General features: G+C 53.9%; 60 protein-coding genes, 1 tRNA gene, 2 pseudogenes and 1 riboswitch (2 of these 64 only partly in view). Of the genes and pseudogenes, 18 read left to right on the top strand and 45 right to left on the bottom strand.

Annotation, left to right across the window (positions count from 1 at the left end; translation table 11 throughout):
* Nucleotides 1-166, top strand: the end of a protein-coding gene (locus tag DFO57_RS10620) for an NAD(P)H-dependent oxidoreductase (RefSeq protein ID WP_110015338.1). It extends 416 nt beyond the left edge of the window; the window shows 166 of its 582 coding nt (coding positions 417-582); its start codon lies beyond the left edge, outside the window; its stop codon occupies nt 164-166.
* Between the two features lie 31 nt (nt 167-197).
* Entirely contained in the window at nt 198-506 is a 309-nt protein-coding gene (locus DFO57_RS10615) for a putative quinol monooxygenase (RefSeq protein WP_013027237.1), read from the top strand.
* A 61-nt stretch (nt 507-567) separates the two neighbouring features.
* Here DFO57_RS10615 and parE read toward each other — a convergent pair whose 3' ends face one another.
* Genes parE through nudF form a run of 5 tightly spaced genes read right to left on the bottom strand, consistent with a single transcriptional unit; the run spans nt 568 to nt 5,024 of the window.
* Complete coding sequence (parE, locus tag DFO57_RS10610; protein ID WP_014594634.1) at nt 568-2,463, bottom strand: DNA topoisomerase IV subunit B; 1,896 nt, start codon at nt 2,461-2,463, stop codon at nt 568-570.
* A gap of 48 nt (nt 2,464-2,511) precedes the next feature.
* On the bottom strand, nt 2,512-3,093 hold the full coding sequence (gene yqiA / locus DFO57_RS10605) for an esterase YqiA (protein WP_013027239.1): 582 nt from the start codon (nt 3,091-3,093) through the stop codon (nt 2,512-2,514).
* Between the two features lie 3 nt (nt 3,094-3,096).
* Nucleotides 3,097-3,924 carry a 3',5'-cyclic-AMP phosphodiesterase gene (gene cpdA / locus DFO57_RS10600; RefSeq protein WP_028715810.1) on the bottom strand — a complete coding sequence of 276 codons (828 nt, stop codon included), beginning with the start codon at nt 3,922-3,924 and terminating at the stop codon, nt 3,097-3,099.
* A 42-nt stretch (nt 3,925-3,966) separates the two neighbouring features.
* On the bottom strand, nt 3,967-4,392 hold the full coding sequence (locus DFO57_RS10595) for a DUF1249 family protein (RefSeq protein WP_014605031.1): 426 nt from the start codon (nt 4,390-4,392) through the stop codon (nt 3,967-3,969).
* Entirely contained in the window at nt 4,389-5,024 is a 636-nt protein-coding gene (gene nudF, locus DFO57_RS10590) for an ADP-ribose diphosphatase (protein ID WP_013027242.1), read from the bottom strand. Before nudF ends, DFO57_RS10595 begins: the two co-directional genes overlap by 4 nt.
* A gap of 211 nt (nt 5,025-5,235) precedes the next feature.
* Between nudF and tolC the strand changes: the two genes are divergently transcribed.
* From tolC to DFO57_RS10575, 3 genes are all read left to right on the top strand, one after another.
* Nucleotides 5,236-6,705 carry an outer membrane channel protein TolC gene (gene tolC / locus DFO57_RS10585; protein WP_024471050.1) on the top strand — a complete coding sequence of 490 codons (1,470 nt, stop codon included), beginning with the start codon at nt 5,236-5,238 and terminating at the stop codon, nt 6,703-6,705.
* 142 nt (nt 6,706-6,847) lie between these two features.
* On the top strand, nt 6,848-7,519 hold the full coding sequence (locus DFO57_RS10580; protein ID WP_013027244.1) for a DUF1190 family protein: 672 nt from the start codon (nt 6,848-6,850) through the stop codon (nt 7,517-7,519).
* Between the two features lie 8 nt (nt 7,520-7,527).
* Nucleotides 7,528-8,688, top strand: a complete 1,161-nt coding sequence (locus tag DFO57_RS10575; RefSeq protein ID WP_014594637.1) for a glutathionylspermidine synthase family protein — start codon at nt 7,528-7,530, stop codon at nt 8,686-8,688.
* A gap of 38 nt (nt 8,689-8,726) precedes the next feature.
* On the opposite strand, the gene ygiD is transcribed toward DFO57_RS10575, so the two are convergent.
* On the bottom strand, nt 8,727-9,509 hold the full coding sequence (gene ygiD / locus DFO57_RS10570; protein WP_024471052.1) for a 4,5-DOPA dioxygenase extradiol: 783 nt from the start codon (nt 9,507-9,509) through the stop codon (nt 8,727-8,729).
* A 183-nt stretch (nt 9,510-9,692) separates the two neighbouring features.
* On the bottom strand, nt 9,693-10,349 hold the full coding sequence (gene ribB, locus DFO57_RS10565) for a 3,4-dihydroxy-2-butanone-4-phosphate synthase (protein WP_013027247.1): 657 nt from the start codon (nt 10,347-10,349) through the stop codon (nt 9,693-9,695).
* A 110-nt stretch (nt 10,350-10,459) separates the two neighbouring features.
* Nucleotides 10,460-10,608: riboswitch (FMN riboswitch) on the bottom strand.
* Between the two features lie 171 nt (nt 10,609-10,779).
* Between ribB and DFO57_RS10560 the strand changes: the two genes are divergently transcribed.
* The gene (locus DFO57_RS10560; RefSeq protein ID WP_013027248.1) at nt 10,780-11,112 is read left to right on the top strand and encodes an accessory factor UbiK family protein; all 333 of its coding nucleotides are present in this window, start codon (nt 10,780-10,782) and stop codon (nt 11,110-11,112) included.
* A 36-nt stretch (nt 11,113-11,148) separates the two neighbouring features.
* Here DFO57_RS10560 and hldE read toward each other — a convergent pair whose 3' ends face one another.
* From hldE to DFO57_RS10545, 3 genes are all read right to left on the bottom strand, one after another.
* Nucleotides 11,149-12,573 (bottom strand): bifunctional D-glycero-beta-D-manno-heptose-7-phosphate kinase/D-glycero-beta-D-manno-heptose 1-phosphate adenylyltransferase HldE, encoded by a 1,425-nt coding sequence (gene hldE, locus DFO57_RS10555; RefSeq protein WP_014605027.1) that lies wholly within the window; start codon nt 12,571-12,573, stop codon nt 11,149-11,151.
* A 70-nt stretch (nt 12,574-12,643) separates the two neighbouring features.
* Nucleotides 12,644-15,496 (bottom strand): bifunctional [glutamate--ammonia ligase]-adenylyl-L-tyrosine phosphorylase/[glutamate--ammonia-ligase] adenylyltransferase, encoded by a 2,853-nt coding sequence (gene glnE / locus DFO57_RS10550; RefSeq protein WP_110015337.1) that lies wholly within the window; start codon nt 15,494-15,496, stop codon nt 12,644-12,646.
* Nucleotides 15,497-15,525: 29 nt separating this feature from the next.
* Nucleotides 15,526-16,836, bottom strand: coding sequence for an inorganic triphosphatase (locus DFO57_RS10545; protein WP_110015336.1), 1,311 nt, complete (start codon nt 16,834-16,836; stop codon nt 15,526-15,528).
* A gap of 266 nt (nt 16,837-17,102) precedes the next feature.
* On the opposite strand from DFO57_RS10545, the gene DFO57_RS10540 reads away from it, so the two are divergent.
* Nucleotides 17,103-17,723, top strand: coding sequence for a TIGR04211 family SH3 domain-containing protein (locus DFO57_RS10540; RefSeq protein ID WP_013027252.1), 621 nt, complete (start codon nt 17,103-17,105; stop codon nt 17,721-17,723).
* Between the two features lie 156 nt (nt 17,724-17,879).
* Entirely contained in the window at nt 17,880-19,097 is a 1,218-nt protein-coding gene (locus DFO57_RS10535; RefSeq protein WP_110015335.1) for a multifunctional CCA addition/repair protein, read from the top strand.
* Nucleotides 19,098-19,131: 34 nt separating this feature from the next.
* Here DFO57_RS10535 and bacA read toward each other — a convergent pair whose 3' ends face one another.
* A complete protein-coding gene (gene bacA / locus DFO57_RS10530) occupies nt 19,132-19,950 on the bottom strand; it encodes an undecaprenyl-diphosphate phosphatase (protein ID WP_014594643.1) in 819 nt (272 codons plus the stop codon).
* A 194-nt stretch (nt 19,951-20,144) separates the two neighbouring features.
* A complete protein-coding gene (gene folB / locus DFO57_RS10525; RefSeq protein ID WP_013027255.1) occupies nt 20,145-20,504 on the bottom strand; it encodes a bifunctional dihydroneopterin aldolase/7,8-dihydroneopterin epimerase in 360 nt (119 codons plus the stop codon).
* A 108-nt stretch (nt 20,505-20,612) separates the two neighbouring features.
* Here folB and plsY point away from each other — a divergent pair, with 108 nt between their 5' ends.
* Nucleotides 20,613-21,212, top strand: a complete 600-nt coding sequence (gene plsY, locus DFO57_RS10520) for a glycerol-3-phosphate 1-O-acyltransferase PlsY (RefSeq protein WP_013027256.1) — start codon at nt 20,613-20,615, stop codon at nt 21,210-21,212.
* 35 nt (nt 21,213-21,247) lie between these two features.
* Here the strand turns inward: plsY and tsaD are convergent, their stop codons facing one another.
* Complete coding sequence (gene tsaD / locus DFO57_RS10515) at nt 21,248-22,261, bottom strand: tRNA (adenosine(37)-N6)-threonylcarbamoyltransferase complex transferase subunit TsaD (RefSeq protein ID WP_013027257.1); 1,014 nt, start codon at nt 22,259-22,261, stop codon at nt 21,248-21,250.
* 278 nt (nt 22,262-22,539) lie between these two features.
* Between tsaD and rpsU the strand changes: the two genes are divergently transcribed.
* From rpsU to rpoD, 3 genes are all read left to right on the top strand, one after another.
* A complete protein-coding gene (rpsU, locus tag DFO57_RS10510; RefSeq protein WP_001144069.1) occupies nt 22,540-22,755 on the top strand; it encodes a 30S ribosomal protein S21 in 216 nt (71 codons plus the stop codon).
* A 116-nt stretch (nt 22,756-22,871) separates the two neighbouring features.
* The gene (gene dnaG, locus DFO57_RS10505; protein WP_029570674.1) at nt 22,872-24,617 is read left to right on the top strand and encodes a DNA primase; all 1,746 of its coding nucleotides are present in this window, start codon (nt 22,872-22,874) and stop codon (nt 24,615-24,617) included.
* 682 nt (nt 24,618-25,299) lie between these two features.
* Nucleotides 25,300-27,144 carry an RNA polymerase sigma factor RpoD gene (gene rpoD / locus DFO57_RS10500; RefSeq protein ID WP_013027259.1) on the top strand — a complete coding sequence of 615 codons (1,845 nt, stop codon included), beginning with the start codon at nt 25,300-25,302 and terminating at the stop codon, nt 27,142-27,144.
* 72 nt (nt 27,145-27,216) lie between these two features.
* Here rpoD and mug read toward each other — a convergent pair whose 3' ends face one another.
* Entirely contained in the window at nt 27,217-27,732 is a 516-nt protein-coding gene (mug, locus tag DFO57_RS10495) for a G/U mismatch-specific DNA glycosylase (protein WP_110015334.1), read from the bottom strand.
* A 299-nt stretch (nt 27,733-28,031) separates the two neighbouring features.
* Between mug and DFO57_RS10490 the strand changes: the two genes are divergently transcribed.
* From DFO57_RS10490 to DFO57_RS10475, 4 genes and pseudogenes are all read left to right on the top strand, one after another.
* Nucleotides 28,032-28,107, top strand: a tRNA-Ile gene (locus DFO57_RS10490).
* A 94-nt stretch (nt 28,108-28,201) separates the two neighbouring features.
* Nucleotides 28,202-29,097: pseudogene (locus tag DFO57_RS10485) on the top strand (tyrosine-type recombinase/integrase).
* Between the two features lie 11 nt (nt 29,098-29,108).
* Nucleotides 29,109-29,723 carry a hypothetical protein gene (locus DFO57_RS10480; RefSeq protein WP_233255859.1) on the top strand — a complete coding sequence of 205 codons (615 nt, stop codon included), beginning with the start codon at nt 29,109-29,111 and terminating at the stop codon, nt 29,721-29,723.
* Entirely contained in the window at nt 29,723-30,160 is a 438-nt protein-coding gene (locus tag DFO57_RS10475; protein WP_070099681.1) for a hypothetical protein, read from the top strand. Before DFO57_RS10480 ends, DFO57_RS10475 begins: the two co-directional genes overlap by 1 nt.
* A 536-nt stretch (nt 30,161-30,696) precedes the next feature.
* Here the strand turns inward: DFO57_RS10475 and DFO57_RS10470 are convergent.
* Nucleotides 30,697-30,888 (bottom strand): toxin-antitoxin system HicB family antitoxin, encoded by a 192-nt coding sequence (locus DFO57_RS10470; RefSeq protein WP_014604974.1) that lies wholly within the window; start codon nt 30,886-30,888, stop codon nt 30,697-30,699.
* Between the two features lie 137 nt (nt 30,889-31,025).
* Between DFO57_RS10470 and DFO57_RS10465 the strand changes: the two genes are divergently transcribed.
* Complete coding sequence (locus tag DFO57_RS10465; RefSeq protein WP_110015332.1) at nt 31,026-31,556, top strand: hypothetical protein; 531 nt, start codon at nt 31,026-31,028, stop codon at nt 31,554-31,556.
* A gap of 379 nt (nt 31,557-31,935) precedes the next feature.
* Here DFO57_RS10465 and DFO57_RS10455 read toward each other — a convergent pair whose 3' ends face one another.
* The 25 genes and pseudogenes from DFO57_RS10455 to DFO57_RS10340 all read right to left on the bottom strand — a co-directional run bounded on the left by DFO57_RS10455 (nt 31,936) and on the right by DFO57_RS10340 (nt 49,505).
* On the bottom strand, nt 31,936-32,157 hold the full coding sequence (locus DFO57_RS10455) for an ogr/Delta-like zinc finger family protein (RefSeq protein ID WP_014604972.1): 222 nt from the start codon (nt 32,155-32,157) through the stop codon (nt 31,936-31,938).
* A gap of 73 nt (nt 32,158-32,230) precedes the next feature.
* A complete protein-coding gene (locus DFO57_RS10450; RefSeq protein ID WP_110015331.1) occupies nt 32,231-33,388 on the bottom strand; it encodes a contractile injection system protein, VgrG/Pvc8 family in 1,158 nt (385 codons plus the stop codon).
* A 1-nt stretch (nt 33,389) separates the two neighbouring features.
* Nucleotides 33,390-33,893 carry a phage tail protein gene (locus DFO57_RS10445; protein WP_013027266.1) on the bottom strand — a complete coding sequence of 168 codons (504 nt, stop codon included), beginning with the start codon at nt 33,891-33,893 and terminating at the stop codon, nt 33,390-33,392.
* A gap of 6 nt (nt 33,894-33,899) precedes the next feature.
* Complete coding sequence (locus DFO57_RS10440; protein WP_110015330.1) at nt 33,900-35,966, bottom strand: phage tail tape measure protein; 2,067 nt, start codon at nt 35,964-35,966, stop codon at nt 33,900-33,902.
* Nucleotides 35,959-36,081 carry a GpE family phage tail protein gene (locus DFO57_RS10435; protein WP_013027268.1) on the bottom strand — a complete coding sequence of 41 codons (123 nt, stop codon included), beginning with the start codon at nt 36,079-36,081 and terminating at the stop codon, nt 35,959-35,961. Before DFO57_RS10435 ends, DFO57_RS10440 begins: the two co-directional genes overlap by 8 nt.
* A gap of 32 nt (nt 36,082-36,113) precedes the next feature.
* Nucleotides 36,114-36,410, bottom strand: coding sequence for a phage tail assembly protein (locus DFO57_RS10430; RefSeq protein ID WP_110015329.1), 297 nt, complete (start codon nt 36,408-36,410; stop codon nt 36,114-36,116).
* 54 nt (nt 36,411-36,464) lie between these two features.
* The gene (locus DFO57_RS10425) at nt 36,465-36,977 is read right to left on the bottom strand and encodes a phage major tail tube protein (protein WP_013027271.1); all 513 of its coding nucleotides are present in this window, start codon (nt 36,975-36,977) and stop codon (nt 36,465-36,467) included.
* A 12-nt stretch (nt 36,978-36,989) separates the two neighbouring features.
* Nucleotides 36,990-38,159, bottom strand: coding sequence for a phage tail sheath protein (locus DFO57_RS10420; RefSeq protein WP_014594650.1), 1,170 nt, complete (start codon nt 38,157-38,159; stop codon nt 36,990-36,992).
* Between the two features lie 477 nt (nt 38,160-38,636).
* A complete protein-coding gene (locus DFO57_RS10415; RefSeq protein WP_110015382.1) occupies nt 38,637-39,170 on the bottom strand; it encodes a tail fiber assembly protein in 534 nt (177 codons plus the stop codon).
* Between the two features lie 1,205 nt (nt 39,171-40,375).
* A pseudogene (locus DFO57_RS22865) lies at nt 40,376-40,993 on the bottom strand (phage tail protein); the annotation flags it as partial.
* A gap of 69 nt (nt 40,994-41,062) precedes the next feature.
* Nucleotides 41,063-41,596, bottom strand: coding sequence for a phage tail protein I (locus tag DFO57_RS10405; RefSeq protein ID WP_014604966.1), 534 nt, complete (start codon nt 41,594-41,596; stop codon nt 41,063-41,065).
* Nucleotides 41,589-42,497, bottom strand: a complete 909-nt coding sequence (locus DFO57_RS10400) for a baseplate assembly protein (protein WP_013027277.1) — start codon at nt 42,495-42,497, stop codon at nt 41,589-41,591. Before DFO57_RS10400 ends, DFO57_RS10405 begins: the two co-directional genes overlap by 8 nt.
* A gap of 3 nt (nt 42,498-42,500) precedes the next feature.
* A complete protein-coding gene (locus DFO57_RS10395) occupies nt 42,501-42,851 on the bottom strand; it encodes a GPW/gp25 family protein (RefSeq protein WP_013027278.1) in 351 nt (116 codons plus the stop codon).
* Nucleotides 42,848-43,432: a phage baseplate assembly protein V gene (locus tag DFO57_RS10390; protein WP_110015327.1), complete on the bottom strand. Its 585-nt coding sequence runs from the start codon at nt 43,430-43,432 to the stop codon at nt 42,848-42,850. Before DFO57_RS10390 ends, DFO57_RS10395 begins: the two co-directional genes overlap by 4 nt.
* Nucleotides 43,433-43,524: 92 nt before the next feature.
* A complete protein-coding gene (locus tag DFO57_RS10385; protein WP_014594656.1) occupies nt 43,525-43,995 on the bottom strand; it encodes a phage tail protein in 471 nt (156 codons plus the stop codon).
* Entirely contained in the window at nt 43,925-44,200 is a 276-nt protein-coding gene (gene lysC, locus DFO57_RS22860; RefSeq protein ID WP_227008744.1) for an Rz1-like lysis system protein LysC, read from the bottom strand. Before lysC ends, DFO57_RS10385 begins: the two co-directional genes overlap by 71 nt.
* Entirely contained in the window at nt 44,082-44,516 is a 435-nt protein-coding gene (gene lysB / locus DFO57_RS10380; RefSeq protein ID WP_014604964.1) for an Rz-like lysis system protein LysB, read from the bottom strand. Before lysB ends, lysC begins: the two co-directional genes overlap by 119 nt.
* Entirely contained in the window at nt 44,513-45,022 is a 510-nt protein-coding gene (locus DFO57_RS10375) for a lysozyme (protein ID WP_024471098.1), read from the bottom strand. The genes lysB and DFO57_RS10375 overlap by 4 nt, the downstream gene beginning before the upstream one ends.
* Entirely contained in the window at nt 45,006-45,230 is a 225-nt protein-coding gene (locus DFO57_RS10370) for an HP1 family phage holin (RefSeq protein ID WP_014604962.1), read from the bottom strand. Before DFO57_RS10370 ends, DFO57_RS10375 begins: the two co-directional genes overlap by 17 nt.
* A 5-nt stretch (nt 45,231-45,235) precedes the next feature.
* A complete protein-coding gene (locus tag DFO57_RS10365; protein WP_014604961.1) occupies nt 45,236-45,439 on the bottom strand; it encodes a tail protein X in 204 nt (67 codons plus the stop codon).
* 692 nt (nt 45,440-46,131) lie between these two features.
* Nucleotides 46,132-46,299: a hypothetical protein gene (locus tag DFO57_RS10360; protein WP_227008678.1), complete on the bottom strand. Its 168-nt coding sequence runs from the start codon at nt 46,297-46,299 to the stop codon at nt 46,132-46,134.
* Nucleotides 46,300-46,564: 265 nt separating this feature from the next.
* Complete coding sequence (locus tag DFO57_RS10355) at nt 46,565-48,628, bottom strand: replication endonuclease (RefSeq protein ID WP_110015326.1); 2,064 nt, start codon at nt 48,626-48,628, stop codon at nt 46,565-46,567.
* Nucleotides 48,625-48,852, bottom strand: a complete 228-nt coding sequence (locus DFO57_RS10350; RefSeq protein WP_013027288.1) for a TraR/DksA C4-type zinc finger protein — start codon at nt 48,850-48,852, stop codon at nt 48,625-48,627. Before DFO57_RS10350 ends, DFO57_RS10355 begins: the two co-directional genes overlap by 4 nt.
* Complete coding sequence (locus DFO57_RS10345; RefSeq protein WP_014604959.1) at nt 48,852-49,070, bottom strand: DUF2732 family protein; 219 nt, start codon at nt 49,068-49,070, stop codon at nt 48,852-48,854. Before DFO57_RS10345 ends, DFO57_RS10350 begins: the two co-directional genes overlap by 1 nt.
* Nucleotides 49,071-49,136: 66 nt before the next feature.
* Nucleotides 49,137-49,505 (bottom strand): hypothetical protein, encoded by a 369-nt coding sequence (locus DFO57_RS10340; protein WP_014604958.1) that lies wholly within the window; start codon nt 49,503-49,505, stop codon nt 49,137-49,139.
* Between the two features lie 423 nt (nt 49,506-49,928).
* Between DFO57_RS10340 and DFO57_RS10335 the strand changes: the two genes are divergently transcribed.
* Nucleotides 49,929-50,513, top strand: a complete 585-nt coding sequence (locus tag DFO57_RS10335) for a phage repressor protein (protein ID WP_015699474.1) — start codon at nt 49,929-49,931, stop codon at nt 50,511-50,513.
* Between the two features lie 206 nt (nt 50,514-50,719).
* Here the strand turns inward: DFO57_RS10335 and DFO57_RS10330 are convergent, their stop codons facing one another.
* From DFO57_RS10330 to DFO57_RS10310, 5 genes are all read right to left on the bottom strand, one after another.
* Nucleotides 50,720-51,577 carry a ketose-bisphosphate aldolase gene (locus DFO57_RS10330; protein WP_014594662.1) on the bottom strand — a complete coding sequence of 286 codons (858 nt, stop codon included), beginning with the start codon at nt 51,575-51,577 and terminating at the stop codon, nt 50,720-50,722.
* A 3-nt stretch (nt 51,578-51,580) separates the two neighbouring features.
* A complete protein-coding gene (locus DFO57_RS10325; protein WP_015699473.1) occupies nt 51,581-52,990 on the bottom strand; it encodes a PTS fructose transporter subunit IIC in 1,410 nt (469 codons plus the stop codon).
* Nucleotides 52,991-53,010: 20 nt separating this feature from the next.
* Nucleotides 53,011-53,484 (bottom strand): PTS sugar transporter subunit IIA, encoded by a 474-nt coding sequence (locus DFO57_RS10320; RefSeq protein ID WP_013027294.1) that lies wholly within the window; start codon nt 53,482-53,484, stop codon nt 53,011-53,013.
* Nucleotides 53,477-54,982, bottom strand: coding sequence for a transcription antiterminator (locus DFO57_RS10315; RefSeq protein WP_233255858.1), 1,506 nt, complete (start codon nt 54,980-54,982; stop codon nt 53,477-53,479). The genes DFO57_RS10320 and DFO57_RS10315 overlap by 8 nt, the downstream gene beginning before the upstream one ends.
* Before the next feature lie 212 nt (nt 54,983-55,194).
* On the bottom strand, nt 55,195-55,275 hold the 3' end of the coding sequence (locus tag DFO57_RS10310; protein WP_110015325.1) for a SulP family inorganic anion transporter. It continues 1,398 nt past the right edge of the window; the window shows 81 of its 1,479 coding nt (coding positions 1,399-1,479); the start codon falls outside the window, past its right edge; its stop codon occupies nt 55,195-55,197.

Genomic DNA, 55,275 nt, shown 5'->3' with positions numbered 1-55,275 from the left:
TGAAGGCGTGGGCGTTGACGGACTGTATCTGCATTTCCATAAGGCGAATCAGTTCCTGGGCATGGAAGCACTGCCGACCTTTATCTGCAACGACGTGATGAAACAGCCGGATGTTCCACGTGATATTGCACGTTATCGCACGCACCTCCGCGAGATTTTTGCTTAAATAGATGTTCACCCAGAAAGAGGAAACGTGAATGTTAACCGTCGTTGCTGAAATTTGTGTTAAGCCGGGCTGTCGTCAGAAAGTGCTGGATGCGTTTCACCAGGTGATCCCTACCGTGCTGGAAGAAGAAGGCTGCCATCAGTACAGCCCTCTGGTCGATCACCAGGCGCAGGTGCCCTGGAAACACAATTCACCTGATTCGATTTTTATGCTGGAGCAGTGGGAAACCCTGCGCCATCTTGATCAGCATCAGCAGATGCCGCATATGGAAGCCCATCGTACGGCGATTAAAGACTATGTGACTGACGTGAAAATTCTGGTGCTGGAGCCGGGTAAATAATCCTGGCGGAACACGCACAAAAAAAAGCCCCATTCAGGGGCTTTTTCCATCAGGCTGCGGATTACACTTCAATATCCGCTTTATCGCCTTTTTCCTGCAGCCAGTTACGACGATCTTCGGATCGCTTTTTCGCCAGCAGCATATCCATTACCCGCAAAGTCTGTTCAATGTCATCGTCACTGACGGTGAGCTGCACCAGACGGCGCGTGTTGGGATCGAGCGTGGTTTCGCGCAGCTGCAGCGGGTTCATTTCACCCAGCCCTTTAAAGCGCTGCACGTTTGGCTTGCCCTTCTTGCGCTTCAGCTGCTCCAGTACGCCCTCTTTCTCGTCTTCATCCAGCGCGTAATACACTTCTTTGCCCAGATCGATGCGATACAGCGGCGGCATGGCAACATAGACGTGGCCATTTTTTACCAGGGTGCGGAAGTGCTTCACAAACAGCGCACACAGCAATGTGGCGATGTGCAGCCCATCCGAGTCCGCATCAGCAAGGATACAGATTTTGCCGTAGCGCAGCTGTGAGAGATCTTCGCTATCGGGATCGATACCGATCGCCACCGAAATATCGTGCACCTCCTGCGAGGCCAGCACTTCATCGGACGAGACTTCCCACGTATTGAGGATCTTACCTTTAAGCGGCATGATCGCCTGATATTCGCGATCGCGCGCCTGCTTCGCCGATCCGCCCGCCGAATCCCCTTCCACCAGGAAGAGTTCGGTTTTATTCAGATCCTGCGCGGTGCAATCTGCCAGCTTACCCGGTAGTGCCGGGCCGCTGGTCAGTTTTTTACGCACCACTTTTTTGGCTGCGCGCATACGGCGCTGGGCGCTGGAGATCGCCAGCTCCGCCAGCTGTTCTGCCGCCTGCACGTTCTGATTCAGCCACAGGCTAAAGGCATCTTTTACTACGGCAGACACAAAGGCGGCGCACTGGCGCGAGGATAAACGCTCTTTTGTCTGGCCTGCAAACTGCGGATCCTGCATTTTTACTGACAGCACATAGGCGCAGCGATCCCAGATATCCTCTGCGGACAGTTTAACGCCGCGCGGCAGAATATTGCGGTATTCACAAAACTCACGCATGGCATCCAGCAATCCCTGACGCAGACCGTTGACATGGGTACCGCCCTGCATGGTGGGAATCAGGTTCACATAGCTTTCGGTCAGCAGCTCACCGCCTTCCGGCAGCCACAGTAATGCCCAGTCCACCGCTTCGATATCACCGGCAAAGGTTCCGACGAAGGGCTTCTCTGGCAGGGTTGGCAGGCCGTTGACGGCTTCGCACAGGTAATCCGTCAGACCATCTTCGTAGCACCAGCGCTGTTCGGTATTGTTCAGCTTGTCTTTGAAGACAATTTCCACCCCTGGACACAGCACGGCTTTCGCCTTAAGCAGGTGTGATAAGCGGGACACCGAGAAGCGCGGGCTGTCAAAGAAGTGCTCATCCGGCCAGAAATGGACGCTGGTGCCGGTGTTGCGCTTCGCAACCGTGCCCGTGACGGTCAGATCCTGCACTTTTTCACCGTTTTCGAAGGCGATACTGTAGATCTCACCATTACGCCGCACGTTGACTTCTACACGTTTAGAGAGGGCATTGACCACCGAAATGCCGACGCCGTGCAGGCCACCGGAAAACTGGTAGTTTTTATTAGAGAATTTCCCCCCCGCGTGCAGCCGGCACAGGATGAGCTCAACGGCCGGGACGCCTTCTTCCGGATGGATATCCACCGGCATGCCGCGTCCGTCGTCAGTCACTTCTAACGACTGATCGGCATGTAAAATCACTTCTACGCGCCTGGCATGGCCCGCCAGTGCCTCATCGACACTGTTATCAATCACTTCCTGACCCAAGTGGTTAGGGCGCGTCGTATCGGTATACATTCCCGGGCGACGGCGAACCGGCTCAAGGCCAGTCAGGACCTCAATGTCACCCGCATTATAGCTTGATTGACTCATGGTAACTGTCTGATTAGAAGAAGAAAATGGTTGCGATTTCCGCGTTACTCAAGCGTGATTCAGGCCCAGAAAGTCCAGAATTTGCGGGAAATGGCGTTCGAATCCAGTAAATGCATGATTTCCGCCCTCTTCCACCGTATGACGGCACGCGCTGTAGTAGTCGAGCGCCTGGCGGTAATCGAGCACTTCATCGCCGGTTTGTTGCAGCAACCACAATAAATCAGGTGCTTCCAGCGGTTCAATCTGCATCACTTTCAGATCGTAAATGTGGCGAGACTCTAACACATATTGCTGACCGGTGTAGGGATTCTGATTCTCCCCTAAAAAATCCACCAGCAACTCGAACGGCCGCACGGCAGGGTTGACGACCACTGCAGGCAACATAAAGCACTGGGACAGCCACGTCGCGTAGTAACCGCCCAGCGAGGAGCCCACCAGGCCCATTTCACGCCCGCTGTGACTTAACACGATGTCTTCCAGCATCGCCGCGGCCTCGGCCGGAAAAGTTGGAAGCTGCGGCACAATCATCTCTATGTCGGGATGATTGTGACTCAGCCACTGTTTGAACAGCGTCGCTTTCGCTGAGCGCGGGGAGCTGTTAAAGCCGTGCAGGTAAAGCAGCGCCTTCATCCGTCAGTATCCTTCGGCATCAAGATCGGGGCAAAACGCCTGAGTGCTGAGCCGGTTCACTTCTGTATCAAGCTGACCGTCATTGTGCAGCGTAAACCAGCGCCAGCCTGGCGCAAGGGTATCAATGGTAAAGCTGGTGCAGTGCGGTTTGAACTGCACGCAGGTGGAAGGCGTGGCCAGCACGCGGCGACCGTGCCACTCCACATCCATTTCCTGATGGATATGGCCGCACACCAGTGTCTTTGCCAGCGGATAGTGCTGTAACACGGCATCAAGCTGATGGGGATTGCGCAAACTGTGTTGATCAAGCCAAGTGCAGCCTGAAGCAAGCGGATGGTGGTGCAGCAGCACCAGCGTATGACGCAGGGGAAAGCGCGCGAGGGCGTTATCAAGCCAGTCGAGCTGATAGTCGCTTAACATGCCATGAGGCACGCCGAAGACCTGACTGTCCAGCAGCACGACCTGCCAGTGTTCGCCCACCAGCACATGCTTGTGCGCGTTGATGCCGGCTCTGGCCAGCGTATCCACCATTGCGGGCTGGAAATCATGATTACCCGGCAGCCAGACACAGGGTTTTGGCAGGCGCGAAATGCCCTCAACAAAATGCTGATAGGCTTCGACCGAGTGATCCTGAGAGAGATCGCCGGTGGCCACAATGAGATCATAGTCGCGCTGTTGTGCGATGATCGCATCCAGCACGGCGTCATAACTCGACCAGGTATTCACTCCCAGCAGCGATTCGTGTTTTCCTGCGAACAAATGCGTGTCCGTCACTTGCAGAATCCGCACCCCAGATTCTGTCGCCGCAGGAAGAGTTAGCAGGCTATCCAAAGCGTTTCCTTCGTCTCTACGCCATTCAATGCATTATACGTATCAGCAAGCCGGTACTGCCATGGCGCCATGCGTCAGACAGTAGCGTAACCAGTCAGCGAGGAACTGATTGATTTGATGCTTTTCATCACGCTGATTCATCTTTTTATTCGGGTAATCATAACGCGCTTTAAACCGATAGATCTGCTGTGTTGAACACACTTCAGCGACCATGGCGTCATGATACAGCCTGACAGACATGGAAGGCAGGCTCCAGTAACTCACCGCCGGTGCCGTCTGGCGAATTTCAACCAGAGTAGTGTAACGTGTTGATTCTTCTATTGTTAACTGATAGCGGGCGCCGCTCACCTGATAGCTAACCGATGCGCCTGCCTCGTCATCGCGCGGGAGCAGACGGCGTAACTGGGCGAAATTGGTTTCGCACAGCCGCATCATCTCGGGGAAATCAGGGATATAGCGCTGTTTCATTTTTGCGTCCACTCTTCTCGAAGTTCTTTATGGTGCAGTGCCAGCCATTGCAAGGCGATGACAGATGCCGCGTTATCAATAATCCCCTGTTCCACCCAGTGGTAAGCCTGTTCACGGCTTACGACATGCACAAGAATATCCTCATTCTCTTCCTCCAGACCATGGCATCCTGTTGCCAGGCCGGCATCCACTTCTCCCACCATAACCGATAAACGTTCGCTGGTGCCGCCCGGGCTGGCAAGATAGTTCAACACGGGCTTCACCCGGCCAACGGTCAGACCGGCTTCTTCTGATGCTTCACGGCGCCCCACCTGTTCCGGAGTTTCACCGGGTTCAATAATGCCCGCAATCATTTCCAGCAGCCAGGGCGTTGGGCTGCAGTCGAAGGCCGGAATGCGGATCTGCTCAATCAGCACCACTTCATCACGGATGGGATCATAAGGTAGCAGGACGGCAGCATGGCCGCGCTCAAAAACTTCACGCGTCACTTCTCCGCTCATGCCGCCTTTAAACAGACGATGGCGAAAACGGTAGCGAACGATGGAAAAAAAACCGTCGTAGGCCGTTTCACGTGCAATAATTTCTACATCATTTTTTGTGAAAGTCACAGGTGATGTTTTATTGTCCTTCATCGTTTGGTTCCTTTTGCAGATTGGGATGACACAGATAAAACACAAGCCCGGGCACTATCTAAACAGTCATTACAGAGTTATTTACCTGAAACACGCAAATATGGCACGTTCAGCCACCTTATCTCACAGTTGCCCTCTGCTAGAATCTGCGATAATTTTTGGCTTACCGGCGGCACTATCATTGCGATTTGCTGCAACAAAAGGAATGCAAATGAAAAAACTGCTCCCATTATTTATTGGGCTGAGCCTGGGCGGTTTCAGCGTCGCCAGTCAGGCAGAAAACCTGCTTCAGGTTTACCAACAAGCGCGTTTAAGCAACCCGGACCTGCGGAGCTCCGCTGCCACTCGCGATGCTGCGTTTGAGAAAATCAACGAAGCGCGCAGCCCTTTATTACCACAACTGGGTTTGGGTGCAGATTACAGCTATGCAAATGGCTATCGTGATAGTAGCGGTATTCATTCCAACACGACCAGTGGCACACTGCAATTGACGCAAACCATTTTCGACATGTCAAAATGGCGCGCGCTGACCCTGCAGGAAAAAACCGCAGGTATCCAGGACGTCACCTATCAGGTTGCCCAGCAGGATTTGATTCTGAATACCGCGACGGCCTATTTCAACGTGCTGAAAGCCATTGATACGCTTTCTTACGTCGAAGCACAGAAGATGTCCATCTACCGCGAGCTGGATCAAACCACTCAGCGCTTTAACGTGGGCCTGGTGGCCATTACCGACGTGCAGAACGCCCGCGCCCAGTATGACAGCGTGCTGGCCAATGAAGTCACGGCGCGTAACAATCTGGATAACTCGGTGGAGTCTCTGCGTCAGATCACCGGCATGGACTATCTGGCACTGGCCTCACTGAACATCGATCGCTTTAAAACCACCAAACCTGATAACGTTAACGCGCTGCTCAAGCAGGCAGAAAGCCGTAACCTTAATCTGCTTTCTGCCCGTCTGAATCAGGATTTAGCTCGTGAACAGATCCGCTCTGCGGAATCAGGCCACCTGCCAACGCTCGATCTGACCGCGTCTACCGGTCTGTCTAACAGCAAATACGGCGGAAGCCGCGCTGAACAGAGTGCAAACTCAACAGACTCGATTACAGGAAACAGTAAAGTCGGCCTGAGCTTCACGCTTCCGCTTTACAGCGGTGGCAGCGTGACCTCACAGGTGAAGCAGGCGCAATATAACTTTGTCAGCGCCAGCGAACAGCTGGAGGCGGCTCACCGCTCTGCGGTTCAGACGGTACGTTCTTCTTACAACAACGTGAATGCGTCCGCGAGCAGCATTGCGGCGTACAAGCAAGCCGTGGTCTCTGCGCAGAGTTCATTAGACGCCATGGAAGCCGGTTATCAGGTCGGTACGCGTACCATCGTTGACGTGTTGAACGCCACCTCAACCCTGTATAACGCGAAACAGCAGTTGTCCGATGCACGTTACAGCTATCTGATTAATCAGCTAAATATCAGCTATGCGCTGGGCACGCTGAACGAGCAGAGTCTGGGCATTCTCAACAGCCAGTTAGGCAAAGAGATCTCCACCTCACCGGAAACCGTTCAGCCCCAGAACGTTCAGCAGGTACTGGGTGAAGATCACATCGCGAGTTCTTCTGAAACCGCGACGGCGCCGGTGCGCCCGGCCGCCCATAAAAGCAGCCGTAACCCTTTCGCTAACTGATCGCCCTGCGGGCCGCTTTGCGGCCCGCTTCTCTTAAAAACGTATAACTAAGTAAAGATCCCCGTCCTGCCTGGCCGTTAGCTTCATTTCTCGCCACTCATCCCCTATTCTATGCGCTACCTTTGGGCACAGGATATTTATAATGAAACGGACTAAAACGATCCGCTATGCCGCCTTTCGTAAGAGCTGGCAAGCAAGACACTTAACGCCTGTTGCTATCGCTGTTTCAGCGGTATTTATGCTGGCAGGCTGTGAACAAAACGACGAAACCGTCTCGCTCTATCAGAACGCCGATGATTGTACGAAAGCCAATCCCGGCCAGAGTGCGCAATGCACCACCGCGTTTAACAACGCCAAAAAGGAAGCGGAACGCACCGCACCGAAATACGCCACACGTGAAGACTGCGTGGCAGAATTTGGTGAAAACCAGTGTCAGCAGGCGCCTGCACAGGCTGGCGTGGGCAGCACTAATGCCGAGTCGCAGCAAAGCGGCAGCTTCTGGATGCCGCTGATGGCGGGCTATATGATGGGCCGCATGATGGGCGGCGGCGCGGGTTTTGCGCAGCAGCCGCTGTTCTCACCCAAAACGCCAAACAGCCCGGCTAACGGTCAGTTCGTTGATGCGTCCGGCCGTAACTATGGTAACGCCACCTCCGGTAAAACCATGACGGTTCCTAAAACCGCCATGGCGCCTAAACCGACCACCACCTCAACGATTACGCGGGGTGGCTTTGGTGAAACGGTCGCGAAGCAAAACAGCATGCAGCGTAGCAGCAGCGCGTCCGGCACCTCCAGCCGTTCGCTGGGAGGCTAACCCCGCTTATGCAACGCATCGCGATTTCAGAGCGCCCGGGCTGGCGGGAAAAAGCCACGGAGTTTGGTTTTCGTTTTCACACCATGCACGGTGAGCCCTACTGGTGTGAAGAGGCTTACTATCAGTTCACGCTGGCGCAGATTGATTATCTTGAGGACGTCACCGCCGAGCTTCATCAGATGTGCCTGCAGGTCGTGGAAAAAGTGGTGAACAGTGAAGCGCTGCTCACCAAATTTCGCATTCCTAAGCATACCTGGGACTTCGTGCGTGATTCATGGCAACAGCGTCAGCCCTCGCTTTATTCGCGTCTCGACCTCGCATGGGACGGCAAAAGCGATGCCAAACTGCTGGAGAACAACGCCGACACGCCGACGTCGCTGTATGAGGCGGCGTTTTTCCAGTGGCTGTGGCTCGAAGACCAGCTCAATGCCGGTCAGCTGCCGCAGGGCAGCGATCAATTCAACAGCCTGCAAGAGAAACTCATTGAACGCTTTACGGTGCTTCATCAGCAACAGGGGTTTAACTGGCTGCATTTCGCCTGCTGCCGTGATACCGATGAAGATCGTGGAACGGTGCAATACTTGCAGGACTGCGCCACGGAAGCCGGACTGCCGAGCGAATTTCTCTACATTGATGAGATAGGGCTGGGGGAAAAGGGCCAGTTTACTGACGCCCAGGATCAGGTCATCAGTAATCTGTTCAAGCTTTATCCGTGGGAATTCATGCTGCGCGAGATGTTTTCTACCAAACTGGCCGATGCGGGCGTACGCTGGCTGGAGCCGGCATGGAAGAGCATCCTGTCAAACAAAGCGTTGCTGCCTCTGCTGTGGGAGATGTTCCCTAATCACCCTAACCTGTTGCCCGCCTGGTTTGCCGAAGACGATGTGCCACCGATGGAGAAATACGTGGTTAAGCCACTGTTCTCGCGCGAAGGGGCCAACATTCGTATTGTGGAAAACGGCAAAGAGATCGCCCGTGTGGACGGTCCTTACGGCGAAGAAGGCATGATCGTCCAGCAGTTCCATCCGCTGCCGAAATTTGGCGACAGCTATACCCTAATTGGTAGCTGGTTGATTGACGATCAGCCTGCGGGCATCGGCCTGCGCGAAGATCGCGACCTGATCACCCAGGATCTTTCGCGTTTCTATCCGCACGCGTTTATCGAGTAGCGCTTTCCTCCAGGCCAGCTCGCTGGCCTGGTTTCCCTCTAGCCGACCTGTACCGACAGCATACTGATTGCGCCCATTTCCATACCTTCAACAGGGACGGTGACGGCCTCACCTGGCTGACGGGACCCCAGCACGTACAGCAACGGCAGGAAGTGCTCCGGCGTGGGATTGGATAACGCCGCATCCGGATGCTGCATAAAATTCACCAACGGATGGGAATCTGCTCCGGCGTCAACCGCCAGATTATCGCGCACATAGTTGTTGAATCCGGTCGCCCAGTCATAAGCGTTTCCGCCGCCCCACAGAACCTTACGCAGGTTGTGTACCACATTGCCGCTGGCGACGATCATGACACCGCGATCGCGCAAGGCAGACAGCTTTTTGCCCATCTCAAAATGCCAGGCCGCAGGCTTACCGCTGTCGATACTAAGCTGGACTACCGGAATATCCGCCTCAGGATACATTTTAATCAGCACGCCCCACGAGCCGTGATCGAATCCCCATGCATGATCCTGATGAACCGGCACGGGCGATAAAATCTCAGCAATTTCATTTGCCAGTTCAGGCGAACCCGGCGCGGGATAGCGGGTATCAAAAAGCGCCTGCGGAAAACCGCCAAAGTCATGAATGGTACGCGGGTTTTCCATCGCTGTGACCGCCGTTCCCTGGGTATACCAGTGAGCCGAAATGGCCAGGATGGCCCGCGGTCGTGGCAGCGTGGCACCGGCTTTACGCCAGGCTTCGGTGTAACGGTTTTCTTCTAACGCATTCATCGGGCTGCCGTGTCCCAAAAACAGTGCTGGCATACGTAACTGGCTCATAGCGATCCTTAATGTGTTCACTCTATGAGCACTACGATACGCTGTTTGCAGGGGTTATCACGCGGATAAGCATGATGTTCTCTGTCAGGAAATTTGAACGAAAAAGATGAGTCAGATAAGCAGGAAGGATGGGGGAAGAAGTGAAGCAATCAGGCCAGTATTTCTGGCCTGACAGTAAGCCGGTTAGCTGGCCTGACGCGTTTCGTGCTCGCGACGATAGGCAACCAGATCTTCGATCGTCACGACCGGCATCGCATGCTGTTTCGCGAACAGGATCACTTCAGGCGCATGCGCCATAGAGCCGTCGTCGTTGGTCAGTTCACACAGGACGCCTGCAGGTTTAAAGCCCGCCAGCGTGACCAGATCGATGGTCGCTTCAGTATGACCGCCGCGGGTCAGAACACCACCATCATGGGCACGCAGGGGAAAAACGTGGCCCGGACGGTTCAGATCTTCGGGTTTGGCGTTATCGGCAATCGCCGTGCGAATGGTAGTGATGCGATCCTGCGCGGATACGCCGGTGGTGACGCCCTTCGCCGCTTCGATGGTCACGGTAAACCCTGTGCCGTAGGCGCTGGTGTTGTTTTCCACCATCATCGGTAATGCCAGCTGCTGGCGGCGTTCTTCGGTCAGGCAGAGACACACGATACCGCTGCCGTGGCGAATAGTGAGAGCCATCTGCTCGACGGTCATGGTTTCGGCAGCGAAAATCATATCGCCTTCGTTTTCACGATCTTCATCGTCGAGCACCATCACACCGCGTCCTTCACGGAGTGCAGCGATAGCACGTTCTACACGCTGTTTCGGCGTGCCAAATTCAGAAAGTAGAGTCTGATTCATGGTAATAAAACCTTTTAAATGTATTGGGTTACCAGAATCAGGGCAAGCTTAGGAGTGACGCCGTATAGACGTAGCAATGACGCAAAACAGACATAATGCCTGACAGATGTCGTTACCCTCTCCCATCCGGACTTTAACCGTCGGCCCCGGAATTTCACCGGATCTGCTGACCTTCACCATCACAGTGAAGCGCTCGCGGGCTGTCAGCCTGGGCTGATTTACCGCCGGTGGGGAATTTCGCCCCGCCCTGAGAATAAGCGTTTTAACTATAACGCTTCCTATTCGGGGCGGCAATCCACAAAGCCATTATTGCTTTAGCATTTTTTGCGCTAAGGATTTCAGGTTTAACCTTTTCAATTCAGGCATTACACTTAAGTGACTCTAGCGTTGGTACAATGCTGCCATAGCAACCCGTAACCAGGAAACCATCATGATCGACACGAAAAAAATTGAACAAATGGCCCGTCAGGTTCATGACGCGCTGCCGAAGGGAGTTCGTGAATTTGGCGATGATGTCGAGAAGAAAATCCGGCAGACGCTGCAGGCACAAATGACCCGCATGGATCTGGTCAACCGTGAAGAGTTTGATGTCCAGACTCAGGTTTTACTGCGTACGCGTGAAAAACTGGCGGCGCTGGAACAGCGTCTCGCTCAGCTGGAAAGCAAGAGTTCAGCGTCTGCCGCGCCCGCTGCCACCAGCACACCTGGCCCGGCACCGGCCATCGTGCCAGCCGCACATCCTGCTGACAAACCGGCTAAATAAAGGGCGGGCGGGAGCCCAGGCTCCCGCCGCCATGACTCAGTCGCCGCGAATGGTTTTGATGATATTGGTGGTCGAGATGCCATCTTCAAAGTTCAGCACCCGCACGTCACCGCCATTGGCCCAGACTTCCTGGCTGCCCGCGATATCTTCCGGTTTGTAATCCCCGCCTTTTACCAACAGATCGGGCAATACGCTGGCGATTAAGCGCTGTGGCGTGTCTTCTTCAAACAGCACGACCCAGTCCACCGCTTCCAGCGCACCCAGCACGATCATACGGTTTTCCTGCGGGTTCACCGGACGGCTGTCGCCTTTGAGGCGTTTGGTGGACGCATCGCTGTTTACCGCGACAATCAGGCGATCGCCCAGCTTGCGCGCGTTAGCAAGGTAGGAAACATGGCCGGCATGCAGAATGTCGAAGACGCCGTTGGTCATCACCACTTTTTCGCCGCGCTGACGCGCCATGGCGACGGCCTCTTTCAGCTCGGATTCAGTCATGATGCCAAAACCGCGCTCTGGACGCGCACGAATGGCGTTTTCCAGCTCCACGATGCTGACGGTTGATGTCCCCAACTTCCCAACCACCACGCCTGCAGCGGCGTTAGCCAGAAAACAGGCTTCTTCCAGCGAATCCCCTGCGGCTAAAGCAGCGGCCAGCACGCCAATGACGGTATCCCCGGCGCCGGTCACGTCAAACACTTCCTGCGCCTGGGTCGGCAAATGCAGGGGCGCTTTACCTGGCTGCAGCAGCGACATGCCGTTTTCAGACCGCGTGACCAGCAGGGCGGAAAGGTCGCAGTCGGCGATCAGCTTCATGCCACGTTCCACAATCTCATTCTCTGTCTTGCATTTGCCAACCACGGCTTCGAACTCAGACAGGTTGGGCGTCAGCAGCGTCGCTCCGCGGTAGCGCGCAAAATCCGTGCCTTTCGGATCGATCAACACCGGTACATTCGCCTCGCGTGCCAGCGCGATCATCTGCTGAACGCTGTCCAGTGCGCCTTTGCCGTAATCCGACAGCACCACCGCACCGCTACGGGACAGTGACTGGCGCATTTTTTCGTGCATCGGGGCGGCGTCCACCTGCTCAAATCCCTCTTCGAAGTCCAGACGGATGAGCTGTTGGTTGCGAGAGAGGACGCGCAGTTTGGTAATGGTGGGATGGCTTTTTAAGGTGACAAAATCGCAGTCAACACGAACATCCTTCAGCGTTTTACTCAGTACCTGAGCCGCATCGTCTTCTCCGGTCAGTCCGATCAGACGGGAACCCGCCCCCAGCGCAGCAATGTTCATTGCCACGTTAGCGGCGCCGCCTGGGCGTTCTTCAACGGTTTCCACCTTGACCACCGGCACCGGCGCTTCAGGCGAAATACGGCTGGTGGGGCCGTACCAGTAACGATCCAACATGACATCGCCAACGACCAGCACCGAGGCCTGGCCGAACGCGGGCAGAGTAACTTTCATTCCAGACACTCCAGACTGCATTCAAAATAGTGCGCGGATGATAACACAGTTGCGACAGGTGCTATCAGCATCACGCCGTGAGAGAGTGTGGTGACTGTAGCCATCGCTGCCAGCTGGTGTTCACCGACTCTTTTTCCTGCGCAAAGGCGTCAGGTTCAACATGCCCGGGCTGCTCCTGAAGCGCCAGATGATGCAGCGCATCGCGCAGCGTGACATAAGCATGCGTGAGCGCTGCCGCTTCCTCGTCAGACATTTTGTGGTGGATTGCCATCCGTTCAAAAATCCGCACATTGTCTGACCAGCGCGTCAGGTCGGGCTGCTCCGCCGCATAGCGCAGCACCAGGTACTGGGCGATGAATTCAATATCCGTAATGCCGCCTTCGTCCGTTTTGATCTCCCAGCGGCCCTTGTGCTTGTTGCTCAGGTGCGCGCGCATTTTGTCACGCATCTCTCTGACTTCCGTTTGCAACGCTGCTGCATCGCGCGGCAGACAGAGGATCGCACGGCGAATGGCGCTAAAACGCGCGCTCAGATCGGGCTCACCGAACACCACGCGGGCGCGGACCAGCGCCTGATGCTCCCACGTCCAGGCTTCGTTGCGCTGATAATCGTCGAAGGCTTCAAAAGTACTGACCAGCATGCCAGCCGCGCCCGAAGGCCGCAGTCGCGCATCCACTTCGTACAAAATGCCGGACGACGTACGGGTGCTGAACAGATGCATGATGCGCTGCGCCAGCCGCAGGTAAAACTGCCGTCCGTCTATGCTGCGCTCGCCCTGCGTGACGGCTTCCATCGGGCAGTCGTGCAGGAAAACCAGATCGAGATCGGAGCTGTAGCCCAGTTCCCATCCGCCCAGCTTGCCATAGCCCAATACCGTGAAGCCCCGTTCGTGTTCATGCACAAGGTGCGACGGTCGGCCATAGCGCTGCACCATCATATTCCATGCCTGCTGCACCACCGATTCGATAATGGCCTCGGCCAGCCAGGTTAAGTGATCGCTCACTTTCATCACCGGCAACGTGCCCGCAATATCCGCCGCCGCGATGCGTAATAACTGTGCCTGTTTAAACTGGCGTAATGCTTCAAGCTGCTGCTCTTCATCATCCGCAGGAATGCGCATCAGGTACTGACGCAGCTCATCCCGGTAGGCATCCGTAGCGGTTGGCTGATAGAGCGTGGCGGGATCAAGCAGCTCATCCAGTAACAGCGGATAACGTGCCAGCTGGCTGGCCACCATCGGTGAGGCTGCGCAAAGACGAATCAGGTGACGCAACGCGCCGTGATACTCGGTGAGCAGCTCAAGGTAGGTACTGCGGGTCAGAACGCTCAGCAGCAACGGCGCCAGGCGGCTGAAGGTCACCGCGGCATCGCTGCGTGAACAGACTTCACTCAGCAGTTGAGGCATCAGCTGATCCAGCGCCTGACGGCCGCGCGGGCCGATAGTGCGGTGACCGATATCCTGGCGAAACGCTTCCAGCGCCTGATTAAGAGCATGACACTGCGTGGTATCCAGTTGTGGCACCAGCGGGGCCAGCTCAGTGTCCTCCAGGCTGTCGTGCCACAGCATGTTAAAGTCGGCCAGTTCGGGGCGATCGCCCACATCCGGCGTATCCTCACCGATTAACTCATCGAAGATGGCACGCACGGCGGCCATATGCGTTTCCAGCCGGGCGCTCAGCGCAGCCCAGTCATCACAGCCCATCGCCCACGCCAGCCGGGCGCGGGGTAACGCCTCTTCCGGCAGCGTTTGCGTTTGTTCGTCCGCCAGACTTTGCAACAGGTTTTCCAGCCGACGCAGAAACAGATAAGCCGCGCGCAATGCCGCAACCTGCTCGGGTGGCAGTAAGGCCAGAGATTCAATAGCAGACAGCGTAGGTATCAAGGCCCGGAGCTGAAGCGAGCGCTCACGTCCGCCACGAATCAACTGAAAAACCTGCACGATAAATTCTGTTTCGCGAATCCCGCCCGCGCCCAGCTTGATGTTGTTTTTCAGCCCACGGCGACGCACTTCACGCGCGATCATCGCTTTCATATTGCGTAACGACTGGATGACGCTGAAATCGATGTAGCGGCGATAAACAAAGGGCCGCAGCATCTGCTGCAGTTCCTGGCTCCAGCGATCCTGCTCATCGCCCATCAGCCGCGCCTTCACCATGGCGTAGCGCTCCCAGTCGCGGCCCTGCTCCTGGTAATAATCTTCCAGGGCGGCAAAACTCATGACCAGCGGCCCGCTGTCGCCAAACGGGCGCAGGCGCATATCGACCCGGTAAACAAAGCCGTCGGCCGTGGGCTGATCGAGTACTTTGATCAGGCGCTGGCCCATGCGGGTAAAAAACTGCGCATTGTCGAGTTCGCGGCGACCGCCGCGCGTGGTGCCGTTTTCCGGCCAGGCAAAAATCAGATCGATATCGGAGGAGAAATTCAGCTCGCCACCGCCCAGCTTGCCCATTCCGAGGATCAGCAGCGGCTGTGGTTCACCCGCGGCATTGCAGGGCGTGCCGAATTCGCGACAGCAGTCCTGATAAACCCAGTGGCGCGCGGCGTCGATCTGCACCTCGGCTAATACGCTCAGCTGCTGCAGCGTCTGCTCTGTCGTGGCAAGCTGCAAGCACTGCATCCAGGCAATGCGAACCAGCATGCGACGGCGAAACAGGCGCAGCACGCGCATCAGGCTGGCTTCACTGTCCACCGCCGCCATGTCTCTGCCCAGCCACTGCGTATACTGCTGCCACTCGTCGGCCTCGGGCGACTGTGCGGCAATCTCCTGCCACCAGTGCGGATTCTGCTGCAGGTTATCCAGCACAAAGTCGCTGAAGGCCAGACCGGCAAGCTGCGCCTCGCTGAGAGCGGTATCCGCAAGACCGAGCTGTTCAACTGCCCGCGCGGCCTGGGTGCGCAATACGGTGGGTAAGGATGGCAACATGTTCTCTCCCTGATAGCGTGCTGTATGACTTAACGTGGCGAACCGCTGGTTAACCAAAAGGGTGACTGTTTCATCGCCTGCGCCGTTAACCAGTCCAGGCTGGCGTGCTGCTGTTCCCTGATTGCGCGCTGCAGCTGCTGCCACGGCGCCAGCCAGTCGTGAACGGCATCCGGCGAGTAAGCGCCCGCCAGCAAATGCACCGCCAGCAGCTGTCGATCCAGGCGCGTGGCCTTGTCCTGATACTCATTCACCTGATGGACGGTGCTGAAGGTTTCTTTCAGATCGGCATTGATGCGGCCCAGCATGATATCGCCAAAGCGTTTAAAGGAACCGTTGAGCTTGGTTTGCCCCTTTTCATCAATCCACTGCCGCCAGTGCGCCTCGGCTAACCAGTGAGTAAGTGCTAACTGGGCCTCTACCGAGAGAGCCGAAAAACAGAAGCTGTCGGCATCGACATCTTCATTTAGCAGCGTTTCTTCCAGCGTGGTCAGCTTCTGACGCAGCTCGCTACTGGCCTTGCGCGGGACTACCGCCCCAAACAGCGCAAACGCCTGACGCAGAACATCCAGCGCCTCACGAACCGCTTCTCTGGCGCGCTTATTGCCACGCAGCCACACTTCTTCATGATATTGCCAGTGGTGAAGGCCTGCCGCCATGGCCGCCGTCATGCCCTCTTCCACCGTGGCTTTCGCCCCGGCTTTTAACAGCGGAAAGGCGGTTACCTCACGCGAGGGATTACCTTTAGCTAACTGATAGCCGCGCGCCGCCTTGCTCAGGCTGCCCATCCGCAGGTCGCCCACGGCCACTAACTGCTGAGCAAACGTCAGCAACTCGCTGCGCTGGCCACCTTTTAGCTCAAGCTCAACCTCTGACAAAGGTTCGCTCAACTCTCCCGCCGTCACGTCGCCCCGATCGCAGGCAATTTCTATTTCACTACTGCCCGCCGTGACTACCCAGATCTCTCGTTCAAAATGGGTACTGAACAGCGGCTGCAGGCGCTGCTGTAGCGCTGCCACATCCGTTCCTTCCGGCCAGATGTCTGCGGGCAGAAGGCTGATGTCCAGCGTTGGCTCAGTGAGGTCAACGTTGTATTCGCCGCGCTGATGTAGCCCACCCAACGTTTTGCCGGCGGTTTTCAGCGTCATTTCGTAGCGTTGATCAACGCCCCGAATGCGCAATCCCATATTCCAACGACGTAACTGATTATCGTCGGTTTCAAAATAGATATTGGTCAGCTGACGGGCAGCCTGGTGCTGATGCGGAAACGCCGCCAGCCGTTCTGCCAGTTTCCCGGCAGCATTGGGTTTAGCAATGAACTTAAGTTCGATTTCGATGGTCATATTTTTTTATTCACTAACGCCGCTGGCACTTAAGGATATATTCCCTGCCTGTTTAAGGTTATCTTCTGCTGCATCCACTGAGCTGAAGGTTAGGGTTTTCAGGCGAAGAGTAATGCACAGAAGCCGGACTGTCTCTGCTTTCTTTGTGCTTTCGCTACCCTTTTCGCACTGTCATGAGACCAGGATAGTTCTCATTCAGATTTACGCGAAGCCTCTACAGACTGTGCCGGTAAATTATCTTTAATTTTTAAGCAAAACGAAATCTAATGAAAAAAATCACACTCGCTGGAATCACTTTGCTGGCCCTCAGCACCCTTGCACCTGCTCACGCCGATGAAAAACGTTACGTTTCTGACGAATTATCCACCTGGGTTCGTAGCGGTCCCGGCGACCAGTTTCGCCTGCTGGGCAAGCTGAATGCGGGTGAACAGGTACAGCTGCTGCAGACCAATGATGCCACCAAATATGGCCAGGTACGCGATGCCGAAGGCCGCACCGTCTGGATCCCCCTGTCGCAGCTGAGTGAAAATCCCAGCCTGCGCACCCGGGTACCGCAGCTGGAACAACAGGTTAAAGACCTGACCGCCAAGTTAGCCAATATTGATAACAGCTGGAATCAGCGCACCGCCGAAATGCAGAACAAAGTGGCCAGCAGCGACAGCGTGATCAACGGCTTAAAAGAGCAAAATCAGAAGCTGAAAAACGAACTGATCGTGGCGCAGAAGAAAGTCAGCGCCGCTAACGTTCAGTTGGATGACAAACAGCGTACGATCATCATGCAGTGGTTTATGTATGGTGGCGGCGTGCTAGGCGTCGGCCTGCTGCTTGGGCTACTGTTGCCGCACATGGTGCCGCGCCGTAAGAAAAACGATCGCTGGATGAACTAGTTTTACCACCGCTCGCTATCAGGGGATCGTAAGATGCCCCTTTTGGCCTGTCTGCAATATGTCGAATTTGTGCAACAATAGAGTTTGTGCCCGTCTGGATTCAGGTGCCGGAAGCCCACAGACGCGCAGATCACTTATTTATCTCTGGAGTTGTGCGTGAAGACGTTTCTTGTTGGCGGTGCAGTGCGCGATGCGCTGTTGAAGTTGCCGGTTAAAGACAAAGACTGGGTGGTGGTAGGCGCGACCCCGGAAGCCATGCTGGAACAAGGCTACCAGCAGGTCGGCCGCGATTTCCCCGTGTTTCTGCATCCCGACAGCCGGGAAGAGTATGCGCTGGCACGTACCGAACGGAAGAACGGCAAAGGCTACACCGGGTTCACGACCTGGTCGGCGCCAGACGTCACGCTGGAGCAGGATTTACAGCGCCGCGATTTGACGATTAACGCTATTGCCCGCGACGCTCAAGGCGAGCTTTACGATCCCTACCACGGACAGCAGGATATTGCCGACCGGCAGTTGCGCCACGTTTCCGATGCCTTTAGTGAAGATCCCCTGCGCGTCCTGCGCGTCGCGCGTTTTGCCGCGCGCTTCGCCCACCTTAATTTTCGTATTGCCGACGAAACGCAGGCGCTGATGCGACAAATGGCAGAGAGCGGCGAGCTGGCCGATCTCACGGCCGAACGCGTCTGGAAAGAGACGGAAAAAGCCCTGTCCTCCCATAATCCCCAGGTTTACTTCCAGGTACTGCGCGACTGCGGCGCATTGCAGGGACTGTTTCCGGAAATCGATAACCTGTTCGGCGTGCCGGCGCCCGCACGATGGCACCCGGAAATTGATACCGGGGTTCACACGCTGATGGCGTTAACCCTGTCTGCTGGCCTGTCGGAAGCGATTGACGTGCGCTTTGCGACGCTGTTTCACGATGTCGGTAAAGCCTTAACGCCGGTTGAAAAATGGCCCAGCCATCACGGACATGGCCCGGCAGGCGTTCCGCTGGTCGCCGCGCTGTGTCAACGGCTACGCGTGCCGAATGCGATCCGTGATCTGGCGCTGCTGGTCACGGAGTTTCACGACATGATGCATACCATTGAGCAGCGCCCTGCCGACGCGTTGATTGGCTTATTTGACCGTCTTGACGCCTGGCGCAAACCCGAGCGGGTTAACCAACTGGCGCTGTGCAGCGAAGCGGATGCCCGCGGACGCGGTGGCCTTGCCAACATGCCTTATCCCCAGGGCAACTACCTGCGACGTGCGTTTGCCCTGGCTCAGGCCGTGTCATCTAAGGCGGTCGTGGAGGCGGGATTTAAAGGGATAGAGGTGCGGGAAGAGCTCACGCGACGTCGTATTGAGGCTGTCGAACAGGGCTTAGCGTAACACGGCCAGTTGCCCGACCGCGTTACCCTGTGGCTTACATGAAAATCATGTACACCGCGCCCGCCACGATAAAGCGGTAGATGGCAAATGACACGAAAGAGATGCGTTTGATCAGCTCCAGGAACACTTTGATGGCCAGCAACGCGACAACGAATGCGGTGATAAAGCCCACCGCAAACATCGGGAAGTCGGCCATCGTCAGGAAGCCGAGGCTTTTATAGATATCCAGCCCTGTCGCCCCGATCATCATCGGTACGGCCAGGATAAACGAGAACTCGGATGCGGCATAGCGGCTCACGCCCATCAGCATCCCGCCTGAAATGGTGGCGCCCGAACGCGAGAAGCCCGGCCACAGCGCCAGACACTGGAAGCAGCCAATCATAAACGCCTGACGATAGGTGATATCATCAATACCTGGCGATTTTGGCTGTTTCGGTTTCAGGAATTCCGCTGCCAGCAGCAGTAAGCCCCCGACCACCAGCGCATACATGACGTTAATCGGATTAAACAACGTTTTAATCTGATCGTGCAGCGCCAGACCAACCACCACCGCAGGGATCATGCCCAACAGGATATGGATCAGGGTTAACCGACCTGTCCCGACACCTTCATGTTTAACTTCACCAAAGTGAATGCCGATCAATCCAAACAAACGCCGCCAGAACATCACGACGACGGCAAGAATGGAACCTAACTGAATGACCACTTCAAAGGTTTCTGCTTTGTCGCCCTCAAAGCCCAGCAGGTGCCCCACTATAATCATGTGCCCGGTAGAAGAGACCGGTAAGAACTCGGTTAACCCTTCTACCACGCCCAGGATTGCAGCTACCCACAGCTGATGAAGATCTGCCATCAATGTATTCCCTCTGTCCGTTTTAAAATCATGAAAAAGGCGCTAGCTGTTGCGCTATCGCCTTAAATCTTATCTGCTTAAGTCTGAGTAAAACCTTAAGCTCAACTGCCGTTTAGTCTGTCGTAACGAAACGGCACGTGCTGAGACAAACAGTAATTTGGTTTGGTTTCATTGTGATGGCAATCACATCGTAATTATTTAGGAATAGTCCCGCGCTCAATTCGCACGCCAACCTGCGCTGCCTGAGCCACCGCGCCCGGTTTTGCTACCCTGATGCGCACGCCAGGTGAATTGAAACGGTTCATCAACAGATCCGCAATTTCTTCCGCTACGCGCTCCACCAACGCAAAACGCTGTCCCGTCAGATGCGACAGAATCGCTTCTGAGACATCGGCATAGCTCAGGCAGTCTTTCACATCGTCGCTGGCGGCAGCCTGACGGTTATCCCACGCCATTTCTACATCGATCACCAGCTTCTGCTGAATCCCCTGCTCCCAGTCATAAACGCCTATCGTGGTGAAGACGGTGAGTTGTTCTATAAAGACGATATCCATGATGATGCTCTCTGTTTTTGGTCGCGCCGGATACCACTTCCGGCAGATTGTGCGTATTATCCATGGTAGACGTGATCAAAACGACCCCAAAGGAAACGGGACGGTGTTATGAGTGCTTTCGCGCTTGGTATGATTATTTTCGCGTATCTGTGCGGTTCAATTTCCAGTGCGATTCTGGTTTGCAAACTCGCCGGTTTACCCGATCCCCGCACCCATGGTTCAGGCAACCCGGGCGCAACCAACGTACTGCGTATCGGCGGCAAACTGGCGGCTGCGTCTGTGCTGGTGTTCGATATTGTGAAAGGTATGCTGCCCGTGTGGCTGGCCTATCTGTTTCATGTGCCCCCACTTTATCTGGGCTTAACCGCCATTGCTGCCTGTCTGGGCCATATTTATCCGGTCTTTTTTCGCTTTCGTGGCGGGAAAGGCGTGGCGACGGCGTTTGGTGCAATCGCCCCCATTGGCTGGGACCTGACCGGACTCATGACGGGAACGTGGCTACTGACCGTGCTGCTGAGCGGCTACTCATCGCTTGGCGCGATTGTCAGCGCGCTTATCGCGCCGTTTTATGTCTGGTGGTTTAAGCCACAGTTTACGTTTCCGGTTTCCATGCTCTCCTGCCTGATTTTACTGCGTCATCATGACAACATTCAGCGCCTGTGGCGCGGTCAGGAAAGCAAAATCTGGAAGCGAAAAAAGAAAAAGTAAGCGTAAAAAAAGCCGGTTAACCGGCTTTTTTGATCTCAGATGGCGGGCAGTTCCGACAAGGGCCAGCGCGGCCTGACGCTCACGCCCAGTTCTCCCCGCGTGCCGCCTTTAAGGCGCACCATGCCCGCGTAGGCAATCATGGCCCCGTTATCGGTACAAAATTCAGGACGGGCATAGAACACCTCACCGCCCCGCTTTTGCATCATCACGGCCATCTGTTCACGCAGGGTGCGGTTAGCGCTGACGCCGCCCGCAATGACCAGACGTTTAAAACCCGTATGATCCAGCGCGCGTTTGCATTTAATCGCCAGCGTATCGACAACCGCATCTTCAAACGCCCGGGCGATATCGGCGCGGGTTTGCGCGTCATCGTCATTGCCACGAATGGTATTCGCGGCAAAGGTTTTCAGGCCTGAGAAACTAAAATCCAGCCCCGGACGATCCGTCATCGGGCGCGGGAAGGTGAACCGCCCGGCGGTGCCCTGCTGCGCCATTTTCGACAGCATCGGGCCGCCAGGATAATCCAGCCCCAGCAGTTTGGCGGTTTTATCGAAGGCTTCACCTGCGGCATCGTCAATCGACTCGCCCAGCAGTGTGTATTCGCCAATACCGGTGACGCTGATTAACTGCGTGTGACCGCCTGAAACCAGCAATGCGACAAACGGGAACGCGGGCGGATTCTCTTCCAGCATCGGTGCCAGCAGATGACCTTCCATATGGTGCACCGGCACCGCAGGTACCTTCCACGCAAAGGCCAGCGCGCGTCCAACCGTTGCGCCCACCAGCAACGCGCCCACCAGGCCCGGTCCGGCGGTATAGGCGACCGCATCAATTTGCTGCGGCGCCAGGTTGGCCTGCTTCAGGGCCGCCTGGATCAGCGGCACCGTTTTGCGCACGTGATCGCGCGATGCCAGTTCCGGCACCACGCCGCCGTAATCGGCATGCAGTTTTACCTGGCTGTACAGTTGGTTAGCCACCAAGCCAGCCTCGTCATCATAGATTGCGATGCCGGTTTCATCGCACGATGTTTCAATACCCAGAATTCGCATTGCTTCACCTCATTCTTGCGGCGCGCAGTTTAGCATAGCCCTTGCACGAAAAGAGGATGCAATCCACGCAAAAAGTCATTTTCTGCTGCCTAAAGAGTGCGCTATACTCCCGCCCCTGGAAAAAACCGGCAGCCGCACAGGCAAACGCTCCTGTTGGTTCTAAATTATCCATGGTGCTTTACAAGCCGACGCGAGTTGGAGTAAAATGCTGCACCATTTTGAAATGTGCTGGCGCCGCAGTCAGCAGCAAAACCGAATTTTATTGAGGTGAGAGTTACATGCCGGTAATTAAAGTACGTGAAAACGAGCCGTTCGACGTAGCACTGCGTCGCTTTAAGCGTTCCTGCGAGAAAGCAGGCGTTCTGGCCGAAGTTCGTCGTCGTGAGTTCTATGAAAAACCAACGACCGAACGTAAGCGCGCTAAAGCATCTGCAGTTAAGCGTCATGCCAAAAAACTGGCTCGCGAAAACGCACGCCGCACTCGTCTGTACTAATTTCCCGGAGGTTCGCCTCCACAGCGTGATAAACGCAGACCGAGTCAAGTAAAAGGCCGTGCTTTCCGAAAGGAAGCGCGGCTTGTTGTCGTTTATGAGCTGAAAAAACGGGGCTTATGGCAGGACGTATTCCACGCGTATTTATCAATGACTTACTTGCCCGCACGGACATCGTGGAGTTAATCGATGCCCGCGTTAAGCTGAAAAAGCAGGGAAAAAATTATCATGCGTGTTGTCCTTTCCATAATGAGAAAACGCCCTCTTTTACCGTAAATGGCGAAAAGCAGTTTTATCACTGCTTTGGTTGCGGCGCTCACGGTAACGCAATCGACTTTCTGATGAACTATGATCGTCTTGAGTTTGTTGAAAGTATTGAAGAGTTAGCCACTTCCCATGGTTTAGACGTACCTTACGAAGCGGGCAATGGGCCAAGCCAGATGGAACGCCATCAGCGCCAGAGCCTGTACCAGCTGATGGAGAACCTGAACGGTTTTTATCAGCAGAGTTTGCAGCAGTCCAGCGCCCAGTCAGCACGCGATTATCTTGAACATCGTGGTCTGAGCGCCGACATCATCAACCATTTTTCGATTGGCTATGCGCCCGCCGGTTGGGACAACGTCCTGAAACGCTTCGGCAAGCAGCCTGAAGATCGTGAATCGTTGATGGAAGCGGGGATGCTGGTCAGTAACGACAAAGGCCGGGTTTATGACCGCTTTCGCGAGCGCGTGATGTTCCCGATTCGCGATAAGCGAGGCCGCGTCATCGGTTTTGGTGGCCGCGTGCTGGGTAATGATACGCCTAAGTATCTGAACTCACCGGAAACGCCGGTTTTTCATAAAGGCCGTCAGCTCTATGGCCTGTATGAAGCGTTAAAAAATCATCCTGAACCTAAACGCCTGTTAGTGGTGGAAGGCTATATGGATGTGGTTGCCCTGGCGCAATTCGGCGTGGATTACGCGGTTGCGTCACTGGGGACATCAACCACGGCTGAACATATTCAGCTGCTGTTTCGCAGCACGGACAACGTGATCTGCTGTTATGACGGCGATCGGGCCGGGCGTGAGGCAGCATGGCGTGCACTTGAAACCGCATTGCCTTACATGAATGACGGTCGTCAACTACGCTTTATGTTTCTACCCGACGGCGAAGACCCGGATACGCTGGTTCGCCAGGAGGGTAAAGCCGCATTTGAGGCGAGGATGGAGCAGGCGATGCCGCTCTCTTCGTTTCTGTTCGACAGCCTGCTACCTCAGGTAGATTTGAGCTCTCGCGACGGTAAAGCACGTTTAAGTACGTTGGCGTTGCCGCTGATCACACAGATTCCCGGTGAAACACTGCGTATCTATATGCGTCAGGCGCTGGGTAACAAGTTAGGTATTCTGGATGACTCTCAGCTTGAAAAGCTGATGCCAAAGCAGGCCCCGGGCGGAAGCGCACCGGTCGCCCCACCGCTTAAACGCACCACGATGCGCGTTTTAGTGGCGCTGCTGATTCAGAATCCGCAGCTGGCAACCCTGGTGCCGTCACTGGACGGGCTTGCCGAGTCGAAAATTGCCGGTTTACCGTTATTTATTGAATTAGTGACGCGCTGTAATGAGAATCCTGGATTGACCACCGGTCAGCTACTAGAGTTATATCGCGGAACAAATTTTAGCCAGACGCTTGAAACACTGGCCGTCTGGAACCACATGATAGTGGATGAGGAAAGCGAGGCGGTATTTCAGGACTCCCTTGCCAGCGTTTATGACTCGGCGTTGGAAGAGCGACTGGAGTTCCTGATTGCGCGTGAACGTACGCACGGGCTCAGTACCGACGAGCGACGCGAGCTCTGGGCGCTGAGCCAGGCCTTCGCGAAAAAGTAACGCATTATCCGGCCTGCGGCTTTCCCTAAGCGAAGCGGCATGCTGAAAAATTGAGGGGCGAAGCACGTTTTGTTTCTGTTGGCGCACAGTCACCGGCGCGTACTGATGTACGTGAGGATGACGAGCACGTAGCAGCGGCAAAAATGGCGAGTAAGCCAGCTTCCGCCTTCGGGCCGTCGGCGTCGAAGCAAGTTTTGTCGCTGAAAGCGCGCAGTCACCGGAGCGTACTGATGTACGTGAGGATGACGAGCACTTGGCAGCGGCAAAAATGGCGAGTAAGCCAGCTTCCGCCCTCGGGCCGTCGGCGTCGAAGCAAGTTTTGTCGCTGAAAGCGCGCAGTCACCGGAGCGTACTGATGTGGATGACGAGCACTTGGCAGCGGCAAAAATGGCGAGTAAGCCAGCTTCCGCCCTCGGGCCGTCGGCGTCGGAGCAAGTTTTGTCGCTGAAAGCGCGCAGTCACCGGAGCGTACTTATGTACGTGAGGATGACGAGCACTTGGCAGCGGCAAAAATGGCGAGTAAGCCAGGCCCGACATAAAATTTGCGGCTTAAGTGCCGATTACTGATGGGCAAAGCCCAGGCCGCGACGAAGGCAGCGGCGAGAATAAATGCCTTCACTGTTATTGTTGGCACGCTGCCGACCAACACCAATCTAATTAACAGAAGTGTGGATACCGTCTTATGGAGCAAAACCCGCAGTCACAGCTCAAGCTTCTTGTCACCCGTGGTAAGGAGCAAGGCTATCTGACCTATGCTGAGGTCAATGACCATCTGCCGGAAGATATCGTCGACTCCGATCAGATCGAAGACATCATCCAGATGATTAACGACATGGGCATTCAGGTGGTTGAAGAAGCCCCGGACGCCGACGATCTGATGCTGAATGAAAACAGCTCCGATACTGACGAAGATGCCGCGGAAGCTGCCGCTCAGGTATTATCCAGCGTTGAATCTGAAATTGGCCGCACCACTGACCCGGTTCGCATGTACATGCGTGAAATGGGTACCGTTGAACTGCTGACCCGCGAAGGCGAAATCGACATCGCGAAGCGTATCGAAGACGGTATTAACCAGGTTCAGTGTTCCGTTGCTGAATACCCGGAAGCCATTACCTACCTGCTGGATCAGTACGATCGCGTTGAAGCAGGCGAGTCGCGCCTGTCAGATTTAATCACTGGCTTTGTTGATCCTAACGCTGAAGAAGACCTGGCACCGACCGCCACTCACGTGGGTTCTGAGCTGTCTGAAGCCGATCGTAACGACGACGAAGATGACGACGAAGAGAGCGATGACGACAGCTCTGACGACGATAACTCTATCGATCCAGAACTGGCGCGCGAGAAGTTCTCTGACCTGCGCACGCAGTACGAAACCACGCGTGACGTGATCAAAAGCAAAGGACGCAGCCATGCTGCCTCGGTTGCCGAGATCCAGAACCTGTCTGACGTCTTTAAGCAGTTCCGCCTGGTACCGAAGCAGTTCGACTACCTCGTGAACAACATGCGTGAAATGATGGAGCGTGTCCGTACTCAGGAACGTTTGATCATGAAGCTGTGTATTGAAGTGTGCAAAATGCCGAAGAAAAACTTCATTACGCTGTTCACCGGTAACGAGACTAACGAGAGCTGGTTCAAAGCCGCACTGGCCATGAACAAGCCGTGGTCTGAAAAACTGCTGGACGTGCAGGATGACGTGATGCGTTCTCTGCAGAAACTGGCCCAGATTGAAGAAGAAACCGGCCTGACCATCGAGCAGGTGAAAGACATCAACCGTCGTATGTCGATCGGTGAAGCGAAAGCCCGCCGCGCGAAGAAAGAGATGGTTGAAGCTAACCTGCGTCTGGTCATTTCCATCGCGAAGAAATACACCAACCGTGGTCTGCAGTTCCTGGATCTGATTCAGGAAGGTAACATCGGCCTGATGAAAGCGGTTGATAAGTTCGAATACCGTCGCGGCTATAAGTTCTCAACTTATGCCACATGGTGGATTCGTCAGGCGATTACCCGTTCTATCGCTGACCAGGCGCGTACCATCCGTATTCCGGTGCACATGATTGAGACGATCAACAAACTCAACCGTATCTCGCGCCAGATGCTTCAGGAGATGGGCCGCGAGCCGACGCCAGAAGAACTGGCTGAGCGCATGCTGATGCCTGAAGATAAGATCCGCAAGGTGCTGAAGATTGCCAAAGAGCCTATCTCTATGGAGACGCCGATTGGTGATGATGAAGATTCACATCTGGGTGATTTTATCGAAGACACCACGCTGGAGCTGCCGCTGGACTCTGCCACCTCTGAGAGCCTGCGTTCTGCCACCCATGACGTGCTGGCTGGCCTGACCGCCCGTGAAGCCAAAGTGCTGCGCATGCGTTTCGGCATCGATATGAACACCGACCACACGTTAGAAGAAGTGGGCAAACAGTTTGACGTTACTCGTGAGCGTATCCGTCAGATTGAAGCAAAAGCCCTGCGTAAACTTCGCCATCCGAGCCGCTCGGAAGTGCTGCGTAGCTTCCTCGACGACTAAGTCAGTTAAAACCCCGGTTCGCCGGGGTTTTTTTTATATCTGCCGCCCTGCCCTACTTTTCACGCCTGACCTTTAACCTTGTGCCTGTAGCGCATCGTACATCTGACGATACATCGCCACCATCTCTTCCAGTGATGCCCGATTCAGTCCGCTGGGATTCGGCAGCACCCAGACCTGGGTTTTCCCCATGTAAATCGGCTGCTCGCCCCACTCCACCTTGCTCTGCCGAAACGCGCGTTTAAAGGCATCCTTACCCAGGATAGCCAGCGCAGCAGGTTGATAACGTATCACCTTATCCATCAGCCGCTGACCGCCATCGCGAAGCTCATCACCACCCAGTTCATTCGCCTGAATGGTCGGACGCTCGACCAGCATCGTGATACCGCATCCGGTCTCCAGTAAGCGCTGCTCCTCTTCCGGCTTCAGCTGCTGCTCGGTAAACCCTGCCAGATAAATCACCTTCCAGAAGCGGTTACCCGGATGCGCAAAATGGTAGCCGGTGTGCGCCGTCGACTGACCGGGATTGATACCGCAAAACAGCACGTTCAGGTCCGATGCGATGATATCGGTGATGTTGTGTTCGCTCATGGGGCTCCTGGCTTTGCGCTGCGCCTTACAGCCGCTCACGCATCCTTATTCGTCATAATCTTGCCACTGATTAAAGCGCATTTACCGGTTAACGTCCTGGCCTGAGTGGGCTTTTTTTATTGTTAAGCGGGGAAAGACATTTAAGGATAACAGCGTCAGTTGCACCGCCGCCCATCAGCCAGAGATTTTCGTCTGTTTTATCATAGTTATCAGCAAGTAAAACATTGCTGCTTATTTCAGCAACCAGCCGAACAACGCTGGATTGCCCCGGACAGATACTTTATAATCCCCGCTCCATTGGCCCCTTAGCTCAGTGGTTAGAGCAGGCGACTCATAATCGCTTGGTCGCTGGTTCAAACCCAGCAGGGGCCACCAGATTTAGTGATGAAAATCATTCAGTTAAGCCACCTCGCAAGGGTGGCTTTTTTGTTTTCAGAATTCGTCATTGGTCGTAAAATACCAGATATAGATCTTCTCAAACGGCCGAGACGGCAAAATGATTCGCCGCCAGTTTGCGATGAAGGGCGGAGCACAATCCTATGAGAAATTCATAAAAGAACAGGCTCAAGATAAGCCCTGGTTGGGAGATAAAGCAGATAAGCGGCGAACCATAATGGCTTTTGCCTGCGAGGTAATGGGAAACCAACTTGCAACTAAGTTTAACGCGAAAATTTTTGCTTCTTATCGCGAGTAGCGGTTAAGTGGCAAAATTACCTGCTCCAACCGAGTGGAGACGGTAACGCCTCGTACGGTCAATTTAGAGCTGGTGTATTTCAGGGCAATGTTTAACGAGTTACGCCGATTGGATGAATGGACCGCACCCAACCCGTTAGAGGACGTGCGCGAGTTTAAAATCAGTGAATCGGAAATGGCGTATCTCACCATTGAGGAAATCAGAACCCTTCTCCAAGAATGCGAGAACAGCCGCTCCAAAGATCTGACAACTATTGTAAAAATCTGCCTGGCAACTGGTGCACGATGGAGTGAGGCCGAAGGCTTAAAGGGAAACCAAATCCGCGCCGGTCAGATCATCTACGTTAAAACTAAAGGCAAGAAAAACCGAGCGGTGCCGATAACTGAAAAATTACAGGCTGAACTGCCATCGACAAGAAAAGCACAGTTGCTCTTTAAACCATGCTACTCAGCCTTTAGAAAGGCCATGCAACGCGCCGGTATCGAAACACCTGCTGGCCAGCTTACGCATGTTTTGCGTCATACCTTTGCGTCCCATTTCATGATGAACGTCTCGTACTTCAGCGGATATTGGGGCATACAGATATTAAGGTGACGATGCGATATGCGCACTTGGCACCGGATCATTTGTCTGAGGCCTTGAGGCTTAATCCCTTGAGTATAATGGACTAAAGAAGATGTTAATGGACAACAAAAAATATCAATACAACTTGTACGAAATTCTTTGCCTAATGACATATGGTGAAGCATTTGAAGCTTATCGTGTTGATGACTACGACAAGGAGATTATTGAATGGGCTGAGAGGGAAATCATAGCAGGAAATGATTCAGAAACCGTTTTAATTCTCGCCTCTCTAAACTTAGATAAAAAACCTGATCAGTATGAGGTAAAATATTACCTTTCAGCTTATATGCGCCAAGAAGGTATTTTCATGCCGAATCTTAGCGAAAGCTCTGTTGTATGGTTAAGAATTAAAACTTGGTTTTTACTTCATGTTGAATCTGTCGCCGAAATCGGACTCAGATTACACCAAATTCCTGCGTTCCCACTGAGTTCTAATTCTCTTTTATCTAGCAAAATCACTTGGCAATACTATCATTTATACGAAGAATTGTTTGAAGACTGGGGACCAGATTATCCTGCCAAAGCGTCTAAAATGAGCGAGCCAGAAATAATTAACTACATAAAGGACAGATTAAAACCGCTTTATCGAATCCTTACCAATAAAGATTGGGTTGACTTATTATCTGGAAACTATCGCAATTCTCCTAAGGTACGTAAACAGGAAATAAATTGATGGGCGTTGAATTTCATATAACAAGAGCAGAGTTTTGGGCTGAAAACGATGATAATCAAATCAGTTCTGATGAATGGTTAAATATCATAAATAACGATCCCGAACTTAGTCTTTCCCCAAGAAATGGAGAGTTTAACGCCATATGGAATGGGGATGGTTCGGACGGAGAAGACTGGCTTGATTGGTCTAAAGGTAACATTTATACCAAATGGCCACCAACTCCTCTCTATCGGAAAATGCTCCAAATTTCTCAGGAGCTGAACGCGAAGGTGATGGATGATGATGGCACGTTATACGAGACTCCAAACGCTTGGCAATTCGATCCAGAAAACAGGGAAACCACGGCTTCTGCTAACTCTCAAAATGGCAGCAAAGTGGCAGCAGAGCGCAACGCTATTCAACGCTTTCTGTTGCTATTCGGTCTAAAGAAAAGATAAAGATCAGTAAGTTACTGATTTCACTCACTTCAAATTGGGACCTCATAATCACTTGCTCACTGACTTAAGTCTAACGAAAATGAAGCTTGTAAGGTTAGCCAAAATTTCAAAATGACTTGCTGGGGTAACATTCAATTTTTTTCGCTTACATCGATAAACAGGTTGCAGCAAAACACGATATTACTGTGAGGCATTTAAAATGGTAGATATAAATCCTTTATTTAAAATTAAACACACTTACTATATCTTACATAAAGATAAACAACAATACCGACCCAGGCAAAGACAAACCCCATTGGGTAAAATGGAACAAATCACACAATAAAATAAGCGCCAACAACACTGACTATAATCGGTACAAGATAGAAAAAAGATTGCATTAACCATACAATAAAAAGCTTCATTTACTCAAACTCCATCAAAGCCTCAGCTATTTTATCAAAGTTGTAATGGCCACATTAAAAAATTCACAATAGCGAAATTTAGCTTTTTCCATTTACCACACATATAATTAACTCAACATTTCACCCACAAATTTATCCCTTCGGCTCAATTCCCCTTGCCTTTAATGCCTCCCTCGCCAAATTCTTCAACCAGTTTGCCAGACTAATTCCTTCTTCAGTTGCAACCTCATTGAGCTGTTTTTTCAAGGCAGGATCAATGCGCATTTTAAATTGTGGGGACTTGCCTCCACCTTTTGGTTTTTTTTCACGCATTATTATTGACATGTGGCTACCTACTCCCTCAGTTTAGCCTTATAAAAGACCACACTAACACGAGGTCTTTTAAGAGAGCAACGCTCCGGCAGTGATGCAACACATACCGGAGCGTTTAACCACAACGTTCAGTGTTAAGGAACAACGCTATGGCTAATACCGATAGTAACACAACCGCCCATCATCAAATCGTGGACATTCAGCCAGTTATTGAATCTGCGATCTCAAACCTCTTGAAAACGCCGCTCGGCACCACGCACGATCTCTTTCAGGTGCTGGATACGTGCGTGCGCTATGTCGATGCCCTGGTGGAATGTAACGAGCTCGCAGCTCGCATGGCGCTATGCGGTCGCCTGCTTGCTGCACTGGAAGTCCTGAGGGTTCTGTTGGACCAGCCACTGCCAGAACACCTGATTGAGCGCCTCACAGTGGATAAAGTTGAGCATAAAGCCTGTCGAAGCGGCGGTTCGATTGATTCAGAAGAGATGCGGCAATATTGCAGCGCATTGACGTTAGTGTTGCTAAATCAGCAGGCCTCGACGGATTTGCAGAAACATATCACCGGCTTGTTATTCCAGATGGTTAACATTATGAGTGACGACTTAACCGCGCCTCGCTTTGTGCGAACAGAGTCGGGGCTAGTGATGATTGAGAGCAAATTTACACATATCGTTCACTGATTTTGGACCCTTCCCTTCTTCCGCAGGGAAGAAGGGAATTCTCATGCAAAATTTAAAATATCACTGTTGACTCACTCTCAGTGCCAAAATGCTTTATAACCCTGAGTTTTCTTCTGCCGAAAATACCGCCACAATTCATCTCCATTCACTGGACATATATTTTGTCGTGCTGACACTCCTGGAATCTTTTCATTCCCGTACAGTTATTGCCACTGTCCCCAAGGGTCCGCGCGCCCTACCCGCCGTACAGTTATTAACAGAACTCCCAGAGGGCGCTGTCGCCCCCTTAAACGTCAACGGCTCGCTGGCCTTCAGCCTCATCTCCCTGCGATCCCATCCAGGCCGCAGCCATAAAAAAACCCGCTTTCGCGGGTTGGGCTTACAGCAGCTGCGGTGAGGGGTTATTGCTGCCTTTTGCCATCATCGGCACCGTATTGATCTGCGCCGGTTCGACGATAATCCCGGACACGCTCTCCAGGGTTTTAAAGGTACAACTGCAGTTAATGTTCTGGCACTGGTGATAACGTTCTTTCGTCTCTTTCGAAACGTAGCGACTGCTTTTCGTATGGGCGGCGGTCTGACATTTTGGGCAATGCATCATGGTGGTTCTCCTCTCTGGCATACAACAATATTAGCCAAAGACTAAACAAAAAGCAACTTAAATTAGACTTAATCTAAATCGCCTGTTTTTCCACTAAGACGTAATCCACGTTTTCAACCATCAGCTCCAGGTTCAACAAGGTGGTAAATCCACTTTTATCGATGGTATGCACGATATTGGTAATCAGCCATTTTTGATTATCGATGACCGATTTAAAGCCCTGGGCTTTGACCGGCGTTTCAGGAATCAGCTTTGCAGCGCCCAGTGCCAGTAGGATCTTCAACGTAGCCCGGTTACGTTGCAGATCCTGCCACTTCGCTTTAGCCGCCTCCTCTGCTTCCTCCTGGCTACTGAAATGCGTATTCAGTACGAACAGCTTCTTATTGCTGCCAAAAACATAGGTTTTTCCCGGGTCTTGTTGCCCGATTGTGGGGATATTTTTGGCCGCCGGATGGACAGGGTTCACCGCCGGTGTTGCTGGCGGTATCGTGTTGACGGTTATCCCTTTCTGCTGCGCCTTTTTCTGATCGTACCATTTTGCTTCAACGCCACTGTAATCGTCGCGCTTAAACAATTTGTACTCATACTTATCGCCATCCTGTCGGTTCAGATTCAGGAGTGGAATCGGCTTTCCGCTCACGGTCACGCCCTGCCCGGGGGGAAAGAACAGTAGCGTCTTATCTTTTATTGCCGCCACCGCGCCAACCAGCATAGCCAGCCGGGTAATGAACGTGCCGTCCGTTTCCTGCGTCTGATCGATATGCTTAATCTTTTTTTTGGCTATCTCCGGCCGCACGTCGGAGGTAAGTCCGTTACGTTTCGCGATTTTGTCCACAACCTCGCCAACCGTCATGTCTGGATATGAATCAGTGATTTTAACATCGAGCGAACCGCTAAAATCGGCGCTTCGGGCGACAACCGTTATCGTGTCCGGCGCGCCCTGGTAGGTGACCTGATCAATGATGTAGGAGCCTTTATCTGCAAGCGGCTGCCCCTTCCAGCCTATCTCTAAGACTATTTTCGCGCCAAAGGGCGGCATGACCAACTGGCCGTCACTGTCGTCGAGCACCAGGTCCAGCTGATCGACCTCCAGGCCGCGGTTGTCCGTCAACTTCAGAGAAATCAGCCGTGGGCGAATATCTTCCGTTTTATCCTTCGTCTCAATTTTGATAGTAAAGTCCGGCGTAGGCGCAACGCGCAGGGGCACTGGAATCGGGACGATATCGCTCATCTCAGCGCCCTCCATTCAGCGCAGAAGTGGCGCTGTTGATGACAGAGCCGACCCGTTGCGCTGCGTCGCTGACCCGGTTTTGCAGTTCTTCCGCCTGCCTTTTTAAGTCCCCGAACATACTGGTTAGTGAATCGTCTACCCGCATCAGGTTGAGGGTAAAGCCTATCTTGCGCGCGCTGCCGTCGCTGTAGAACTCCGTATGCGTGGCCGAGAAATCCGTCACAACAAACATGCCGTAAATAATGCCATTGCCGCCAATCAGCGGCCACGCCAGCCCTTCATCGGCCATAGTCTTCAGCGCCAGCAGTGTGACATTGCCGCCGGTGATTTCAGGCCGGAGTTCGCCAGACAGCTTGATTTTATCGTCGCCGCCGCCCAAAAACTGGGTCGACTCACGACGCCCCACGCGGCTGTTTTTCGCCCAGCGATAGGTAATGTCATGCTGTAAATTGTCGAAGGGAAGGGTTTGCCGTACAAACGGCATCATGCCTAATATCATCATCATGGTTAATTAATCCAGACTAAACATGGAGTTATAGCTATGGTCAGACGTGGACCACGGCGATGCAGTGGAATACTGCGCAACGGCCTGTCCAATCGCCTGAGGCTCACCTGTCGCATAGATATTGTTGGTGATCGTGTGCTGACGGTTATCCACGTTTGAATTGTTAACCGAGGGCAAAGGCTGATTGAGCGTACTGTTCAGGCTGGCGCGCGATGCGGCCGGACGGGCATCCGCGTTATCCTCATCCTCTTCATCCTGCTCACGCATTTTGGGCGGAGGCAGCTTGTCTTTCACCTTGTCAGATTTCTCATCGATGATGCCAAGCTTGCCCAGCACCCAGTCAATGCCGCCTCGCAGCTGATTCAGGGCTTCACCGGGTAATTTGAGTGCCGTCGCCAGCATATTGCCGAAGCGCTGTCCCATCTCACCTGCCGAGGCCAGTTCCTGTTGAGAAAACTTCACCGGTTCCAGCAGCTTTGAGAACCAGGCCCCCAGCTCGGACACTTTATTGCTGAACCACTCAAATACCGGCTTCAGCGGCGCGAACGCGTCGCTTATCGGCCCCATCGCCGCACTGAAGCCCTGAGCGATGCCGCTGATAAAGGCGCTAATCGGTTCCCAGTACTGATAAACCAGCATGGCCCCCGCCGCGATAGCGGCACCAAGCACCACCACCGGCAGCGTGATCGCTCCCAGCGTGGCCGTAATGGCGCCGCCGATGATGGCAAATGCACCGCCAAGCAGCTCCACACCCGCCATGATGGTGCTCAGCCCGCTAATGACCGGCCAGGCAATGTTCCCGACGCTGGCCAGGGAATCCACCAAGGTCAGCCCACCGGCCGCCAGCGTCAGCAGGCTGTCAGAAAGTTGAGGATTGATATTCATGACGCCGGTCAGAACGGACTGGACGGATAAGCCGTCCTGACTGATAGCTTGCAGGTGGGTATCCACAGAGGCATCTGCTGCAGGCGGCTGGGCAGCGGGCGCCTGAGACAGCTGATCCAGCCGGCCACTGGCCGCACCCTTCATCAATGCTGCAGCAGGTGCGGCGCCCTGTTGACCAAAGATGGCCTGCAGATAAGTGGCCTGCTGGGCAGCGTCGAGCTTGTTTTTCTCAAACGCCGCCTGCACCTGGCTGAGCACCGCGAAAATGGGCTGACTGTTGCCCTGGTCGTCAGCGGTTTGCACATTCAACGCTTTAAGCGCGCTGTCTGCGCTGGCATCAGGCGCCTGAACGTGCGTTAACATCGCACTGGCGCCGGCGCCTGCCTGGCTGCCCGTTATACCGTTTTCCGCCAGCACGCCCATCATGGCCGCAGTCTGGCCAACGCTCAGTCCCGCCTGTTTTGCCACTGGGCCGACACTGGCCATCGCCTTATTGAGCTCTGTGATATTGCCCGCGCCCTGCCCGTCAACGCGTCCCTTGCCGTCTTTCGCGTCACTGGGTGACAGGTAATCGATAACTTTGCGACCCTTCTCGACAAAGTCTTTGGCTTTCGAACTGGCGCTTTGTACGTTATCTGCCAGCGCCATGCCCGCACGGTAACGTTCACGGGTGCGGTTGAGCTTGTCCTGACGCTGATTTAGCAGATTCATGGACTCACCCTGCGCATTGAGGGTGGATGTCGTGCGCTCTGTTTGTTGATTTAGCTTCTGGCGCTCGCTGCTCAACCGGCGCGTGGAAATTCCCGCCTCGTTCAGGGACTGGCGCTGATCCTGTACTGACTGACGCAGTTGAAGGTTTTTTTGCTGCAGCGCGTTAGCCGACTGACGCAGCTTATCCAGCGCCTGGGTTTGTTCCGCGGTAGGGTTTTGAGTGTTTTTAAGTTGAATGGCAAGTGCCGCTGCTTCTGCCCGGGTATTTTTAAGATTTTGTTGGGTCAGCGTCAGTTCTTTGCGGGTTTCACGGAACCCTTCAATCTGCGCGGATTTAGCATTGAGCTCGTCCAGGCGATCCTGCGTTTCCTGAATATCCGCAGACAGCTTTTCGGTTTCTTTACGTACGGCATTGAACGGGCGCGTAGCCCGATCAACCGCTTCCAGCAGCACTTGCAGCTTGAGCGTGTTACTCATCTGAGGTTACTCCACTGCGGATCATCACTCTATGCCGCCAGTCGAGTAACTCTTCCAGCGACATGGGATACATTTCTGAGGGTGGCCAGTGAAAAACGCTGGCAATATCGGCCATCAGGTCATTGACCGTCAGATCGCGGGGCCAGCTTACGCGGCCGATTTCGCTGACAAAAAACCAATCACCTTGCCGCCCAGGGCAATCAGGTCAACTGGGTCCAGTGCGTTGCACTCTGCTTTGGTCAGCGAAGGCATGGTGATGCGGGGCAGCACCATCAACAGGGCATCCACATCGGACGAGGCCAGGTCAGCCAGCCGCACACCGCGCAGCGCGCCGGCGGTCGGTTTCATCAGCTCAACCTGAGCGATCACCACATCGCCACGTGAAATCGGGCTTTCCAGCACCACCAGGTTTTCTTTCAGTTCTGGCTTATCAAGCTGTTCCATTTTTTCTCCATCCCAATCAAGAGGGGCCAGCGCAGGACGCGCCGGCCGTTGTTATTACACCAGGCCGAGGTTTTTACGGCGCTGTTCCAGACGATCGACGCCGTTGACCTTCTCCACCATGTTGACGGTGTCGATTTCAATCAGCTCTTTGCCATTCCAGGTCAGTTTGAAATAGGTGTTTTTACTGGTGATTTTGGTTTCGGTGTTTTCGCCCTGTTTTGCTTCACCGAAGTCAAAGGACTGGTGCTTACCGCGTACTTCGATTTCCACGGCGATTTCTTCGCCGGTGTCATCACGCTGATAAGAACCGGTGAAACGCAACGGTACGTTCGCCATCGCGCCCCACTGGCTTAATACCAGTTCATCCATCCCGCCCAGCGTCCACTCCATATCGAGTGCCGCATCGTCCAGGCCGTTATCAATGAATGCCGCACCGTTCATACCGCCAGCGCGGTAGGTATCCAGCTTGCGTGACAGCTTCGGCAGCGTAACTGCGGTGACGATGCCCTGATAGCTGTTTGAATCGTTGAAGAGGTTCAACCCCTTGAGTTTACGTGGCAGTGCCATTTATCCGGCTCCTTAGCTGTTTACGGATGCGGCGAAGTTCGCCAGATAGGTATCGGTGATGCGCTGACGCAGGGTCAGATCTTCCAGCGGCGGCACCGGCGTGTAGTCGTAATCGATAAACAGTTTGCCCGCCTTCAGGCTCTCTTTATCGTTGGCGCTTTCGTCGTACCAGCAGTTGGCGCCCAGCAGATAACCGGCGCTGACCAGCTCACGGAACTTGGCATTGATACCGGCGATGATTTCGCGTACCAGTACTGGCGTCAGCGGTTTGTCGTTGGCCCACATGTGCGCTTCCGCCATGGTATCGGCCAGCACCTGTGCTGAACGGGTGTAGTTTTCAAAGGCAAAAAGTGGATCATCGCTGCAGGTGCGGTTGCCCCAGAAACGGAAACCGTCCTTGCGAATCAGCGTGGTAACACATTTTTCGTTCAGCAGATCGGCATCGGTGCCGGTCTGTTGCAGATCCCAGAAAACATCTGCAGAGATACCCGTCACGCCATTGACGCCCACGTTAGACAGGGTTTTATGCCAGCCGGTGTCGTTGTCAATTTTGGCGCGCAGGCCCAGCGCACGTGCGGTGGCATAAGCCATTTCAGATTTATTGGTTGCCGTGTTCCAGGCAATAAAATCTGGCCAGATCACCATCAGCTCGCGCTGGCTGAAGTTTTCGCGGTACTTCATGGCGTCAGAAATGGTTTTGCTGTTCCAGGCAGAGACGTAGGCAAAGCCACGCAGCTGCTGGGCAATGCTGGCCAGCGCTGTCGCCACTTCCAGCGAATCCAGACCCGGCACGCCAAGAATGCGCGGTTTAACACCCAGCTGCGTTTGCGCGCTGAGCAGCGCCTTCATGCCGGTGTATTTACCGTTCGCATCCGTCGAGCCAATCAGGTTAGAGGTGGTTTCAGCCTGGCTCGCGCCTTCTGCAACGCGAACCACGACGGTTACCGGCTTCGCTTGGTCAGCAATCGCCTGCAGCGCGGCCGCTAAGGTGCCTTTGGTACCGGCTTTACCGATAGCTGCCTGCACGTTGGTCAGCAGAACAGGTGTGTTAAGAGGAAATGCCGTTGCATCAGCATCTTCTGCGGTGCAGATCATGCCAACAATGGCGGTTGAAACTGTTGAAATGGTGCGTGTACCGTCATTGACTTCGACGACGCGGACACCGTGATGAAAATCAGACATCTGTAGCACTCCGTGTTGTGGGTGTGCTCAGAGTGTCAGGTCAGTGGGAAGGATGCATGCGATTGCGGTTTGCTGGCATATGACTAAACAGCACTTGAACTAATCGCAATTATTGTGAAGGATTCTCAGCGCCAGACAGCGCACGAAAAAAATAACCCATTGTAAATATTAAACTTAATGACTCAACGATTCTTTTTAACAGAAGTTTTTATGAGGTTCGCTTTTCATGATATATCCAAGCGTATGAACAGGGGCACAGGGGAAATAAAGAACAGGATTTGACGTTACTGCAAATGGCTCAGCTGGGGCCAAAACTTAAGGTCTGGGAAGTGATGAGTGAAACCGTTAATTGTAATGAAGTGATACGCCGCGCGATAAATTCATCCGTTAATGACTGATGAAGGATATCGCCGCAGCGTAGTAGATGCAGAGCGAAGAATGTCATCCTGCTCAACCAGCTCTCAAATTTCCAGCATGCTACTCTGGTGCTTGAGGCCAGTCGGGTTTGGCTGTATCCACACGGTTAAGCATTACCCGATATTTTTTCCAGGAAAGTAAACGGGCTTTTTCTTCATCAGTGGCCATCTCTAAGTCTGCGGCATCCTGAAGCGGCGCAACGACTTTAGATGCTGCGACAAGTCGCTTAGCTTTTTCAGCTTCTGCAAAAGCCGTCAGCTCTTGCTCCGTATAAATCCGCTCTACAATGCCCTTACCGTCAAACACCCAACCACCGGTATTATCGGCAAGACGGTTTTGCTCCGTATTTTCAATCTCCGTTACGCTAAGCCCATCAGGAAATAAAGAGGATACATCGGTAAAATTGTTCGCAATAGCCGCGACAATCCCTTTTTCACGATACGCAATTTTGATAGTGTCTGGCGAAAACAATTTCTGACTTTCATACCATTCATTACCGTCTTCATCGAACAAAAACCATGCACCGCCCTGTGCCAGCGCTTTCTGCTGCTCGGTTTTGGGTTCACCACGTTTAAAGTTTTTAAGATTCATCATTATGAGCGTCCCACCGTTATCCATTGACCACTTCTGTAATACTGGATATAGCTCCAGAAAAGCCCTTCTGCGGAATAATCAGCATCACCATTGGTAAAACCGGTTAATACGGTATTCGCATTGCGATAATCCGTGATGCCGTTAGCTCCGACCTGGTGCTCTGCTGTTAAGCGTATATCGGTAACCCTGTTAGCCTGGCCATCGTTAGCTTTATTCCATGCATCATTAGCTGTATTACGGACAGCGTTTAGCTGATCACTTAGCCAACCGCCCCACGCAGCACCATAAACATTGCCATCTGTATTTAAAAATGCGGCGCCAGCGTAGACCTGACCGGGAGATCTTAGATTGCCGGTATGCGGCTCAAACGACCACGCCTGTGATGTACCATCATCACCTATGACGTGGATACAACCATTAGCAAAATGGCCATCACCCAACGTCAGTGCACCAAAACTGACTGACGTCCCATACCCTAACCCTTCAGTTTGTATGAGGCCTTTAACGATGGGGGAGTAGTAGCTGTTGCCTCTGGGCGCGGCATATCCAAATGGCTTAACGAATGGCGCTCTCGGATCTTTATATTGGTCAGCATAAGCACCGGATGCAGGCCAGTTGGCATTCTGTGTAGCGTAATGTTCCGCACCATCAAGATACGCTACAGACCCGCCAGCTGCCGGAACGGCCCCCACCTGTGCTGGAGTCGGCGGATTTTTTTCATAGAACATCGCACCTAAAGGAAAATCATCAATCTGGCCGAGAAGTTTTTGGCTATCCCATCCCAAAATGACTTTGTTCATTCCCTCTGCGGCCATCGCATCACCGCCACCGGCTTGAACAGCATTGATATCGCGGGCTGTGGGCTTATTACCTGTATGATAAAATTCATACCAGGCGTTCCACTCCTTGTTGTCGCCATTTCGCCCGCGGAAAGCAATACGGTTTCCTGTCTGATATTTCGCGGACATCTGTAAATGGTAATCCTCTCCAAGCCCGGCATAGCTCAGCAAAGATCCATCAAAGCCAGGGGAGTTTTTAGCAGAGGCATAAACAAAACTGACCGCATTCGCCGGTAAGTCATTCGCATCTTTATAGGTAAACCCATCTACTGCGCTAGCTGCTATTGAGCGAACTGCAATTGCACCACCATTAACCAGCACATGTCCTGCAGTAACATCGTCTTTGGATGTTTGCACATCGCTTAATGCTGCCGTGCCTAACTTAAGATTTTGCCTCGCTAATGCTTTATCTGGCAAATCAGCCAGATTCTGCTCTTTAAGTAAGTACTGATCATGAGGATTGGCTGCATCGACGTGCTTTTTCATCACGTCATCCGTATAGGCCTTCACCTCGATAACTTTGTCATCGACATACTGACGCGTTGCTAACACAACCGAAGGGTCGATCTTTAGCGTAACGGAACTGGGACTATTTACGATCAGAATCATGCGCACGGTCTGAGTACGACCGCTGCCTTCCTGCAGCTTTGGCTTGTAAGTTTCCGCGCAGTTCGCGACGGCAACCATCGTGCCGTCGTCGTCATACAGGGCAATCTCGCGGATCCAGAAGCCACCCTCGTCCTCTGGAATAATCTGTTCAGCAATAATATGGTTGCTGTTAGCGGTATCTGTTTTCAGCGTATTCAGTGCGGCACGGCGCTTTTCGCTAATCAATTTGGTCTGCGCGGGGTCCGGTGTTGGCAGGCTGCCTCCACCATCGCCCAAAGCCATTTCGGTAATCTTCAGTTGAGTACCTTGGGCTGCGGCATTGGCCAGCTTTGCCGCGCCCTGATTGGTCAGTAGGGCAAAATATTTCGTTGTCATGCTCTCACTTCCGTCAGATCATTAAGATGGACCGCTGCACGGTGTAACCTGAACCGCCTGCGGTGTTGATTAAGGTATAAAGGGATAAACGGTTAATTCGTCACCGCTATAGCTGGCGACAGTCACAGGTAAAGAACCCGTTGAATCAAGATTGATAGACAATCCAATCAAATGTCGGCTAACCGGTTTTGCATCAGCAATTAACCGCTCAAGCTCGTTGTACATTGCCTCATCAATCCCGGCTTCCTGCACGCCAACATCGATGCGAAAGGTGCCCGGAACCCCATCGTTTTGCCACCATTCGGTGAAACGGATCAGGTAGCCAATCGGCTCCACCACACGACGCAGAGAGCCAATCGTCCCTTTGTGTTTATGGATATATTCCGATGCAGCAACCACGCTGCGTTTCGTGCTTTCGCTCCAGCCCGAATCCCAACGATCCACCGACCAGGCCCAGGCCAGGTAAGGCAGTAGCTCCACCGGACAGGTCTGCGAATTCCATAACTGGCGCAAAGGAACAGGAATGGATTCCAGCGCTGCGCAGGCTTCAGCCGCGGCAACTTCCAGGGCTGATGAACCCGTTGGCAGCAGGCGTTTACTCATCGGAACCTCCTACCGTGATCTGGTAGCCGGTGCAGAACGCCGCCTGGGTTTTATCCAGCACCACATCGGCCACCGGCTGGGCCAGTTCGACGCGCTGTACACCTTCTACATGTAGCGCGGCATACAGCGCAGACTTGCGAATATCGCGGCCTAAACGTGCCTGGGTGTTTACAAATGCCTTGAGCTTCGCCTCGGATGCGGCACGGATGGGCTCCGCCTCGGGACCGGGATACAAATACAGCGTGGCGTCAACGCGATAATCCACAATCTGAGCCGACTGGACGGTAACCCGGTCAGCAACCGGACGAACATCTTCATCATTTAGCGCGGCATTCACGATCGCCAGCAGGTCGCTGCCCGCCGCACCGTTGCCTTCGCGGGACAGCACGGTAATCGTGACGCTGGCGGGAGAGGGACTGATAGCCGAGGCATCGGCTACGCGGCCATCGGCGCTGCGTGCATGAAATTCGTAAGCACCGGACGGCCCCGCAACACTCAGCCCTTCAAACGCGGCGGCAATGCGGGCGCGGAAGTCTTCATCCCGCTCCATTACCGCCTCAACAGGGGGCGTAACGGTATTATCCGCCGGCGTCAGCACCAGCCGCGTCACGCCGTTGTTGGCGCCCAGTTGATCCAGATCGCTGCCATTGGCCCAGGCCACCATCACCGCCTTGGCCGCCTCGTTGATGCGCTGACGCAGAATGACTTCCCGGTAGGCGTTCTCCTGCAGGAGTTTCACCAGCGGGTCGGACTCCAGCGCCAGAACCCGGGCAACCGATGCCTGCTCGTCTGCAGGATAGAGCGAAATCAAGGTGGCTTTGCGTTCGGCAAGCAGCGTTTCATAGTCCAGCGTTTCCACCACGTTTGGCGCAGGCAGCTGGCTCAGGTCGATAGTAGGCATGATTCAACTCACAGGGACGGTTAACGAAAAATCCTGCGCGGTGTCCGCACGGTTGCCGGTGATTTCCACCACCATCCCGCCGTCAAACGCAGATTCAAAATTAATGGCAGTCAGGCTGATGCGCGGCTCCCACTGCAGGATCGCCATATAACAGGCCGACATGATTTGCAGGCGCAACCTGTCGTTCTGCGGCTGGTCAATTAGCGCCGACAACAGTGAACCGTAGTTACGGCGCATCACCCGCGATCCCAGCGGCGTCGTCAGAATGTCACGGACGGACTGGCGGATATGCTCCAGCTCAACGAGGGTTACGCCTGTTTCGCGGCTCATGCCGGTGTAGCGTGCTGTTGTCATAATGGTGCTCCTGTGGTGCCACCGCTGTCGCCCGGATGCTGGTGCGTATGCAGCACTTTGCCGTTGGAGGCGAAGCTGCCGCCGCTGTGCGACACATCGCCCTTCATGGTGCCGCCCTGGGTCACTTCCAGCGTGGCGGTTTTCAGTAACGTGGTGCACTCCACCTCTGGCGTATCCAGCAGGATTTTGACAGCCGCCTTGATCGTCGCCGTCTGAATCCCTTCGGCTTTCAGCGCGCCGGTTGCAGGCTCGTATTCAATGACCGCACCATCGGGAAAAGAGTAGTGCAGCGCATCGGCAGAGGCCGAGGGCGCCGGACTGGCGTCAGCGAACACGCCGGGTAACACGAAGCCGCTGTTCAGCTCACCGCCCAGGCTTATGATCAGCACCTGCTCGCCTGGCGACGGCGCATTCCATGAACGGGTTCTTCCCGCCCGGGCACTTAGCCAGTGCAGCCAGTCAGTGGTGTTATCGCCGGTTTTTACCCGGCAGGTTCCCGCCTCCAGATTGATGGCGGCAACGGTGCCAATGCGGACCATGTTGCGCAGCAAGCGCTTGATTTCTAATATTTGCTCGTTCATGGCATTAGTTTCTCGTTGCAGGAGAAAAGCGGCAATCGAATGCCGTCTACCCAAGGATGGCTAAACAGCGCGTCAGCGGATAAGGGTTATCGCTATGTTTTCCATTCGCTGACCAGCTTGCCTTTGATGTACAACTGCCAGGGGCGCTCAACATTTTCCGGCATAGCCGGTTCTGGCAGATGCGTGATGTGTAATGCGCCGTTCTGCTGCTCAACCCAGACGCGTTCGGTCAGTTGCAGAGTGATATTCACCTTACTGCGCCCATCGCCGGTTGCCTCAAGGGTGAAGGTAAAGCCGGTGCGACGTTTCTCATCCGAAACCATGATGTCGGGCTGGTTTTCCCGAAGCCATGTCAGCAGGGGAACCATGATCAGATCGATATCCTCTGCGTAGTCAGTAATCGTGACGGCCAGCTGGAAGTGGTATTCAAACGACAGCGAGCTGGCCAGCGTGGAAACCAGGTTTCCGGACTGAATCGCTATCGTCAGGTTGTCAGGATTTTGCTGAAGCAGCGGAACGCTGTTTATCAGCACCTGGCGTAGTTGGGTCGCTTTCAACATCATGCTGCTCCTGGCACGCTTTAATCATCTCAATCTGCAACCCGCACGATGCGAGCGCAGCCTCTAACTGGCGGTTATCCGCCGCCAAATCACCCTGCGTCTGCAGGTTGTTTTCCGGAATGGGGCAACTTGTCACGCGTGGACAACCAGTCCAGATAATCTCGGGCATTGCTGAAGGCCGGACGGCTGTGCAGCCGGATAACGTCAGCAGGCAAAGCAGCAGCGCTCCAGGCACGTAAAGCGGGATTGGCATCGGTTTCTCTTCTGATAATGGTTTCACGATGGAGCGCCTGCGCGCTGGCCTGGTTCTGAAGCAGCCGCAGCGCCGCCTCACGTTTTCGGCTAGCCTGGATATCCGCATCGAGTTGGGCCAGCGCCTTGTCCCGGCTGCTGACGTCAGCCGTCAGCGTACTCACCCTGCGCAGTGCCTCATCCCGTTGATGAGTCATCACGCTAAGGCGCCAGCCGGTTAAGCCCAGGGCAATAAGCAAAATGGCGATCGCCAGTGCAACCAGTCGCATCATGCCGCTCCTTTTAAACACCACGCCATTTCGCGCTGGCGACGGTTATCCAGGCCCGGGTTGTAGGTGCCTTTGACATATACCCAGCGCTTAAGCTGCAGGCAGGCATCGTGCCAGCGGCCGCTGTTGATCAATCCCGCCAGCGTTGAGTGACAGGCGGCGTGCACGCCAACGTTAAAACCGAATGACACCACCGCGTCATAAACCTGGTACGGCATTTCACGTGGCATGCACTGGTCGATCCCGCGTTCAACGCGCATCACGTCGTAAACCAGGTTTACTGCGGCCTGGCGCTCGTTCACCACGCTGGTCGGGGTAACACCTTGCGTGTGACCAATGCCGTTGGTCCAGACGCCGGCGCTGCACTGATAGGGCGAGGTGCGGCAGCCTTCTGCATCGGCAATCAGCTTCAGGCCGGCTTCAGAGGTTTTCAGCATGTTGATTTGCGGTAGCAACGCGGCCAGGGCCAGTACGGCCGCCACGGCGCAACGTTTAGCGGTCTGGCTCAAAGTTAAGCCCCTGTAAGTTGCGCTGCTGTAGCTCGTAAGTTTTGCGACGGTAGTGCCAGTTGATAAAAAACGTCGCAACGTTAGTGCACATGGTCAAAACGGCGACGCCAGAGCCAACCATAAAGGCGATATCCTGCGGTGTGTGACGTCCAAACCACATCAGGACGATCCCGATGAGGTAATTAATCAGAGAACTGATTTTTTCCATTGGCGCTAATCCCACAGATTGAGGGTTTCACCCGTGGCCGCCTGAGGCAGCTCCGGTAACACCACTCTGCATCCGTGCGGTAATGTTGGGCCTTGTTCTGCCAGGCCAGGATTGGCGGCATAAACCTGTTCAACCGCCTGCTGCGTGCGTCCGTAGTAACGCCAGCAGATCTCATCAACGGTTTCTTCCTGTTGTGCGTAAATCAGCATTGATTGGCCCCTTATGAGCGTAAAAGCCATGGTCGAGTAGGCGATAAGTTGAGAACATCCGCTGTCGTGGTGACAGGCAATAAAGGCCCCGTTGGCCAACAGAAACCTGTTCAGAGAATTGCACCGTCGGGCCACCAAACCGCCCTGAAGCCGAATCCGGATAACCCGGATACGCGATGTGCATTGGCCTTCGCGCAGAGCGATCCAGAGATTGCTGTGCCTGCCGCTTGTCAGAAGTAGTGTGTGCCTCAGCAGGCGCTTGCTCAACGCAAGGCCGTCCGCTCAAGGCTGGGCGGGCAGAGGGTTACACCCTGAATGCGGGCGTCGATGGAAGGGTCGCGAAAGCGCTGGGATGACGTGAGCGTATTTGCTTTCACAGCGACGACCGGGAGAGGTCGTAAGCCAGCAACAGGAAAGGGGCAGTAACCAAAAGATTGCCGCGAACGCTGACAGGAAAGCGGCCGGGATAACGTTATTCAGTAAAGGTGGGGGAAGACTACGCCTGGCGAACAGGGGTTGCTGCAAACGCCTGCAGGCAGCAGATGCCCGGCGTTTTCGGTCGGTCATGACGCAATGTCAGCGATAAAACGCACTGGCCCGGTTTTGCTGTTGCCCGCGCCTGAACCCTCTCATCCGTTAAGATGGCTCAGGCAACGGACAACCGTCCTGATGTCACAGTGAACGCGTCGCCATCATGATTTTTTTAATGGCGTCGCCGCAAAGACAACAGAAAAGTGGTTATCGGAAAGGGTGTAGTTCGCAGCGATTTCAGCGATCAAATTTAACGCGATTTCCCTGTCACGCTCCCGGCAGGCTCCTTCACTGGTAAGCCTGGCGATAAGTTCGACGCGTTCAAGCATGACTCGCTCATGTAATTCATTTCCCACAATTCCCTCCCCCAAAATAAATACTGTACATACATACAGTATCATAGCATTCATTAACTGTGGAAGCGTTTTAAGATAGTTCGTAAAAAATTATATCATGTTGATAGGCATCAACTTTTGTTGTACTGCCTGCCAGACAGGTGAAGGCACACTCACGCCAGAAGCGTAAGAAAAATCAATAGATTTTCTTCATTTATCCATCCAAAACAGCAGGTTTTCACTCCGCCTTTTCGTCACGTCAGGGCGAAAAAGAAATCCTCACCGTTGGCTGGGCCGCAGGAGAAGCATCGCCTCTGTCGTGGCCTGAAACAGGGCCAGGAATGCGTAAAGGCGAAGCCCGGCAGATAAACCTGGAAGCCCTTTCGCCTTGGTGACCTCTGCGCCACGGATCTGTGTGCAGATCGCCAGATACCTCACTTCCGGCATAAAAACGGCTTACGGGGTCCGTACAGTTATTAACAGAACTCCAAGACAACGAAGCGGACTGGCTTTTTTCGTCGCCCGCATCTTCAGCACGTTTGGGCACCAGCTTCCATAGCTTTAACCGCGTCAGGACTGGCGTATCAGCACCAACAGCAGTGGCGTAAACGCCCTTAATTGACTGGATTTCCTCACCAAACGCATTACAGCTTTCGGCGGGCTGGTACCAGGTGCGCACCGCAAGCGCGTCGCGTTTAACGAACGGGCCGCCCTGGGCATTGATGTAGTCGGCCCACTGACCGGCATCGGCCGCATCGTGCACCGCGGCGAATTCCACGCTCAGGCCATGCGCGGTTTCGGTGTCCGCCATGCGGCGAAGTTCGCGATAAACTGTTACGGGCGCACCTCCGATAAACTGAAACTGGCGGATGTGCCAGCGTGCTGCCCATGCCGACACCGCCATCGCTGTCTCTCTTAGCGGTTTACCGCTCTCGTTATCCCGCTCGCCCTCTAGCGCATAGCCGTCAATATTTTTAGAAACATATTTGGCAACATAGCCGGTCGCGCTGCCTTTCGCCGGATCGATCGCTTCGACGTGAAAACGGGCTTTGCGCGCCTTTGGGCTGTCTAGTTCCTCACTGTCCTGCTGGCAGGCGTAATGGCGCAGGATCTCGTCTACGCGATTAACGTCTTCAGGGCGCATAAACATCAGCAGATGCCAGTGGGGCGTGCCATCATGATGCGGCTCCGCAACCCGTAAACCAAAAATACTGATCTTTTCACGGTGCAGTTTGGCCCGCACTTTTTGCCAGAGTGAGCAGAGATAGCGCTGTGTTTCGGCCGGGCTGGCCCCCGTCCATTTAGCGTTACGGTGACCACTCTGCAAGGTCGCGTGATAGCGTGACGGCGCGGTTAACGTGTAGAAGCAGGCCCGAAAGCCCATATCCTGACAGATGGTTTCGAAGCCACGAATACGCGTCATCAGTTCAGCACGGCGAATAGCCGGATTGGCTACGCTGCCGTTGTATTTTTCAATCAGGCTGATGCGGTTGCCCTCTTCATCCTCCAGATCCATTCCCTGGAGGAAATCACGGGTACGGCGGCGTTGCTCACGCCATTCCGCTACGGCCATAAGGCTGGCATAAGGGGAATGCGTTTTATTGACGTTCGCCAGGGCGATATGCAGATGTTCACGCCAGAAGGCACTGATACGACGCAGTTGGCCTTTCCACCATTTTTCCGCCTGCATACGCAGAATGGCTGAGGTCACCGCTTCAGGGCAGAATACGCGGGCGCTGACGGTTTCCCATAAAGGCGGCGTCAGACCCAGCTCACGGGTGATCACCGCCGCGGTCATATACAGCCTGTGGGTATAACGGTAGTCCGTATCGGTTTGGGCGTGAGTGTGCAGTTGCACCAGCTCCGCGTGAATGAAATGCGCGATATCCCCTGCCAACACATCAGTGTCGGCACGGGACATATCCGGAAGGCGGTTAAAGCGTTTCATCAGTTCCCACAGCGTGCCGGCGGCTCTGGCTGCGCCCTGCGGGCAGGACATGCTGCGGGTCAGCTGTGCGACAACGCCCGTGCGCATATCATGCAGTTGATAACGTCGATTAACAGCGTCAACACGTGGCAATGTGCGCTCAACAAAGGTTTTTGCTAAGTAGGCATTGGCCCGGGCTGTTCCCTGCTGCTGCTCCAGACTGGCAAGACGACGCTTCACGTCCATCTGGACAATGCTGGGCTGGGCACGAAGAATTTTCTGTCCGTGCAACCACGCCGCAATCTGTCGATGACGCTGCTGCTGCTGGTCATGGGTCAGATACGGGCTGGCTATCGCCAGCCGCGGGGCGTTCCACGGGTAAGCGAACGACATCATCGCGTATTCCCGTAGTGAAGACGTGCTCTCAGCTCGCTCAACTCCTGACAGGAGAGGCAGCGGGTCACGCCCTGCAGCGCACGACGGCGCGCTTCAGGAATCGGTGCGTCGCACTCTTCACAGAACGAGGCGCCGATCGCCACAGGACGTTGCGTAACCTGCGCGATATTTTGCGCCAGGATTTCCTCGCTGCGCTGCTGCGCAATATCGATTGCATCTGCCATTAGCGCATCTCACCTGATTCGTTTTCATAACGCTCAGCTTCAGATCGCAACAGCTCTGCTGCTTCGATGCCGTTTAGCGTCTGCCGCGTAATGTGCGCTGCCATCGCACTCAGCCGCTTCGCCACGGCCAGCGCGCAGGCTTTACGCTCATTATCGAGCAGTTTATTGAGGGTAAAGGCCATGGCGTCGTTCATTGGATGTGTCTCGGTATTCATCATTTCTCTCCAGATTTTGGGCAAAGGCATGCCCGACGGGTTTACGTCATCACTTCAGGGGTGATTTATTTATTCAGGCAGAAAGCAGTCAGCCGTTGAGAACTGACGCGGCAACATGTTTCCCCAGCGGGCCAGCTTATTCATTGCTAAAATGATGTGCTCACGGCGTGCCTGGTCAAAAAACTGGAAAGGCCTGCCAATGTCTTCCAGCCTGAACATGCCCGGGCAGTCGCGGTTAGCCAGGGTTAATACGCAAAATTTAAAGTCATCATTTTGACGATTAAAATAGCGAAGCGATGGGTTTCGGTTGTGATCGCGCAGCAAGCGCCAGTGCTGTCGAAACGCATCAAACGTCATTTTTTCGCTGTGGCAGTCTTGCTCTGCGGTGAAACGTGGCCCGGCAGATGACTGACTGATGACCTGGACGGTGCGGTTCATAGGCTCCTCCGAAAACGTTGCAGCGGGTTTTGACGAATCAATACCCTCATCGTTGTTACAGTGACGTTTTACTGGCGGCGGATTCGCGCCTGTCTCATCCATGACGCTCGTTAAGCATTAAGCGAAACGGCAGGTGCGCAGACGGTTTCCCCCCAGATTGCCCCGGGCAGGGCGCGTTGCTGCGCCAGCCGCGGCCTGAGAGCGCTTTCGACCCTGAAAGCGCGCTTTTACGCGCCTCTCCACGTGCGCTGACTGCATTAGCCCTGCATCTCATTGCGACAATAAGGTTCTGGCTTGATGATTGTAAAAATGAGCCTCATCAGGCAAAATCTTGAGTTATCAGATAAAGCCGCACCCTGTTGCATCATTCAAAGGCTAACTTAAACTGGAGGATACTTAGACTAAATCTAAGTGTCAATAAAAATGAGCGTTTATACTAATTTCAAATTTCCGAACTCGAGCGCAGAAGCTCTGGATCGCGTTGTCGATGCCTACGGCTTTACCATGAAAATGCAGCTTGCAGATCACCTTGGAATTGCAGCAAGTAGCCTGTCTGCACGCTATAAACGTGATGTTTTTCCTTCAGATATCGTTTTACAGTGCGTGATGGAAACGGGCGCAGACCTGCAATGGTTGATCACAGGCAAAGGCTCAAAATTCTCTGAAAGCAAACCCGACACGCCCACGCTGGTTAGAAAAAAGCTAATCAGCGGCAAAATCGAGGAAGCGGGTTATGTGATGCTGGATAAAGCGTTATACGCGCCATTGAAACAGGAACCGCGCAGTGCTTTCTTACTGTTGGCGGAAACCACCCAGTACATCATCGATACCGATTTTGAAGATATGCATGACGGCGTCTGGTTGGTCGAAATTGAAGGAACCGCCAGCGTCAGGACACTAACGCGCATTCCGGTCAGGAAAGTGCACGTCAGCGGCATCGGCGTAGCGTTTGATTGCGGGATTGATGATATCAGGCTGATTGGCCGCGTGGTTCTGACGATTCAATAAACCGGCGTCGTGCGCACGGCAACGCCTTATCACGGCCTCAGCGTTACTCACAGAATGCGGTACAACGCGGGCCGCCTGCCTCAGGCCGCCCGCTCCGCTCTTAGCGGCAAGGGTTTCCCACTAAAGCGGCTTGCTGATCGCTGAGGTTGGCTCCCCGGTCGATACAGGTTTAACCGTGGCTCGCCCGTTACCGCCAGCGTTAACGCTTAATACAGTCCGGCCTTCCCCGCTGAAGAGAAAAGCCGCATTTTGTGCTCGACAACGGCTTTCGCCGCCGCCATCGGGCGCACGTAGAGTGCGCTGGGTTCATGTCCGTTTGACTGCAATTCTTCCTGCAGCGCGACATAAAACGCCTTCTTCATATCGCTGGAGATATTGATTTTCCCTACGCCATACTTAATCGACTCCGCGACCTCGCTGTCTTTGTTGCCCGAGCCGCCGTGCAGAACCAGCGGAATTGTCAGCCGCTGTCTGATGGCTTTGAGACGGTCAATATCCAGTACAGGCTGTTTACCCGCAGGATACAAACCATGCGACGTGCCGATGGCCACGGCAAGCGTATCCACTCCGGTTTCTCTGGCAAACCGCTCCGCCTGGTCGGGATCGGTATAGAGAATTTCACTGTGCCCCCCTTCCGCGCTCCCCTCTGCCACGCCAATCGTTCCCAGTTCGGCTTCTACCGAGACGTTAACCTTGTGGGCAATGGCGGTGATTTCACGCGTCAGCGCGATATTCTCTTCAAATGGCAAGCCTGAGGCATCGATCATGACCGAAGTATAGCCGGTGCGGATGGCGGTTAAAATATGCGCCAGCGTCTGGCCGTGATCCTGATGAATCACCACCGGCACGGAAGCGTTAACCGCCAGCTCCCTGAGATAGGCGATGAAACTGTCGCCGACGAAAGCGTGCTCATCGGGATGCACTTCCAGGATGACGGGAGATTGCAGGGATTCCGCCACCTCAATGACCAGCCGGGCAAACTCAGCGGAGGCGATGTTGAAGGCACCGACGCCGAACTGATTCTCCTGCGCCACCTTCAGTAACGCCTTCATATTTATCAACATAATTCACTCCTGCGGTAAATGTTGCGGATGATCTTTTTTAATCACTCTGAGGATCAGTGCGGTAAACAGCGCACCGGCGAGAATGGCAAACAGGTAGGCTGAGACATGGGTAATGACGTTCGGTATGAACATAACGAAGATCCCGCCATGCGGTGCGCGGGAAGCACAGCCGAGCATCATTGACAGTGCGCCAGCCAGCCCCGAGCCCGCCACAATGGCGGGAATGACGCGAAGCGGATCCGCCACGGCATACGGAATGGCCCCCTCGGTGATAAAAGAGAGGCCGAGCACGTAGGTGACCTTGCCGGTTTCGCGCTCCTGAACGCTGAATTTCTTTTTAAAAAGGGTGGTGGCAAGGGCAATGCCCAAGGGAGGAACCATTCCCGCAGCCATGCATGCTGCGATGGGTTCGTAGATTCCGGTCGACATCAATCCAATCGCGAACATACAGACGGTTTTGTTAAGTGGCCCGCCCATATCGAAAGCCACCATCATTCCGATAAGCAATCCGAAGATAGCAGCGTTGGCATTTCCCATATCCGTCAGGAAGGTAGTCAGGCTCTGTAACAGAAGCTTAATGGGCTGGCCGACGACCAGAATCATCAGCGCACCGGTCAGGAACACGCTTAACAGTGGCACAATCAGAATGGGTTTAAGTCCGGCAATGGCCTTGGGTAAGTTGATGTACTTCACCACGAGCAGCGTGATGTAGCCCGCCATAAAGCCCGCCAGTAAGGCGCCAAGAAAACCCGATCCGGTATGAATGGCTAACATGCCGCCCACCGCGCCCGACACAATCCCCATATTGCCACTAATCGACTTGCTGATGCCCAGTGAAAGAATCGGCAGCATTAACGCAAAAGCGGCACCGCCACCAATATCGGACAGCATCTTTGCAATGGGGTTATAGAGGGGATCGCCTGGCGTGGCGGCAGTGATCCCAAAAGAAAAACTGAGGGCAATTAATATCCCGCCAGCCACGACAAAGGGGATCATCAGGTTGACGCCGGTAATCAGATGCACATAGATGCTCGACAGCGCCGCTTTTTTGTCTTTGTCTCTGCCCTGCAAGGTTACGTCTTCTGATGAGGCGGAACAGATTTCGCCGGTTAAGGCTCCGGATAAAATGTCGTCCAGTAATCCAGCGGCATCTCTCGCGGCTCGGGTAACGGACACGGTAATCATGCTTTTGCCGATAAAGCGGGAGCAATCAATCTTTTTATCCGCGGCAATAAGCACGATATCAGCACGTTTAATATCCTCTTCAGTGAAAATATAGTCACTTTCAACGGCACCCTGTGTTTCAACAAGGATCGTTATGCCTTTTTTCTCTGCGCTCTTTTTTAAATTGGCTTCCGCCAGATAAGTGTGTGCTACGCCTGTGGGACAGGCGGTAATCGCAATAATATTCATTTTTCCTCCCGGTGAAAGGCTTACTCCTGGGTGTTATTAACTAATAAATTAAATAAGGCCTCTTTTGTCTGTGCGTTTAGTAATGCCTCAACGACTTCATCATCGCCAAGGGCAATTGAAATTTTTGCCAGTAGCTTTATATGTCCCGCGCCGCTGTCGGCTTCTTTAACCGCAAACAGAATCACGAGGCTGACCGGCGAATCGTCCATGGTTTCCCATTCCACGGGGGACGCCAGTTTGGCTACCGCGATCCGGGTTTCGTTCACCCACTGCGATTTTCCATGCGGGATCGCTATCTGATTTTCGAAGCCGGTAGAACCTAATGCTTCGCGCAGCATGACGTCATGAATAAAACCTTCTTTGTTGCTGATAATATTTAATTCACACAAGCTTTGCGTTAATTTCTCAATAACCTCATCTTTATTTTTTGCATTTAGATTCATAAAAACACAGGTCTGACTTAACAGATCGGCCACAACAATTTTATTATGCATCCGTTACTCCGTTAGCATTATCTTCTTTATTAAGGCACTCCATCACCCGCAAAACATCTCTGTTTGAAAACAGGGCAGAAACATAGGCCACAGGATGTTCAGTCTCCTCCAGTCTGATCGTGGAGATAATTAAATCGCACCTGACTTTCTTAATGGCTTCGTTCAGGCGGGCACCCGGCACAATATCCACGATCTCCCATTCGGGAAAGGCCCGGCTGATTCGGCTGGAAAGCAGCTGAGATGTACCAATGCCGCTGGAGCACACCAGCATGACGCGTTTAGTTGCATGACACTTTTCTAACGCGTTCTGAATGTAAATAGTCAGATAGGCAATCTCATCATCCGACGCTGTCGGAAGCCCCCACTGCTGATTAAGGTGCAACACGGCCTGTTTGACGACGTTAAATACCGCGGCAAATTCTTTACGTATCTCGTCCAGCAACGGGTTGTGAATAACAATGCGGTAGGCCAGCCGATTAAGCATGGGCTTCACATGTGACACCAACGCGTTAAGCAGCACGCTGTCGCTGCCAATATTCTGTCTTAATAACGAAGAAAGCCGGGTGATTAAGGTCGTGGCGTAGTTCACGGCGTCTTCGTCGTAGTGCGATGGAGAGGGAAAACCGGCGCTAAACGGATGCCGACCCGACGAGATGAGGTATTGATAAATATAGTGAACCTCAACGGGCGCGAAGGAGACCGCGTAATTTTCCTCCAGCCATCTGACCGCTTGCCGGGCGACTGACCATTCGTGATTGTTGTAACCTGCCATGTCCGACTCCGCTGGCGCGGGTGGCGTGCCGTTAAGCGCTCTTTTAATCGTCACCAGCAGATGGGAAAACAGGTTGGTATAATAGGGCTCGCTAATGGCGCAGTGCAGCGCCTCTTCAATGTAGGTGATCAGATTAATGCAGCAGGCCACATTGTCACTGCCAAACTCCGCCACCAGCTGAACGCGCGAAAAACGATCGATGCGGCTGTCGGCGACAGGGTAACCACTCATCACGCTGAATGTAATAATCTCTTTCAGCGCCAGACGAATATCCCGGTCGCTGCCGGTAATACAGGTTCCGCTATGGCTACGCGCAATGCGCAGTGAAAAAGGCGTTAACCAGACCTCTATTTTTCGTAAATCTGCCACGATGGAAGAGCGGCTGATAAAATATTTTTCCGCCAATGCGCTCAGCGTGAGCGGTGATGGAGAACAGGTAAGCAAGTCTGTTGTGATGGCGACCAGCCTTTTATTTTTCAACAAACCTTTTACCTCTTCCCCATGCAGTTCCACAGGTAAGGCGACGCCATTTTCCAGCAACAATCCCAACCCGGGTTTGCTAAGGATTCGGCTCTCCTTGTCGGCGAAATAGTGATTAACGGAATCCACATCGCGGCGCAGCGTACTGGCTGAAACCTTCAGCGTCCGGGCAATATCTGTTGCCGAGCGCCATTCGCCCTGAGAAGCTAAAAGATGAATTAATGCCTTTTGTCTTTGGGTCAGCACGTTGACTCCCGGCTTCGCTAGGTGATCCAGATGCTCGGTCATTACCGTTATATCTGCCTTGTTCCGGTAGAGAAATACCAAACCATGGCGTCGATATGACCATAATAGTGAACAGTGCACCTGCAATGCTGCTAACCCGGTTCCATTCGTGCAAACTCCAGTGTGTCGCGGCGTGACAGAAAGAGCGGGCCTGAACATCAGGCCCGATGCGGTTAATGTCCGCCAAAGACTTTTTCAACTTCTTCGGGTTTGTCATGTACGCCAAAACGATCGACAACGGTTTTTGTCGCCTC

Source organism: Pantoea sp. AG702 (assembly GCF_003182295.1).
Classification (GTDB): domain Bacteria; phylum Pseudomonadota; class Gammaproteobacteria; order Enterobacterales; family Enterobacteriaceae; genus Pantoea; species Pantoea ananatis.
Note: the sequence above shows the minus strand (reverse complement) of the source record. Positions and strands in the feature narration are given on the sequence as shown.

Bases quoted from the DNA above. Each gene is read 5' to 3' on its own strand.
- DFO57_RS10615 (WP_013027237.1), top strand. From the start codon at position 198: ATGTTAACCGTCGTTGCTGAAATTTGTGTTAAGCCGGGCTGTCGTCAG.
- parE (WP_014594634.1), bottom strand. From the start codon at position 2,463: ATGAGTCAATCAAGCTATAATGCGGGTGACATTGAGGTCCTGACTGGC.
- yqiA (WP_013027239.1), bottom strand. From the start codon at position 3,093: ATGAAGGCGCTGCTTTACCTGCACGGCTTTAACAGCTCCCCGCGCTCA.
- DFO57_RS10595 (WP_014605031.1), bottom strand. From the start codon at position 4,392: ATGAAACAGCGCTATATCCCTGATTTCCCCGAGATGATGCGGCTGTGC.
- nudF (WP_013027242.1), bottom strand. From the start codon at position 5,024: ATGAAGGACAATAAAACATCACCTGTGACTTTCACAAAAAATGATGTA.
- tolC (WP_024471050.1), top strand. From the start codon at position 5,236: ATGAAAAAACTGCTCCCATTATTTATTGGGCTGAGCCTGGGCGGTTTC.
- DFO57_RS10580 (WP_013027244.1), top strand. From the start codon at position 6,848: ATGAAACGGACTAAAACGATCCGCTATGCCGCCTTTCGTAAGAGCTGG.
- DFO57_RS10575 (WP_014594637.1), top strand. From the start codon at position 7,528: ATGCAACGCATCGCGATTTCAGAGCGCCCGGGCTGGCGGGAAAAAGCC.
- ygiD (WP_024471052.1), bottom strand. From the start codon at position 9,509: ATGAGCCAGTTACGTATGCCAGCACTGTTTTTGGGACACGGCAGCCCG.
- ribB (WP_013027247.1), bottom strand. From the start codon at position 10,349: ATGAATCAGACTCTACTTTCTGAATTTGGCACGCCGAAACAGCGTGTA.
- DFO57_RS10560 (WP_013027248.1), top strand. From the start codon at position 10,780: ATGATCGACACGAAAAAAATTGAACAAATGGCCCGTCAGGTTCATGAC.
- hldE (WP_014605027.1), bottom strand. From the start codon at position 12,573: ATGAAAGTTACTCTGCCCGCGTTCGGCCAGGCCTCGGTGCTGGTCGTT.
- glnE (WP_110015337.1), bottom strand. From the start codon at position 15,496: ATGTTGCCATCCTTACCCACCGTATTGCGCACCCAGGCCGCGCGGGCA.
- DFO57_RS10545 (WP_110015336.1), bottom strand. From the start codon at position 16,836: ATGACCATCGAAATCGAACTTAAGTTCATTGCTAAACCCAATGCTGCC.
- DFO57_RS10540 (WP_013027252.1), top strand. From the start codon at position 17,103: ATGAAAAAAATCACACTCGCTGGAATCACTTTGCTGGCCCTCAGCACC.
- bacA (WP_014594643.1), bottom strand. From the start codon at position 19,950: ATGGCAGATCTTCATCAGCTGTGGGTAGCTGCAATCCTGGGCGTGGTA.
- folB (WP_013027255.1), bottom strand. From the start codon at position 20,504: ATGGATATCGTCTTTATAGAACAACTCACCGTCTTCACCACGATAGGC.
- plsY (WP_013027256.1), top strand. From the start codon at position 20,613: ATGAGTGCTTTCGCGCTTGGTATGATTATTTTCGCGTATCTGTGCGGT.
- tsaD (WP_013027257.1), bottom strand. From the start codon at position 22,261: ATGCGAATTCTGGGTATTGAAACATCGTGCGATGAAACCGGCATCGCA.
- rpsU (WP_001144069.1), top strand. From the start codon at position 22,540: ATGCCGGTAATTAAAGTACGTGAAAACGAGCCGTTCGACGTAGCACTG.
- dnaG (WP_029570674.1), top strand. From the start codon at position 22,872: ATGGCAGGACGTATTCCACGCGTATTTATCAATGACTTACTTGCCCGC.
- rpoD (WP_013027259.1), top strand. From the start codon at position 25,300: ATGGAGCAAAACCCGCAGTCACAGCTCAAGCTTCTTGTCACCCGTGGT.
- mug (WP_110015334.1), bottom strand. From the start codon at position 27,732: ATGAGCGAACACAACATCACCGATATCATCGCATCGGACCTGAACGTG.
- DFO57_RS10480 (WP_233255859.1), top strand. From the start codon at position 29,109: ATGGACAACAAAAAATATCAATACAACTTGTACGAAATTCTTTGCCTA.
- DFO57_RS10475 (WP_070099681.1), top strand. From the start codon at position 29,723: ATGGGCGTTGAATTTCATATAACAAGAGCAGAGTTTTGGGCTGAAAAC.
- DFO57_RS10470 (WP_014604974.1), bottom strand. From the start codon at position 30,888: ATGTCAATAATAATGCGTGAAAAAAAACCAAAAGGTGGAGGCAAGTCC.
- DFO57_RS10465 (WP_110015332.1), top strand. From the start codon at position 31,026: ATGGCTAATACCGATAGTAACACAACCGCCCATCATCAAATCGTGGAC.
- DFO57_RS10455 (WP_014604972.1), bottom strand. From the start codon at position 32,157: ATGATGCATTGCCCAAAATGTCAGACCGCCGCCCATACGAAAAGCAGT.
- DFO57_RS10450 (WP_110015331.1), bottom strand. From the start codon at position 33,388: ATGAGCGATATCGTCCCGATTCCAGTGCCCCTGCGCGTTGCGCCTACG.
- DFO57_RS10445 (WP_013027266.1), bottom strand. From the start codon at position 33,893: ATGATGATGATATTAGGCATGATGCCGTTTGTACGGCAAACCCTTCCC.
- DFO57_RS10440 (WP_110015330.1), bottom strand. From the start codon at position 35,966: ATGAGTAACACGCTCAAGCTGCAAGTGCTGCTGGAAGCGGTTGATCGG.
- DFO57_RS10435 (WP_013027268.1), bottom strand. From the start codon at position 36,081: ATGGCCGATATTGCCAGCGTTTTTCACTGGCCACCCTCAGAAATGTAT.
- DFO57_RS10430 (WP_110015329.1), bottom strand. From the start codon at position 36,410: ATGGAACAGCTTGATAAGCCAGAACTGAAAGAAAACCTGGTGGTGCTG.
- DFO57_RS10425 (WP_013027271.1), bottom strand. From the start codon at position 36,977: ATGGCACTGCCACGTAAACTCAAGGGGTTGAACCTCTTCAACGATTCA.
- DFO57_RS10420 (WP_014594650.1), bottom strand. From the start codon at position 38,159: ATGTCTGATTTTCATCACGGTGTCCGCGTCGTCGAAGTCAATGACGGT.
- DFO57_RS10415 (WP_110015382.1), bottom strand. From the start codon at position 39,170: ATGATGAATCTTAAAAACTTTAAACGTGGTGAACCCAAAACCGAGCAG.
- DFO57_RS10405 (WP_014604966.1), bottom strand. From the start codon at position 41,596: ATGAGTAAACGCCTGCTGCCAACGGGTTCATCAGCCCTGGAAGTTGCC.
- DFO57_RS10400 (WP_013027277.1), bottom strand. From the start codon at position 42,497: ATGCCTACTATCGACCTGAGCCAGCTGCCTGCGCCAAACGTGGTGGAA.
- DFO57_RS10395 (WP_013027278.1), bottom strand. From the start codon at position 42,851: ATGACAACAGCACGCTACACCGGCATGAGCCGCGAAACAGGCGTAACC.
- DFO57_RS10390 (WP_110015327.1), bottom strand. From the start codon at position 43,432: ATGAACGAGCAAATATTAGAAATCAAGCGCTTGCTGCGCAACATGGTC.
- DFO57_RS10385 (WP_014594656.1), bottom strand. From the start codon at position 43,995: ATGATGTTGAAAGCGACCCAACTACGCCAGGTGCTGATAAACAGCGTT.
- lysB (WP_014604964.1), bottom strand. From the start codon at position 44,516: ATGATGCGACTGGTTGCACTGGCGATCGCCATTTTGCTTATTGCCCTG.
- DFO57_RS10370 (WP_014604962.1), bottom strand. From the start codon at position 45,230: ATGGAAAAAATCAGTTCTCTGATTAATTACCTCATCGGGATCGTCCTG.
- DFO57_RS10365 (WP_014604961.1), bottom strand. From the start codon at position 45,439: ATGCTGATTTACGCACAACAGGAAGAAACCGTTGATGAGATCTGCTGG.
- DFO57_RS10360 (WP_227008678.1), bottom strand. From the start codon at position 46,299: ATGCTTGAACGCGTCGAACTTATCGCCAGGCTTACCAGTGAAGGAGCC.
- DFO57_RS10355 (WP_110015326.1), bottom strand. From the start codon at position 48,628: ATGATGTCGTTCGCTTACCCGTGGAACGCCCCGCGGCTGGCGATAGCC.
- DFO57_RS10350 (WP_013027288.1), bottom strand. From the start codon at position 48,852: ATGGCAGATGCAATCGATATTGCGCAGCAGCGCAGCGAGGAAATCCTG.
- DFO57_RS10345 (WP_014604959.1), bottom strand. From the start codon at position 49,070: ATGATGAATACCGAGACACATCCAATGAACGACGCCATGGCCTTTACC.
- DFO57_RS10340 (WP_014604958.1), bottom strand. From the start codon at position 49,505: ATGAACCGCACCGTCCAGGTCATCAGTCAGTCATCTGCCGGGCCACGT.
- DFO57_RS10335 (WP_015699474.1), top strand. From the start codon at position 49,929: ATGAGCGTTTATACTAATTTCAAATTTCCGAACTCGAGCGCAGAAGCT.
- DFO57_RS10330 (WP_014594662.1), bottom strand. From the start codon at position 51,577: ATGTTGATAAATATGAAGGCGTTACTGAAGGTGGCGCAGGAGAATCAG.
- DFO57_RS10325 (WP_015699473.1), bottom strand. From the start codon at position 52,990: ATGAATATTATTGCGATTACCGCCTGTCCCACAGGCGTAGCACACACT.
- DFO57_RS10320 (WP_013027294.1), bottom strand. From the start codon at position 53,484: ATGCATAATAAAATTGTTGTGGCCGATCTGTTAAGTCAGACCTGTGTT.